This is a genomic window from Exiguobacterium sp. SL-10, from assembly GCF_004337025.1.
Taxonomy (GTDB): domain Bacteria; phylum Bacillota; class Bacilli; order Exiguobacteriales; family Exiguobacteriaceae; genus Exiguobacterium.
In genome coordinates this window covers 1-57671 of record NZ_SJUP01000013.1, presented here as the reverse complement: position 1 = coordinate 57671, position 57671 = coordinate 1, and the positions used below count along the sequence as shown (strand labels likewise).

At 52.3% G+C, this 57671-nt stretch carries 56 protein-coding genes, 1 pseudogene and 1 other annotated feature (1 of these 58 running past the window's edge); of the genes and pseudogenes, 18 read left to right on the top strand and 39 right to left on the bottom strand.

Annotated features, from left to right (window positions below):
* The 6 genes in view from EVJ33_RS12955 to menC are tightly spaced (at most 49 nt apart) and all read left to right on the top strand, a layout consistent with a single transcriptional unit that may run on beyond the window.
* Nucleotides 1-1064, top strand: partial view of an isochorismate synthase gene (locus EVJ33_RS12955; protein ID WP_131437782.1) — the 3' portion only. Its footprint begins 322 nt before the window's first position; the window shows 1064 of its 1386 coding nt (coding positions 323-1386); the start codon falls outside the window, past its left edge; it ends in the stop codon at nucleotides 1062-1064.
* On the top strand, nucleotides 1061-2710 hold the full coding sequence (gene menD / locus EVJ33_RS12950) for a 2-succinyl-5-enolpyruvyl-6-hydroxy-3-cyclohexene-1-carboxylic-acid synthase (RefSeq protein ID WP_131437780.1): 1650 nt from the start codon (nucleotides 1061-1063) through the stop codon (nucleotides 2708-2710). The genes EVJ33_RS12955 and menD overlap by 4 nt, the downstream gene beginning before the upstream one ends.
* The gene (locus EVJ33_RS12945; protein WP_131437831.1) at nucleotides 2710-3486 is read left to right on the top strand and encodes an alpha/beta fold hydrolase; all 777 of its coding nucleotides are present in this window, start codon (nucleotides 2710-2712) and stop codon (nucleotides 3484-3486) included. The genes menD and EVJ33_RS12945 overlap by 1 nt, the downstream gene beginning before the upstream one ends.
* Nucleotides 3487-4311, top strand: coding sequence for a 1,4-dihydroxy-2-naphthoyl-CoA synthase (gene menB, locus EVJ33_RS12940; RefSeq protein ID WP_131437778.1), 825 nt, complete (start codon nucleotides 3487-3489; stop codon nucleotides 4309-4311). It abuts the gene before it with no gap.
* 49 nt (nucleotides 4312-4360) lie between these two features.
* Nucleotides 4361-5731 carry an o-succinylbenzoate--CoA ligase gene (gene menE, locus EVJ33_RS12935; protein ID WP_131437776.1) on the top strand — a complete coding sequence of 457 codons (1371 nt, stop codon included), beginning with the start codon at nucleotides 4361-4363 and terminating at the stop codon, nucleotides 5729-5731.
* On the top strand, nucleotides 5715-6782 hold the full coding sequence (gene menC, locus EVJ33_RS12930) for an o-succinylbenzoate synthase (protein ID WP_131437774.1): 1068 nt from the start codon (nucleotides 5715-5717) through the stop codon (nucleotides 6780-6782). The genes menE and menC overlap by 17 nt, the downstream gene beginning before the upstream one ends.
* Nucleotides 6783-6821: 39 nt before the next feature.
* On the opposite strand, the gene map is transcribed toward menC, so the two are convergent.
* The 5 genes from map to EVJ33_RS12905 form a co-directional block, all read right to left on the bottom strand.
* Nucleotides 6822-7571, bottom strand: coding sequence for a type I methionyl aminopeptidase (map, locus tag EVJ33_RS12925; protein WP_131437772.1), 750 nt, complete (start codon nucleotides 7569-7571; stop codon nucleotides 6822-6824).
* Between the two features lie 12 nt (nucleotides 7572-7583).
* Nucleotides 7584-8768, bottom strand: a complete 1185-nt coding sequence (locus EVJ33_RS12920) for an EAL-associated domain-containing protein (RefSeq protein WP_131437770.1) — start codon at nucleotides 8766-8768, stop codon at nucleotides 7584-7586.
* Between the two features lie 44 nt (nucleotides 8769-8812).
* Nucleotides 8813-9064, bottom strand: a complete 252-nt coding sequence (locus EVJ33_RS12915; RefSeq protein ID WP_131437768.1) for a hypothetical protein — start codon at nucleotides 9062-9064, stop codon at nucleotides 8813-8815.
* A gap of 101 nt (nucleotides 9065-9165) precedes the next feature.
* Nucleotides 9166-10674, bottom strand: coding sequence for a degradosome RNA helicase CshA (gene cshA, locus EVJ33_RS12910; protein WP_201739712.1), 1509 nt, complete (start codon nucleotides 10672-10674; stop codon nucleotides 9166-9168).
* Nucleotides 10675-10837: 163 nt separating this feature from the next.
* Complete coding sequence (locus tag EVJ33_RS12905) at nucleotides 10838-11689, bottom strand: CvfB family protein (protein WP_131437766.1); 852 nt, start codon at nucleotides 11687-11689, stop codon at nucleotides 10838-10840.
* A gap of 289 nt (nucleotides 11690-11978) precedes the next feature.
* On the opposite strand from EVJ33_RS12905, the gene EVJ33_RS15570 reads away from it, so the two are divergent.
* The 5 genes from EVJ33_RS15570 to EVJ33_RS12885 all read left to right on the top strand — a co-directional run bounded on the left by EVJ33_RS15570 (nucleotide 11979) and on the right by EVJ33_RS12885 (nucleotide 15528).
* Complete coding sequence (locus EVJ33_RS15570; RefSeq protein ID WP_201739711.1) at nucleotides 11979-12128, top strand: hypothetical protein; 150 nt, start codon at nucleotides 11979-11981, stop codon at nucleotides 12126-12128.
* 128 nt (nucleotides 12129-12256) lie between these two features.
* Nucleotides 12257-12499, top strand: a complete 243-nt coding sequence (locus tag EVJ33_RS12900) for a hypothetical protein (RefSeq protein WP_131437765.1) — start codon at nucleotides 12257-12259, stop codon at nucleotides 12497-12499.
* 83 nt (nucleotides 12500-12582) lie between these two features.
* Nucleotides 12583-12843 (top strand): hypothetical protein, encoded by a 261-nt coding sequence (locus EVJ33_RS12895; protein ID WP_034781079.1) that lies wholly within the window; start codon nucleotides 12583-12585, stop codon nucleotides 12841-12843.
* A 94-nt stretch (nucleotides 12844-12937) separates the two neighbouring features.
* Nucleotides 12938-13639: a lysophospholipid acyltransferase family protein gene (locus tag EVJ33_RS12890; RefSeq protein WP_131437763.1), complete on the top strand. Its 702-nt coding sequence runs from the start codon at nucleotides 12938-12940 to the stop codon at nucleotides 13637-13639.
* On the top strand, nucleotides 13636-15528 hold the full coding sequence (locus EVJ33_RS12885; protein ID WP_131437761.1) for an ABC-F family ATP-binding cassette domain-containing protein: 1893 nt from the start codon (nucleotides 13636-13638) through the stop codon (nucleotides 15526-15528). The genes EVJ33_RS12890 and EVJ33_RS12885 overlap by 4 nt, the downstream gene beginning before the upstream one ends.
* Nucleotides 15529-15537: 9 nt before the next feature.
* Here EVJ33_RS12885 and EVJ33_RS12880 read toward each other — a convergent pair whose 3' ends face one another.
* The 6 genes from EVJ33_RS12880 to EVJ33_RS12855 form a co-directional block, all read right to left on the bottom strand.
* Nucleotides 15538-16083, bottom strand: a complete 546-nt coding sequence (locus EVJ33_RS12880) for a GNAT family N-acetyltransferase (protein WP_131437759.1) — start codon at nucleotides 16081-16083, stop codon at nucleotides 15538-15540.
* Nucleotides 16084-16088: 5 nt separating this feature from the next.
* Nucleotides 16089-16724: a response regulator gene (locus tag EVJ33_RS12875; protein WP_034781089.1), complete on the bottom strand. Its 636-nt coding sequence runs from the start codon at nucleotides 16722-16724 to the stop codon at nucleotides 16089-16091.
* Nucleotides 16721-17749 carry a sensor histidine kinase gene (locus EVJ33_RS12870; RefSeq protein WP_131437757.1) on the bottom strand — a complete coding sequence of 343 codons (1029 nt, stop codon included), beginning with the start codon at nucleotides 17747-17749 and terminating at the stop codon, nucleotides 16721-16723. Before EVJ33_RS12870 ends, EVJ33_RS12875 begins: the two co-directional genes overlap by 4 nt.
* Nucleotides 17746-18438: a cell wall-active antibiotics response protein LiaF gene (liaF, locus tag EVJ33_RS12865; protein ID WP_131437755.1), complete on the bottom strand. Its 693-nt coding sequence runs from the start codon at nucleotides 18436-18438 to the stop codon at nucleotides 17746-17748. Before liaF ends, EVJ33_RS12870 begins: the two co-directional genes overlap by 4 nt.
* A gap of 86 nt (nucleotides 18439-18524) precedes the next feature.
* Entirely contained in the window at nucleotides 18525-19196 is a 672-nt protein-coding gene (locus EVJ33_RS12860; protein ID WP_131437753.1) for a PspA/IM30 family protein, read from the bottom strand.
* A 22-nt stretch (nucleotides 19197-19218) separates the two neighbouring features.
* On the bottom strand, nucleotides 19219-19602 hold the full coding sequence (locus EVJ33_RS12855; RefSeq protein WP_131437751.1) for a lmo0954 family membrane protein: 384 nt from the start codon (nucleotides 19600-19602) through the stop codon (nucleotides 19219-19221).
* 244 nt (nucleotides 19603-19846) lie between these two features.
* On the opposite strand from EVJ33_RS12855, the gene rsgA reads away from it, so the two are divergent.
* A complete protein-coding gene (gene rsgA / locus EVJ33_RS12850) occupies nucleotides 19847-20821 on the top strand; it encodes a ribosome small subunit-dependent GTPase A (protein WP_131437749.1) in 975 nt (324 codons plus the stop codon).
* Between the two features lie 209 nt (nucleotides 20822-21030).
* Complete coding sequence (locus EVJ33_RS12845) at nucleotides 21031-22257, top strand: NAD(P)-dependent malic enzyme (protein ID WP_131437748.1); 1227 nt, start codon at nucleotides 21031-21033, stop codon at nucleotides 22255-22257.
* A gap of 38 nt (nucleotides 22258-22295) precedes the next feature.
* Here EVJ33_RS12845 and pflA read toward each other — a convergent pair whose 3' ends face one another.
* Nucleotides 22296-23012, bottom strand: coding sequence for a pyruvate formate-lyase-activating protein (gene pflA / locus EVJ33_RS12840; protein WP_131437746.1), 717 nt, complete (start codon nucleotides 23010-23012; stop codon nucleotides 22296-22298).
* Nucleotides 23013-23071: 59 nt separating this feature from the next.
* Nucleotides 23072-25318, bottom strand: a complete 2247-nt coding sequence (pflB, locus tag EVJ33_RS12835) for a formate C-acetyltransferase (RefSeq protein ID WP_131437744.1) — start codon at nucleotides 25316-25318, stop codon at nucleotides 23072-23074.
* Between the two features lie 360 nt (nucleotides 25319-25678).
* Between pflB and EVJ33_RS12830 the strand changes: the two genes are divergently transcribed.
* From EVJ33_RS12830 to EVJ33_RS12820, 3 genes are read left to right on the top strand one after another with little or no spacing between them, the layout of a single operon-like run.
* A complete protein-coding gene (locus EVJ33_RS12830; RefSeq protein WP_131437742.1) occupies nucleotides 25679-26101 on the top strand; it encodes a hypothetical protein in 423 nt (140 codons plus the stop codon).
* 54 nt (nucleotides 26102-26155) lie between these two features.
* The gene (locus tag EVJ33_RS12825) at nucleotides 26156-27322 is read left to right on the top strand and encodes a DEAD/DEAH box helicase (protein WP_131437740.1); all 1167 of its coding nucleotides are present in this window, start codon (nucleotides 26156-26158) and stop codon (nucleotides 27320-27322) included.
* Complete coding sequence (locus tag EVJ33_RS12820) at nucleotides 27319-27960, top strand: hypothetical protein (RefSeq protein ID WP_131437738.1); 642 nt, start codon at nucleotides 27319-27321, stop codon at nucleotides 27958-27960. The genes EVJ33_RS12825 and EVJ33_RS12820 overlap by 4 nt, the downstream gene beginning before the upstream one ends.
* Before the next feature lie 29 nt (nucleotides 27961-27989).
* On the opposite strand, the gene EVJ33_RS12815 is transcribed toward EVJ33_RS12820, so the two are convergent.
* The 26 genes and pseudogenes from EVJ33_RS12815 to EVJ33_RS12690 form a co-directional block, all read right to left on the bottom strand.
* Nucleotides 27990-29075, bottom strand: a complete 1086-nt coding sequence (locus EVJ33_RS12815; RefSeq protein ID WP_131437736.1) for a hypothetical protein — start codon at nucleotides 29073-29075, stop codon at nucleotides 27990-27992.
* 11 nt (nucleotides 29076-29086) lie between these two features.
* Entirely contained in the window at nucleotides 29087-29887 is an 801-nt protein-coding gene (locus EVJ33_RS12810) for a hypothetical protein (protein WP_131437734.1), read from the bottom strand.
* A complete protein-coding gene (locus tag EVJ33_RS12805) occupies nucleotides 29884-30564 on the bottom strand; it encodes an ABC transporter ATP-binding protein (RefSeq protein ID WP_131437732.1) in 681 nt (226 codons plus the stop codon). The genes EVJ33_RS12810 and EVJ33_RS12805 overlap by 4 nt, the downstream gene beginning before the upstream one ends.
* Nucleotides 30542-30934: a GntR family transcriptional regulator gene (locus EVJ33_RS12800; RefSeq protein ID WP_131437731.1), complete on the bottom strand. Its 393-nt coding sequence runs from the start codon at nucleotides 30932-30934 to the stop codon at nucleotides 30542-30544. Before EVJ33_RS12800 ends, EVJ33_RS12805 begins: the two co-directional genes overlap by 23 nt.
* A gap of 126 nt (nucleotides 30935-31060) precedes the next feature.
* Nucleotides 31061-31666: a kinase gene (locus EVJ33_RS12795; protein ID WP_131437729.1), complete on the bottom strand. Its 606-nt coding sequence runs from the start codon at nucleotides 31664-31666 to the stop codon at nucleotides 31061-31063.
* A 52-nt stretch (nucleotides 31667-31718) separates the two neighbouring features.
* Entirely contained in the window at nucleotides 31719-33404 is a 1686-nt protein-coding gene (locus EVJ33_RS12790) for a b(o/a)3-type cytochrome-c oxidase subunit 1 (RefSeq protein ID WP_131437726.1), read from the bottom strand.
* Nucleotides 33405-33875 carry a cytochrome c oxidase subunit II gene (locus tag EVJ33_RS12785; RefSeq protein WP_131437724.1) on the bottom strand — a complete coding sequence of 157 codons (471 nt, stop codon included), beginning with the start codon at nucleotides 33873-33875 and terminating at the stop codon, nucleotides 33405-33407.
* A gap of 21 nt (nucleotides 33876-33896) precedes the next feature.
* A complete protein-coding gene (locus EVJ33_RS12780; protein ID WP_232819585.1) occupies nucleotides 33897-34016 on the bottom strand; it encodes a cytochrome c oxidase subunit 2A in 120 nt (39 codons plus the stop codon).
* Between the two features lie 258 nt (nucleotides 34017-34274).
* Nucleotides 34275-34985, bottom strand: a complete 711-nt coding sequence (locus EVJ33_RS12775) for a Crp/Fnr family transcriptional regulator (RefSeq protein ID WP_131437720.1) — start codon at nucleotides 34983-34985, stop codon at nucleotides 34275-34277.
* A 173-nt stretch (nucleotides 34986-35158) separates the two neighbouring features.
* Nucleotides 35159-36544 carry an aldehyde dehydrogenase gene (locus tag EVJ33_RS12770; protein ID WP_131437718.1) on the bottom strand — a complete coding sequence of 462 codons (1386 nt, stop codon included), beginning with the start codon at nucleotides 36542-36544 and terminating at the stop codon, nucleotides 35159-35161.
* Nucleotides 36545-36634: 90 nt separating this feature from the next.
* Nucleotides 36635-37792, bottom strand: a complete 1158-nt coding sequence (locus EVJ33_RS12765) for an MFS transporter (RefSeq protein ID WP_131437716.1) — start codon at nucleotides 37790-37792, stop codon at nucleotides 36635-36637.
* A gap of 141 nt (nucleotides 37793-37933) precedes the next feature.
* Nucleotides 37934-38647, bottom strand: coding sequence for a purine-nucleoside phosphorylase (gene deoD, locus EVJ33_RS12760; protein ID WP_131437714.1), 714 nt, complete (start codon nucleotides 38645-38647; stop codon nucleotides 37934-37936).
* Nucleotides 38648-38662: 15 nt separating this feature from the next.
* Complete coding sequence (locus EVJ33_RS12755) at nucleotides 38663-39370, bottom strand: response regulator transcription factor (protein ID WP_131437712.1); 708 nt, start codon at nucleotides 39368-39370, stop codon at nucleotides 38663-38665.
* The gene (locus EVJ33_RS12750) at nucleotides 39367-41115 is read right to left on the bottom strand and encodes a sensor histidine kinase (RefSeq protein WP_131437710.1); all 1749 of its coding nucleotides are present in this window, start codon (nucleotides 41113-41115) and stop codon (nucleotides 39367-39369) included. Before EVJ33_RS12750 ends, EVJ33_RS12755 begins: the two co-directional genes overlap by 4 nt.
* Nucleotides 41116-41222: 107 nt before the next feature.
* Nucleotides 41223-42422 carry a M48 family metallopeptidase gene (locus EVJ33_RS12745; RefSeq protein ID WP_161566937.1) on the bottom strand — a complete coding sequence of 400 codons (1200 nt, stop codon included), beginning with the start codon at nucleotides 42420-42422 and terminating at the stop codon, nucleotides 41223-41225.
* 95 nt (nucleotides 42423-42517) lie between these two features.
* Entirely contained in the window at nucleotides 42518-43627 is a 1110-nt protein-coding gene (locus EVJ33_RS12740) for a PQQ-dependent sugar dehydrogenase (RefSeq protein WP_236634627.1), read from the bottom strand.
* Between the two features lie 35 nt (nucleotides 43628-43662).
* Nucleotides 43663-45123, bottom strand: coding sequence for an MDR family MFS transporter (locus EVJ33_RS12735; RefSeq protein ID WP_131437706.1), 1461 nt, complete (start codon nucleotides 45121-45123; stop codon nucleotides 43663-43665).
* Between the two features lie 91 nt (nucleotides 45124-45214).
* A pseudogene (gene tnpB / locus EVJ33_RS12730) lies at nucleotides 45215-46383 on the bottom strand (IS200/IS605 family element RNA-guided endonuclease TnpB).
* A 163-nt stretch (nucleotides 46384-46546) separates the two neighbouring features.
* Entirely contained in the window at nucleotides 46547-47266 is a 720-nt protein-coding gene (locus EVJ33_RS12725; RefSeq protein WP_131437704.1) for an ABC transporter ATP-binding protein, read from the bottom strand.
* Nucleotides 47253-48056, bottom strand: a complete 804-nt coding sequence (locus EVJ33_RS12720) for an ABC transporter permease (RefSeq protein ID WP_236634626.1) — start codon at nucleotides 48054-48056, stop codon at nucleotides 47253-47255. Before EVJ33_RS12720 ends, EVJ33_RS12725 begins: the two co-directional genes overlap by 14 nt.
* Nucleotides 48057-48602, bottom strand: a complete 546-nt coding sequence (locus tag EVJ33_RS12715) for a nitrous oxide reductase accessory protein NosL (protein WP_131437700.1) — start codon at nucleotides 48600-48602, stop codon at nucleotides 48057-48059.
* Nucleotides 48589-49776: a right-handed parallel beta-helix repeat-containing protein gene (locus tag EVJ33_RS12710; protein WP_131437698.1), complete on the bottom strand. Its 1188-nt coding sequence runs from the start codon at nucleotides 49774-49776 to the stop codon at nucleotides 48589-48591. Before EVJ33_RS12710 ends, EVJ33_RS12715 begins: the two co-directional genes overlap by 14 nt.
* Nucleotides 49777-49923: 147 nt before the next feature.
* On the bottom strand, nucleotides 49924-51219 hold the full coding sequence (locus EVJ33_RS12705) for an ABC transporter substrate-binding protein (RefSeq protein ID WP_131437696.1): 1296 nt from the start codon (nucleotides 51217-51219) through the stop codon (nucleotides 49924-49926).
* A gap of 179 nt (nucleotides 51220-51398) precedes the next feature.
* A complete protein-coding gene (gene asnA, locus EVJ33_RS12700; RefSeq protein WP_131437694.1) occupies nucleotides 51399-52382 on the bottom strand; it encodes an aspartate--ammonia ligase in 984 nt (327 codons plus the stop codon).
* A 66-nt stretch (nucleotides 52383-52448) separates the two neighbouring features.
* Nucleotides 52449-52690 (bottom strand) — a binding site (T-box leader).
* Nucleotides 52691-52796: 106 nt separating this feature from the next.
* Entirely contained in the window at nucleotides 52797-53702 is a 906-nt protein-coding gene (locus EVJ33_RS12695) for a carbohydrate ABC transporter permease (RefSeq protein WP_131437692.1), read from the bottom strand.
* Nucleotides 53699-54604, bottom strand: coding sequence for a carbohydrate ABC transporter permease (locus tag EVJ33_RS12690; protein WP_483297314.1), 906 nt, complete (start codon nucleotides 54602-54604; stop codon nucleotides 53699-53701). The genes EVJ33_RS12695 and EVJ33_RS12690 overlap by 4 nt, the downstream gene beginning before the upstream one ends.
* 242 nt (nucleotides 54605-54846) lie before the next feature.
* Here EVJ33_RS12690 and EVJ33_RS12685 point away from each other — a divergent pair, with 242 nt between their 5' ends.
* Both EVJ33_RS12685 and EVJ33_RS12680 read left to right on the top strand, forming a co-directional pair.
* Entirely contained in the window at nucleotides 54847-56532 is a 1686-nt protein-coding gene (locus tag EVJ33_RS12685) for a formate--tetrahydrofolate ligase (RefSeq protein ID WP_131437690.1), read from the top strand.
* A gap of 21 nt (nucleotides 56533-56553) precedes the next feature.
* Nucleotides 56554-57477, top strand: a complete 924-nt coding sequence (locus EVJ33_RS12680) for an alpha/beta fold hydrolase (protein WP_131437688.1) — start codon at nucleotides 56554-56556, stop codon at nucleotides 57475-57477.
* The last annotated feature ends 194 nt before the right edge of the window (nucleotides 57478-57671 follow it).

Here is a 57671-nt window from a genome sequence, read left to right as displayed (position 1 = left end):
TCGTCCGCCCTCAAAAAAACATGTGGGAAGCGTTCGGAGAGGCGTCGTTGGTCGTGCCAAAATTTTTATATCGCCGCTCGGGCGACAAGCACACGTTGACCGTTTCAACGCTCGTCTCCGCCAAACGTTCGGTCGAACAATATTTGATTCAATTGGCCGATCAACTCGCCCAGTTCAACGCGCTACACGCGCCCGATGAACAGACACCGACATACTCGCAAGTCAAAGATGGCGTCGACCACTTCAAGTCGAGCTTCCAACAAGCCAAACTGAGTATCACCGAAGAGCGAGTCGAGAAAATCGTCATCGCCCGTGAAGAGATTTATCAGACATCGGAAGAAGCGTTCCCGTTCGCGACGACGCTACGCCATTTGTCAGAGAATCAAACGGGCAGTTACGTCTTTTTATATCAACCGAAACGAGAGATCGGATTTTTCGGGGCGACACCCGAACGACTCGTCAAAAAACAAGGACCTTATATTGAAACGGCCGCCATCGCCGGGACGATCAAACGACCGGACACAGAAATCGAATCGGAGATAGCCAAACAGACGTTGCTGCACGACACTAAAAATCTAGAGGAGCACCAAATCGTCGTGAAGGATATTAAAAACGCCCTCACGCCTTACGCCGCTACCATCAAAGCGCCGGAGTCGCCGCGCATTTTAGAGAACCGCTCGGTGTTCCATCTGCATACGCCGATTCAAGCGACACTCGACACGAACGCGTCCTTGCTATCGATTATCGAATCGCTCCACCCGACACCGGCGCTCGGCGGATCGCCGAAACGGGCGTCCGTCCGCTTGTTGCGTGAAATTGAACGATTCGATCGCGGCTGGTACGGATCACCGTTCGGGTGGTTAAACACGGACGGTGAAGGCGAGTTCGTCGTCTCAATCCGATCCGCTCTCGTCCACCATCAATTCGTGGCGTTATACGCAGGCTGTGGAATCGTCCAAGAGTCTGAACTCGACGCAGAGCTCGCCGAGACGGAAATCAAGCTCAGTCCAATCAAGCAAGCACTCGGATTAGACAAAGCACGCGCAGGAGGCCATCAAGCATGAATGAAACGTTAACGGAGTGGGTCGCCGGTCTGATGAATCGGCTCGTCGAACAAGGAATCGAGGACGTCGTGATCAGTCCCGGTTCGCGTTCGACACCGCTCGCCATGGCCGCCTACCTTCATCCGAGCGTCCGACACCATATCATCGTCGACGAACGGTCAGCCGCCTTTTTCGCCCTCGGGTTGACGCGTTCACAATCATCGCTCCGTCCGGTCGCGCTCGTCTGCACGAGCGGCACCGCTGCGACCAACTACTTTTCGGCGGTGGCCGAGGCGAATATCTCGCAACTACCGCTCGTCGTGTTGACGACCGATCGGCCGCATGAACTCCGGAACGTCGGTGCGCCTCAAGCGATCGACCAAGTCCGACTGTACGGTGAGCATGTGAAAGCGAGCATCGACCTGCCCGTTCCAGAAGCCGCTAGCCAACGCTACATGGAACAAACCGTCGCCCGCCTCGTCCAAGCGAGCATGCATACGCCGTTCGGTCCGGTCCATGTGAACATTCCGTTTCGTGAGCCGTTGTTGCCGGATATCGAGCGCTTGACGGCACTCTTGAACGGTAAAACAAAGCTGGCTGAACCGACTTATCTCAAACCGACAGGCCTCGACTTAGAACGGTTCAAACACGAGATTGATGTCAATCGTCTCGCCTTCGTCGTCGGCCCGGGAACACCACTGGCATGGCTTGAAGACATCTATGCGTCTGCACTGGCCCACCACATCCCGGTCTTCGCCGATCCATTGAGCGGGATGAGACGGTTCGACCACGTCTTGACGAACTATGACGCGTGGCTCGCGAGTGAGCATCGAGCGGAATGGGCGCTTGACGCAGTCGTCCGGTTCGGGGCCGCACCCGTCTCAAAACGGCTGAACCAGTGGCTTCATGACGTCCCGTGCGTCTTAATCGAACAACCTGGATCATTCCGGGACCCGTCGAACCGCGCTATCGTCGTGTACGGAGATGCGACCGACTACGTAGCCACCATCGCTCAAACGTATGACACCGACCTATTCGACCGTTTCGCGTTGCTCGAACGCGTCGCCGAGTCGGCAAAACCTGGCTTGAGCGGAGAAAGCGCATTGACGCGTCATTTGCTGGCGTCTCGTCTTGAACGCATCTTCGTTAGCAATAGTATGCCAATTCGCGATATCGATACGACGCTTTCAGCCGGTCAATCAACCGACGTCCTCGCCAACCGTGGGGCGAACGGGATTGACGGGATTATCTCAAGTGCACTCGGCGCCTGTTACGATACAGACCGGGCCGCGCTCTTGATTGGCGACTTGGCGTTCTATCACGACAGTAACGCCTTACAACTCGTCAAATCACATCCAGGCTCGTTCTCGATTGTTGTCGTCAATAATGACGGGGGCGGTATCTTCTCTTTCTTGCCGCAAGCCTCAATCGCACCGCAAATGTTCGAAGATCTATTCGGGACACCGCTCCACTTGAACTTACGTGGGTTCGCTGAGACATACGGACTCAGCTATCGCTTGCTCGAGCGGCCGGAAGATGTCACAGCCGCGATTGAAGCAGGCGTTCAACTGATCGAGTTTCCGTCTGATCGTGCTCGAAACGTGGCCGAGCATCGTCGTTGGACCGCTTCGCTCACGGACCGTTTGACGACGGAGAACGAGTCGTGATGCGTTCATTACGTGGTGTCTCCTATGAGGTGCTCGAACGCGGCAGCGGCCGTCCCGTGTTGATTCTACACGGGTTCACCGGTAGTGGAGAATGGATTTCCAACTTCCCCGAGTTGCCGGTCCGGCTCGTCGCCCCGTCGCTATTGCAACATGGCGGCACCGCGCAGCAAGCGGTCGAGCGCGTCAAGATGAGTCAACAAATCAAAGATTTATCGGCACTTCTCGACAGGTACGACGGTCCGTGGACGGTCATCGGCTACTCGCTCGGCGGTCGGATCGGCATGACGCTCGCTATCTATGATGATCGGGTTGCCCACTTCATCGGGATCAGCACGACACCTGGACTCGACTCAGCGACCGAACGCCGCGAACGACGGCTTCAAGACGAGAGCCTTGCGACATTTATTGAACAAAATGGCATCGAGGCGTTCGTTGAGCGATGGGAACAACTCCCGCTTTGGCATCAGACAGATGCAATGCGTCGCGCCCTTCGGCCCGAGCGGCTGGCCCAACATCCGGCCGCTCTCGCGGACAGTCTTCGCGCCATCGGGACTGGGAGCATGCCGTCGCTTTGGCCATTACTGAATCGTTTACCTCGCACCGATTTGATCGTCGGGGAGCACGATGTGAAGTTTCAACAAATCGCGCGGAATATGCAGTCGATCCGTCCCGAGATTGTAATTCATGAAATTTCGGACGCATCCCATGCTCCACATATCGAGAATGCCCAACAATTTGGTACAATGATAGAGAAATTGATTTTAGGGGGAATTTAAATGGAATCAGTAGCAAACTGGACATCGGTCCGCACGTACGAAGATATCAAGTACGAGAAGTGGAACGGCATCGCCAAAATCACCATCAACCGTCCGGAAGTACGGAACGCGTTCCGTCCGCTCACGGTCAACGAGCTCATCGACGCGTTCGCTCGCGCTCGTGACGACAAAGAAGTCGGCGTCATCATCTTGACAGGTGAAGGCGAACAAGCCTTCTGCTCAGGCGGCGACCAAAAAGTACGCGGCCACGGCGGCTACGTCGGTGACGACGAGATCCCTCGCTTGAACGTCCTTGACCTTCAACGTTTGATCCGTGTCATCCCGAAACCGGTCATCGCCATGGTGGCAGGTTACGCCATCGGTGGCGGACACGTCTTGCACGTCGTCTGTGACTTGACGATTGCAGCCGACAATGCCCGTTTCGGTCAAACTGGACCAAAAGTGGGATCGTTCGATGCCGGCTATGGTTCGGGTTACTTGGCTCGCATCATCGGCCACAAGAAAGCGCGTGAAATCTGGTACCTTTGCCGTCAATATGACGCCCAGCAAGCGCTTGAGATGGGACTCGTCAACACAGTCGTTCCACTCGACCAACTTGAAGCCGAGACGATCCAATGGTGCCAAGAGATCTTGCAACACTCTCCAACGGCTCTTCGCTTCTTGAAAGCAGCTATGAACGCCGATACGGATGGGCTCGCAGGTCTTCAACAGCTCGCAGGTGATGCGACACTTCTCTACTACACGACAGACGAAGCGAAAGAAGGACGCGACGCTTTCAAAGAAAAACGCGATCCAGACTTCGGTCAGTTCCCACGTTTCCCGTAAATCGACAAAGAGTAGCGACTTCGCTACTCTTTTTTTGGAGGTCATTCAGATGAATCGTTATTTGAAACAACATCAGCATGACGCAATGGCGCTCGTCACCGCCTCTAGTCGATGGACTTGGTCTGAGTTGATGGATGAGAGTGCGCGTTTGGCCCATTTCTTGAATCGCACCGTTCCGGATGCCCGTCACATCGGATTATTCGCCGCCAACAGCGCTGACTACGTCATCGCCGTCCATGCCGTTCAGCTTCTCGGAAAAGTGCTCGTCCCCTTTAATACACGGCTGACGACGAGCGAACTCGCGGGACAAATCGAGACGGCTGATGTCGATGTGTTGCTCGTCGATGCACCGATTGATCACCCGATCGAGCAACTCGTCGTGACGTCCCGAGATGAAACGGCAATCCTCACATCGTACGATTGGCAAAACGAGGACGTCATGTCGCTTATGTTCACCTCAGGAACGACCGGACGCCCCAAAGCCGTCCAACAGACGTTTGGCAATCACATCGCAAGCGCCGAAGCGGCCAACTCTCACCTCGGCTACGAGGCGAGCGACCGGATGCTCGTCGTGACGCCGCTGTTTCATATGAGCGGGCTCGCCCAAGTATATCGGAGCGCCCGTTTCGGCTCGACACTTTATGTCGAATCGAAGTTTGATGTCGCCCGGACACTCGAGTTGATCGTGACGGAACGAATCACCCACATCTCACTCGTTGCGGTCATGCTCCACCGTCTGCTCGATGCCGGCTTGTCCCGCCATCAGTTGCGCCTCCTTCTCGTCGGCGGAGGCCCGGTACCAAAGCCACTGCTCGAAGAAGCCGAGCGGCGGCAGTTACCTGTCGCCCAAACATACGGGATGACCGAGACGTGTTCACAAGTTGCGACGCTCTTACCATCCGAGGCGCTGGCTCACCTCGGTTCAAGCGGTCAAGCCATCGCTCCGACACGGATTCGAATCAATCCGGACGGGGAAATCGAAGTGAAAGGTCCGACGGTGACTCCCGGCTATTATCAGCAACCTGAGGCCGACACCTGGACCGACGACGGTTATTGGCAGACCGGCGACCTCGGCACGATGACGGACGGTTATTTGTATGTCCATGACCGCCGTAGTGATTTAATCATCTCTGGCGGCGAAAACATATATCCGGCTGAAATCGAGAGTGTTCTCTTACGTTGTCCGGGTATCGAGGACGTCGGCGTCATCGGCCGTCCTGACCCGACGTGGGGAGCAGTTCCAATCGCCTTCACGGTCGGCTCGTTCGACCTCGACCAAGCGAAACAATTGCTGCACGACCGTTTGGCGGCATATAAGCATCCGAAAGATTGGATTGCGATCGACATACTCCCACGTAACGCCAACGGAAAATTGATGCGTCATCGTCTAAAGGAGGCCGACCATGATTCAACGCGCTGAACTATATATCGTTCCCCTCACGTTCAAACATCCGATCGTCACCGCCCACGCCGTCTTGACGACGAGACGAACCGTCATCCTCCGCGTCGAGACGGTCGACGGAATAATCGGATACGGAGAAGGTGTCGCGTTCGAGACACCTTGGTATACGGCCGAGACGGTACGCTCTGTCACGGAGGTATCTGCCTTGATTGTCCAACTATTGAAAGGCATGACGTTGTCCGCTGCCTCGTTTGGTACTCAAGTCAATTCCATCATCGGACATCAGATGGCAAAAGCGATGTGGGAAAGCGCATTATGGGAGATTGAAGCCGCCCGTTCGAACATGACGTTAAAGCAATACCTCAAAGCGGGAGACACCGTCTCGTGCGGCCGAACAATCGGCATCGGTCTGCTCAGTCAAACACTGAACTCGATTGAGGCGGCACTCGATTCTGGATTTGAACGCATCAAATTAAAAGCGTCCCCGCACGAACTGCTTCCCGCGCTCAGTGAGATTCGTAGCGTCTTTCCGGATGCCCCGCTCATGATCGATTTGAACGGCAGTGGCTCGGAGCAACCACTCGACTGGTTCGAGGCGTTAGACGCCTATCGCCTATTGATGATCGAACAACCGTATCCAAGTCAACATTGGTCCGCATCGGCCGATTTACAGACGAGACTCGAGACTCCGATTTGCCTCGACGAATCGATTACCGACGTCAAAGACCTCGAAACGATGAACCGGCTCAAAGCAGGCAGGATCGTCAATATTAAACCGGCCCGTGTCGGCGGGTTGAATGCGGCACTCGCGATTCGTGACAGCGACACCCCATATTGGGTCGGAGGGATGTACGAGTCCTCAATCGGCCGCTATCACACGCTCTTATTCGCTTCATTGAGCGGAGCCGCTTATCCGGCTGATATGGCCGGAACGAGCGCTTACTTTGAGACCGACCTACTCGACACCCCACTCGAGGTTGCGAACGGACAGCTGCTTCTCCCCGACCAGGTCGCACCGGATTGGACAATCATCAAGCGACTGAGCGAAGAGACGATCCGACTCATCTAAAAAAGGCGGCAGACACGAGGTCTGCTGCCTTTTTCATGGTTAACGGAACGTGCCCGTCAACACTTCATAGCCATCTTTCGTAACGACGACTGTATGCTCGAACTGCGAGACGAAGCTGTTATTCGGGGTGAACAACGACCAACCGTCCTCTTCCGATTGATAGACGATTTCATCTTTCGTCGAGATGAACGTCTCGACGGCAATGACTTGTCCTTCTTTCAAGATGTCGTTCTCTTCACGGCTATAGTAGTTTGAAATCGTCTCCGGCTCACCGTGAAGCGTGCGACCGAGGCCATGGCCCGCCAAGTTACGGATGACCGTGAAGCCATTCTTACGGGCATCGGCATAAATCGCTTTCCCGATTTGATTGACCTTGACCCCAGCCTTCACTTTGCTGAGACCTGCTTCGAGCGAAGTCAATGACACCTCGACCAAACGCTCGTGTTTCGCGGATTTCGGCGTTCCTGCGATGACCGTACGTCCTGTGTCCGCATAGTAGCCGTCCTTCACAGCCGATACGTCGACGTTGACCACGTCCCCGTCCTGGATGACGAGGTCACCCGGAATCCCGTGAGCTGCGACCTCATTGATGGAAATACACGTATATCCTGGAAACTCGTACATCGTGATCGGTGCCGAGGCGGCCCCTTCCGCTTCCAAAATACGTTGCCCAATCTCATCCAACTGTTTCGTCGTCATGCCCGGTTTGACCGCTTTCGCCATCTCGTCGCGGGCCAAGGCGACAATCCGCCCGATCTCGCGCAATGCATCGTAATCATAATCCAACATATTTTTTCCCTCTCAATCTAATAATCGATTTTGGTATAAGAACTCTTCGGATAAATCCGCAAACAGAAACATGCCGTCCGGTAACGGATAACTGAACGTCCGCGTCACTTCGTTCGAACTGAAGTCGCGATAATCCTCGGACAAATAACCTCGTCCGCGCACGTCCATTGCCGCCATCGTTCGAATGAAGTACGGCCGGAAGCTCCAATTGTAACCGCGATACGTGTTATCGACCGTCCAAGCGGACTGCGTCTGATAGACGTTCGCACTTGTTTGGAAGCCCGTTTGGTCCGTCAAATAGTAACGGACGAACGTCCCTTCGAGTTTCGGGGCGATGTGGAGCAGCCATTCATCTTTCTTATCCCGCGACCATTTCCCACTTTGGACGAGGTCGTGGATTTGTTTATGGAGTTCGAACTCGAGCTCATACAAGCGCTTGATCCGCTCTTGGTCATGCAGGAAGAAAGACGGCACTTCTTGCGTCAACACGCTCATTCCCTTCGCTTCGCGCGGCGGTGTCGCATCGTGTTGACCGAGGAGACTTCCCATATAATAACGTCCGCCGTGACGCCATGCATAGCGTAGCTGTCCAAGATGGTCGATTGATTTATAGAGGAGCGGCGCCCCAAGACGAGACGCGATATATTCCATCGTCTGTAGCATTTGCGGATACGTGACCGACAACGTCTTCTTCTCGACCATCGTCGCCAAATCGACGAGCAGCATCTCAGGTGCGACAGTCATGATATCTTCGATGCTCGTTGACTCCGCAAAGTCGAGCGCCACTTTGACACCGGAAGAACGATAATACTGGACGACACGGGACAAACGCGATACGTCGACGAGATCGGTCCCTTGGAGCGTCACATAAATGCGATGAAGCGGAAAATTCAATTCTCGAAGCGGAGCCAAAAACGCCTCGCCACCTTGCTCGAGAATCCATTCTGAACGACATCGGAACGTGACGAATTGCGTCGCATCTCGTAACTGCTCGGCCGCTAAACGCTCCATCCGTTTAGCGATATCGAGCTGGTATTCGAGTGGAACGTCATCGTCATAAAAGAATGGGGTGAGCGATTCACCCCTGAACTGTCCATGCACCATATACCCCTCTACTTGAAAGGTAGCAGCCCCGAGAATCGGTTCAAATGTCACTTCGACTTCCTCCGGGTTCATCATCACATCCACTGCATCCACTTTGATCACCTCGTCTTTTTTCTAAACACGAAAGCGAGCTGGGTTCAGCTCGCTCGTGTATGCACATACATATAGGCACCGAAACAAGCAATGAAATATACGATACTCATCACGCCGTAGCCAATCCCCATCTTCCCGCCGACGCCAATGGACATCACAAGCCAAATCATGGCGCCGAACAAGAGCGTGGCGACCGGGATATATCGGAAGTTCGGACGCTCGGTCCGCGTTATAATCGGTTTCAAAGCCAGGACGCACGCCATTAGTATGACGAGACCAAAACCTAGTTCAATCATCCGTTGACACCTCATTCTTCTGTCTCTACTCGTTTAGTGTAGCATGACACCAAAAAAAAAACCGCAAATCCACTTAGGGAGATGCGGTTTTTGGTTATTGATTAGTCACGCGGACGGCGTGGGCCACGGTCGTCTGAACGACGACGGTCTTCTCCACCCGTGCGTTTGCCACGGTATCCACCGCCGCCACCGCTGCGTCCACCACGGTCACCGCCACCACGACGTTCGCCGCCGCCACTGCGATTTCCACGGTATCCACCACGGTCGTTGCGTCCACCTTGACGTTTGACGCGAACTGGTTCTGCATACGAGATTTCAACCGGAGTTGAATCTGGCTCTTTCGTCAATCCACGAAGTGCCGCTGCAAGAAGCTCGACTGCCTCGTATTCTTCAAGAAGCTCAGTCGCAAGTTGCGTGTAAGCTTTGAAGTCGCCCGCTTGTACACGTTCGATCAATTCTTCAGCCGATTGCTTTTGGTTGCCCTCGAGCACTTCTGAGATTGTCGGTACGTGACGACGGTTCATTTTCTTGTTCGTTACGCGTTCAATTGCTTTGACTTGACCGAATTCACGTGGCGTGATGAACGTAAGGGCTGTACCTGTTTTACCAGCGCGGCCTGTACGTCCGATACGGTGCACGTAGCTTTCCGGATCTTGTGGAACGTCAAAGTTATAAACGTGTGTAACACCTGTGATATCAAGACCACGGGCTGCAACGTCTGTCGCGACCAAGATGTCAATTGTGCCGTTTTTGAAACGACGGATGACTTGGTCACGTTTTGATTGCGTCAAGTCACCGTGAAGACCATCAGCCGTGTAACCACGTTTGATGAGTGCTTCTGTCACTTCGTCAACACGTTTCTTCGTACGAGCGAAGATGATGCTGAGTTCTGGCGAGTCGATGTCAATCAAACGGCAAAGCGTATCGAATTTTTGACCTTCGCGCAATTCGAGGAATTGTTGGTTGATGTTCTCAACTGTCATTTCCTTCGCTTTTACTTTGATGATTGTCGGCGACTTCATGAAGCGCTCAGCAATCTTCTTGATTTGTGGTGGCATCGTCGCTGAGAAGAGAAGTGTTTGACGTTCAGCCGGAAGGCCTTTCAAAATCATCTCGATATCTTCAACGAAGCCCATGTTGAGCATTTCATCTGCCTCGTCCAAGATCACAGTTTGGATCTCGTCGAGTTTGATCGTCTTACGCTTCATGTGGTCCATGAGACGGCCTGGTGTGGCAACGACGATTTGTGGGTTCTTTTTCAAACCACGGATTTGGCGGTCGATTTGTTGGCCACCGTAGACTGGAAGTGCGTAAACGCGCTTCGCTTCACCGATTTTGTTCAATTCTTCTGCAACTTGAATCGCAAGTTCACGTGTCGGTGCAAGAACAAGTGCTTGGACTTGACGTGCCTTTGTGTCGATTCGCTCAATTGTCGGAATACCGAAAGCTGCTGTTTTCCCTGTACCTGTTTGCGCTTGACCTAATACGTCCACTCCTGTGAGTGCGACAGGAATTGTCTCAGCTTGGATCGGTGTAGCTTCTTCGAAGCCCATTTTGAGTACACCTTTTACTAATGCTTCACTTAACTGTAAATCTTGGAATTTTGTCAAATTATATTCTCCTTTTTTCATACAAAAAACGTCTGAGGTTTAGTTCTACAGACGTTTTTCCAATGTTTCCTCGTAGTCAACTCTTACTACTATAACGCATTTGTTTCTAAAATGAAAGAAATACATTCTAAAACTTTTCATAGCCACCTGGACATGAGTTATCTTATTTCAATTTATAGCCATTGTCGAGTTTTTCAACTTGCTTTTCTTTCAGCAGTTTCCCGAGTGCGCGTTTGAACGCCGCTTTACTCATCCCGAACTCACGATCGATCACGTCTGGCGCCGTCTTGTCGCCGTAAGGCATTTGACCGCCGCGTTCTTCTATATAAGCACGGATACTTTCCGCGTCCGGGTCGATCGCTTCATAGGCCCGAGGTTTCATCGAGACGAGTACCGTCCCGTCTTGTTTCACTTGCGTCACACGTACGGTCAATTGCTCACCGAGACGTGGCCAACGTGTCATCTCTGCTTCATGTAAGAAACCGAGTGACTCATTTTCGACCCAGACGTTCACACCGACTTCGCGTCGATTGACGACGATCGCATGAACATCTTGATTGCCCCATTCTTCTTTAGCGGGACGCGCCAACAAGTTCAAGTACGCATAATGTGCCGGTTCCCCGAGAAGACGGCTCTTTTGGTCGTACTTGAGACGAATGCAAAGCTTGTCCCCTTCTTTTGGCCAATACGACCGGTTCTCAGGAAGATCATCTAATGAGACGAGCACATCCTTTTGAATCCCGATATTGACGAATACGCCCGTGTTATAGCGGACTCCTGTCACTTCATACCACTCATAGTCATCGAACGTAACGCTCGGAATCGTCATCGTCGAAGCGAGGCGCCCTTCCGAGTCATGATAAAGGAAGACACGTACCGTCTGCCCGACTGCGACTTCCTCTGTTTGTTCCTTTCGATGAAGGAGTACCTCTTCGCGACCGTTTCCGATAAACACACCAAAATCAGCTGAACGTTCCGCGACCAAGTCTACTACTTCTCCTGCTCGTAATGCCATACAATCCACATCCTTTTTCATCTATTACTGTCAGTATACCTACCTACACACGTTCCTAATCATATCACGTTCGATTTCACTGCTCCATCCAATTATGTCTAATTTGTGAACAAGAGTTCAGCAAGTTAGCGAACGAGTTGGCGGTCGTTCTAACGTCCTTATTTCAAATTTTATGACAATTTTGTGAACGTGCATTTTCCATCTAGTATCCACATTTTGAAAACGTTATTATTAAGGAAGTGTTGTTTAGCGATTTAGGTTTCAGCCATGGCCGAACGGGGGATATAAAATGTTTGATGTACAATCTCGATCATTCGCGAAGCGCTTCATGAAAGGTTTATTGATTGCTTTCTTCGCGCTACTCGCTTCACTTAGCTTCATTTTTTCTAACGGAGTCGATACAAACGTATCCTCATCCATCACGACGGTCCAAGAGTAAACGCCCTCTCCTGACAGAAGGCGTTTTTTTGTTTTGTTCCGACAGAAAAAGGGATTTTTTATGTGTTTGTCGAACGAACATAACGTTCGGCTTTTACAATTGAATCATCTGGGAAGGGAGAGTCATTCATGCTATTTTATTTTCTCACCACGATTCTTTCAGTCGTCGGTTTGTCCGTCTCGCTCCAAACCGGTTTTTTCAAAGACCCGATCGGTACATTCCTGTTCGCTGTATTGCTCGCCATGGGCTTATCTTCATTTAAACAGTTAGTCGCACAAACGAACGTCTTGCTCATCGAACGCCGCAACGAGAAAAAAATTAAACGCATCGTGGCACGCATGCATTCGAGTACGCGTAAACGTTCTACATAACGCTCGTCTTCCCCCTCCACTTTTGTTATTCTATTGTAGACAGAGAGCAAAACGGACTCAACCCGTAGGAGGCACAAACACGTATGAATGAAATCCCTTTATCGAACGAATGGCTATTACGTTATTCACCTGTCATGGAGCTATGGCTGAAAGAAGACGGCATCTTGCTCGTTGACGATGACAACCGCATTCGACTCACGCTCGAAATCGGCAGTGACCAAGTCATGCAGTTCAAGAGCATCGAACAAGACGGGGCTTACTTTGCCGTCGACCCGGTGAATAAACGAATCACGTTCGAACTCGAGGAAGAAGAAGAGGAAAGCGATTCTCGCTTCTGGGAATAAAGATTCATGCCGAAGAGTCGGATTCTCGTCAAGAGAGGAAGACTCTTTCTTCGTGTCTAGACTTATAACTGAACGATCGAGAGGAGAAATATGTATGATCCGCACCGCCATCTGGTTTATCGCCTTTTTCGCCGTCTTACCGCTGACGCTTCCGTTTTATCCGAAAGCAAAACGTCTGACACCACCTGAACGTTACGCGTACGTTCAAACCGTCGCCTATCAATGGGCAAGTTTTCTACTCCGCATTGCCGGCACCCGTGTCCGCGTTCACGGTCAAGAAAACATTCCGAACGAACCGGTCGTCTACGTCGCGAACCACCAAGGGAACTTTGATGTCCCGATCATGATTACGGCAACGAAACATCCGAAAGCGTTCATCTCAAAAATCGAAGTTCAAAAATTCCCAATCATCCCACGCTGGATGGAGCTGATGGGCTGTATCTTTATCGACCGCGGTGACCGCCGCCAGTCCATTAAAGCGATTCGTTCTGGTGTCGAGACAATCCAATCAGGACAGTCGATTATCGTCTTCCCAGAAGGCACCCGCTCAAAAGGCGGGCCGATTAAAGAATTTAAAGCCGGTAGCCTGACGCTCGCCACTTCAAGCGGCGCCAAGATTGTCCCGGTCGCCATCAAAGGAAGTCACCATTTGCTCGAGACGAAAAACCGTATCACCCCGGGTACGGTCGACGTCACCTTTTTACCGGTCATCGACCCGGCCGACGTCCCGAACAAAGAAATCGCCGCGCTTGCGGAAACGATGATTCGCCGCGTCGTTGAAGGAGAAGAATCATGAGTTTATTAGCAATCGAAGGGATCCATAAAGAATTTGCAGATAAAGTGTTATTCGATGACGTCACGATGACCATCCATCCGGGCAATCGCATCGGTGTCATCGGCGTCAACGGCTCCGGAAAGTCGACGTTCTTAAAAATCATCGCCGGCGTCGAGACGGCAGACCGCGGTTCGATGCAACACCCGAACGATTACCGGATTCGTTATTTGACCCAAACGGTCGACTTCGCACCCGGTCAAACGATTTTAGACGCCTTGTTCACAAGTGACACCCCGTCCGTCCAGGCATTGAAGCAATACGAACTAGCGCGCCAAGCACTCGAGGCGAACCCGACGAGTGAAAAAGGCTTAGAACGCTTTATGAAAGCTCAACAAGCGATCGACGCCGCCGACGCGTGGGAGACCGAAGCAAAGCTGAAGTCGATTTTGAACCGACTCGGTCTTCCGGACGTAACGGCAGAAATCAGCTCGCTCTCCGGAGGACAACAAAAACGGGTCGCCTTGGCCGCCGCCTTACTCGACGAAGCCGACCTGTTGTTACTCGATGAGCCGACGAACGAACTCGACGCCGATACGATTGCTTGGCTCGAGACGATTCTGGCCGATTATCGAGGCGCCATCTTACTCATCACCCACGACCGCTATTTCTTGAATCGGGTCACGAACCACATTCTCGAGATTGCCGACGGGACGAGTTACTTCTATGACGGCAACTATGAGCTCTTCCTTGAGAAACGGGCCGAACGTAAGGCCCGGTCGCATTCGATGGAGCAGAAGCGCCAAAACATCTTGCGCCGCGAGCTCGCCTGGTTGCGCCGCGGTGCCAAGGCTCGGACGACCAAACAGAAGGCGCGCATCCAACGCGTCGAAGATTTGAAGCATCAAGAGACGCTCGCTGAGGATGAGGCGCTCGAAATGTCTGTCGGTTCACGCCGCCTCGGGAAGAAAGTAATCGAAGTGGAGAATTTGTCCTTTGGTTATGACGACAACTTGCTCATTCAAGACTTCACATGGCTGTTCGGACGACGTGAACGGTACGGCATCGTCGGACCGAACGGAAGCGGGAAGACGACACTCATGAACTTGCTCGCCCACCGCCTCGAACCGACGAACGGAACGGTCATCCACGGTGAGACGGTCCATCTCGGGTATTACGGACAACAAGTCGAATTCGAAGACACGACGCGCCGCGTCATTGACGAGATCGAGCGCATTGCCCAAGTCATCTATACGCCGGACGGCGAGACGATCACGGCCAGTCAGATGCTCGAACGCTTCTTATTCACACCGGACGCACAATATAAACTAATCGCTAAGCTGTCTGGTGGTGAGAAACGCCGCCTCGTCTTGCTCCGAATTTTAATGGACGAGCCGAACGTGCTATTTTTAGATGAACCGACGAACGATCTCGATACGGAGACACTGTCTGTCCTTGAAGACTATTTGGAGTCGTTCCCAGGGACGGTCATCGCTGTCAGTCACGACCGCTATTTCTTAGACCGCATCGCCGAACAGCTCATCGCCTTTGAAGATGGGACGATCAACGTCTATCATGCGGAGTACAGTGACTATTTGGCCACGCTCCAAGAACAGACGAAGCAACAAGTGAAGAAAGAATCGAAAGAAAAGAAAGAGCGCGTCAAAGTCGACGTCGTCAAATTCACTTTCAAAGAACAGAAGGAATGGGAGACGATCGAGGATGACATCGCATCTCTCGAGTCTGACATTGAAGCAGCGGAGGCCCGACTCGCTGCAGCCGGAAGCGACCTCGGCAAAGTGAATGAACTGTACGCCGATATCGCCTCTTTAAAAGAAGCACTCGACGCGAAAATGGAGCGTTGGGAATATTTATCGGAGCTCGATGAACAAATTCAAGCACAGAAGAAATGAAAACAAGGATCACGTGTCGGCGTGATCCTTGTTTGTCGTATAGCCATATACATGCACATCGTGCGCACGGTCACCTTGTCGCATATAGCGGTGAAGAGTCCCTTCCCGCGAGAACCCGTTCTTTTCGAGCATTTGTTGCGACGCGATATTCTCGGTGAAGACGATGGCCCCGATTCGCTCCATTTCGCCTGTTTGCCCGGCATAGGTTAAGGCGGCCTGGAGCGCTTCCGTGGCGTAACCGTGACGCCAGTAGTCCGGGTGAATCTCATAGCCAATCTCAGCTCGTCGATGTCGCGGTGCCCGATTGTGGAATCCGATCGTCCCAATCAAGTCGGACGTCTCTTTCGTCACGATGCCCCAGCGTATCACCGCACCGGACTCCACCCCTTCAATCATACCGGCAAGCATCTGCTCCGTCTCGGAGGACGACGTATGAGGCTCCATGCCGTAATAACGCAAGACATCGGCGTCTGAAAAGATGGTGAACAGCCGTCCGGCGTCTGTTAAGTCAAGATGTCGTAAACGGAGTCGTTCCGTTTCAATCGTTGGAAGCAAGTCGCTCACCCTTTACTGACAATGTTATGTTGAAACGCATAGACGACCGCTTGCGTCCGGTCATAGACGTCAAGCTTCGTCAAAATGTTGGAGACGTGTGTTTTTACCGTCTTCAACGAGATGTATAGTTCGTCGGCGATGACTTGGTTCGATTTCCCTTCCGCCATCAATTGCAAAATTTCACGTTCCCTTGCCGTCAGACTCTCATGCAACGTCTTTTCCGGGTGACGGAGCCGTTCGAGCATCTTGCCCGTCACTTGGGCAGCCATGACCGGATTACCGGCTGCCGTTTGACGAATCGCATCGGCGATCTCGTTGGCGTTCGCTGTCTTCAAGACGTAACTCATCGCCCCGGCTTCGATGACCGGATACACTTTTTCGTCATCTAAAAAACTTGTCACGACTAAAATTTTGGCCTCTTTCCAACTCGCCTTGATCCGCTTCGTCGACTCGACCCCATCGACGGGCTCCATCACTAAATCCATTAAGACGACATCAGGCTTCTCGGCGATGGCAAGCTCGGCCCCAGTCGCGCCGTCCGATGCCTCTCCGACGACCTCGATGTCAGGCTGCGTCGACAAGAACGCCGAGACACCAGCCCGTACCATCTCATGGTCATCAATCAATACGACTCGAATCATTGTAACCCCTCCACTTGTTGTTTCACACGCACTTCAATCTGAGTACCGACGCCAGGCACACTGACGAGTCGTAACGTCCCGCCGACCTCAGCCGTCCTCTCTCTTATCGATTGTAAGCCATATGAGGCGACTTGTGTATCATCGACATTAAAGCCGATCCCGTCGTCGTTAATTTTTAAGATGACCGTCTGTTGCACGGTCCGCATTTCGATTTCAAGCCGTTTCGCTTTCGCATGGCGAAGCGTATTGCTGATCGCTTCTTGAACGATGCGGAACAGTTCGTTCTCGGTATGGCGTGACAACTCGACTTCTTCGAGACGCCAGACGAGCTCGGTCGATTGTTTACGTGACAATTCTTCTAACAGCCGCTCGATTCCCGTCTTGAGCGTCATCCCTTCGAGTTCGACCGGACGAAGTTGCAACAAGAGCGAGCGCATTTCCGCCTGAGCGGTTTGTGCCATCACCTCGACTTGTTCGATTTGTTTGGCAGCCACGTCCGGTTTTGAAGTGATCGTCTGTTTGGCCGCCGTCGTCATCATGGAGATGGCGTATAGTTGTTGGCTGACCGAGTCATGCAGCTCCCGAGCGACACGACGTCGTTCTTCGACGACCGCCTCACTCCGTGCTTCCTCGACGCTGACAGGCCGATCCCCTACCCGTTTGGCCATCTCGACCATTTCCGTGCGTTGCTTAGCAATCCGGGCGATCCGCTCAAGCGTATCGCGGTAAGGCGACAGCGGACGGAACGTGATCTCTTTTTGATTCTCGAGCTTCCACAAGGCGATCGCCACTTCCCGGAAGTCACGTCGTAAATAAAAATAAGAACCAACCCCGAAGATGCTGCCGATCAAAACAGCGATAACGAGGATAGACACACCGAAAGGCAACCCTTCTTCACGTGTGAACAAATCTCGGAGTGAAGTCGAGTCACCTATTAAAAACGCAATCGTCACGAACAACGCCGTCAGCAAGCTGCTGAATAGCTGATGCCAGACGACCGTCCTTGGATACGAATCCTTCTTCATACGGTCATCACCTCGACACTTCCGCTCATGAGCACGATATGAATCCGGACTTTCCGTGTCGCCGCTGGATAGTCGTCCGAGGCCGTGTAAAAGCGACGGTTGAACACCGGTGAATAGTTCGACTCATCGACTTGAATCTTGCCGAAACCAATCGAGGCATCAATCGAGTAATCGTAGCCGGCCGGAATGAGAATTCGGATATCCCCGGCGAGTCCGTTCAACAACAGGAACGTCTCTCCTTCAGGGATAATGGCGCGCGATAGGTCGAGTTCGACGTCACGCAACAAAAAGAATTCATTCGTGTCTTGAAGTACGTAGTGACCGCTCTCTTTCGTCCCGAACGAAAACGCTTGTTCTTGGCGGATATGTGACTTGAACCGGCTCGATTCGAGTGGACGGTTTTTATACAGCCGATAGCCGAACATGAGCAATAAGCCGGATAACACAAAGCCGAACGCCGCCGACGAGAAGATGAGCCCGACGAGCATAATACCGCCAATCCCATAAAAGATATAACTGACCGGTTGATTGCCTTTACGACTGAAACGACGCCCAATATACAGCAGCAATAACGGAACGACCATGCTAAAGAGGACGCTGTTACCACCCGTCATGATATCGATAAATAGTCCAATCGCGAATAAAATAATCATAAAGCCGATGATTTGGCGTGTGTTCCAACGTTCCACGTTGCTTCCCCCTCTCTGACAGTATGTAACATGAAGCAAAGAAGCGATGGCCCAACAATTCGCCGGACCATCGCTGAACCGTTGCGTCAGTCTTGTTTGAAGCGACGCTCAAGTTCTTTCAATTTTGCTTCGAAATCATCTTCGTCCGCTGCATCAATTTTCTCTTCAGCAGCCGGTTCTTGTTGCTTGTCTTCTTCTTTTTTCTCTTCTTCCGTGAACGGATGTGTCTTCGACGTCTCCGCCCCGAAGATTTGATCGAGCGCACCTTTCAATAGATCCAGGTTCTCACGCATCGCAAATTCGTACCGTTTGTTTTGCATCTCATCGAGCTTCAGTCGCATCTCGAGGGCACGACGTTCAAGGGCATCGAGTTCACGTGTTCCTTCGTCGAGGAGACCTTCGAAATAACGATATTGCTCCCCGTAGTGTTTCGACTCAAGCGCCGCCCGTTCGGCGAGCTTGTCTTCGCCCGCTTGTTTGGCAAGCTCGGTCTGCTCATAACGCTTATCGGCCATCTGCTTGGCGTCATCGCGTTTCGTCGCGAGTTCCTCAAGTAATGCCTTTTGACGTTCGACGAGACGTTCGACTGACAGCGCCTCTTTCTCAGCCCCACGGATATGGCGGTTCAATTCGGCTTCCCCACTCGAACGTGGTGCCGAACGTGGACCCTCTTTTTCTTGGAACTTCTTCATTTCTTTCGATAGTTCTTTCGTCAACTCGTTAGCTAAATCACGAAACTGGTCAAATGGTGTTTTCATCTTGATGTCCTCCTTTTGAATCTTAGCGACGGTTTACAAACTTCTGCCAAACTTGATCGAACGATTGAAAGCTGCTGCGGCTCGCACGCGACCCGTCCGCATTGAAAATCTCGACGTCTTGTTTTTGGTTGGCATACATCATATACCCTTTAAACAATACCCATGCCACCACAATCCCGATTAATGCCCAAATATTCGATAAGATGGTGATGATCCCGATCACGGCAAGCGTGCCGTAACCGATTTTTGCGCCGACATGTGTCACGGCCATGAATCTGACTCCAGCCCACAGTGCTAAGAGCGCCCCCAAACCGAACATAATCATGTTCGGTAAAAAGCCGATTAGAACGAGAACTAAAGAGATCGCGGCCACAATGAACAATACTTGCTTCACCTGGCGATTCATCGATTATCCCTCCTCGTTAAGTACACTCTTATCATAATACGTTATTTTCGATAGTGCGACGAGCGGAAGGCTTGTTTTCCCTCGGTCTATAGACTGAGATGATAGCGTTCCCAAATCGTGTGTTATACTGGATGCATCGAACAATGAAAGGATGATGTTTTATGAGCACCGTATTCAACGCAGTATACACCTTGTCAGCCAATCGGAGGGCGACTGTCCTCCATTACTAAGAGGAGGATTCTATTTGAATCAAACAACAATCACAACGGGACGTGTCACGGCACAGTTCCAACATATGTACACGGTCACGACCGAAAATGCAGCCTACACGTGCAGCGTCACCGGAAAATTTCGACATGAGGCCGAAAGCGAGCGCGACTATCCGGTCATCGGTGACTTCGTCGAGTTCACCGTTCGCGAACATGGTCAAGGCGTGATTCGACGTCTCCTTGAACGGCGCACTGTCCTATCACGGGCAGCCGCCGGCAACGAGACGCGCGAACAGCTGATCTGTGCGAACGTCGACTTTATCTTGATCACGATGGCGTGCGGACACGATTTCAATCTGCGTCGGCTCGAGCGTTACTCACTTGCCGCGTGGGAAACCGGCGCCACGCCGCTCATCGTCTTGACGAAATCAGACCAAGTCGACAACACCGAGGCGCTCGTCGATGAGCTCGCTTTGACGGTTCCTGGGGTCGACGTCTTCCCTGTCAGTTCAGTCACTGGTGACGGCGTCGAAGCGTTGCGAGCCGCACTGCCGAGCGGAAGCACGATCGTGCTCGTCGGCTCGTCCGGCGTCGGGAAATCGACGCTGACGAACGCGCTCGCCGGGACGATCGTCGCTGAGACACAGGCCGTCCGCGAGAGCGATGAACGCGGTAAGCATACGACGACGCATCGCGAACTGTTTCGAATCGACGATTTGTTCGTCATCGACACCCCGGGCATGCGTGAGTTCGGGCTTTGGGACGGGGCCGATCACCTTGACGACACGTTTCGGGATATCGAGACACTCGCGGATACGTGCCGTTTCCGGGATTGTTCGCATCAGACCGAACCTGGTTGTGCGGTCCAAGGCGCTATCAAAAACGGTATGCTCGATGCGAAACGCTATCAAAGCTTCGTCAAGCTCGAGCGCGAACTCCGCTACGCCGAAAAACGACAAGCGGAAGCGGCTCGTCTCGCCGAGAAGAAGAAACGAAAAACGAAAGCGTAATCTACGACAGGAGTCACAGAAAAATTGTGGCTCCTTTTTTGACCTTCCTGATTTAGCACCAAGTCTTATCATCAATCCGATATTTGTGAACAACCGTTCAGAAATAGTTCGTCCAAATGCAGGTAAAACCCTCGAAAGTAAGCGGTTTCTCCGTTACAATGGACTCGTATTGTCAAAGCTCAAAATCGCTAGCACATAGGGAGAGACTTATGAAAACATTGAACGAACGCGCACTCGAGATGCACGCCATGCACCACGGAAAATTGGAAACGACACCGAAAGTCGATGTCGATACAAAAGAAGCGCTCAGCCTCGCCTACTCACCAGGTGTCGCCGAACCGTGCCGTCGCATCGCTGAAGATAAAGAATTGTCTTATGACTATACACTCCGCGCCAACACAGTCGCCGTCGTCTCGGACGGAAGTGCCGTCCTCGGCCTCGGCAATATCGGTCCAGAGGCCGCGCTCCCGGTCATGGAAGGGAAAGCTGTCTTGTTTAAAAGCTTCGCTGGGGTCGATGCGTTCCCGATTTGTCTCGACACGCATAACGTCGATGAGATCGTCCGGACAGTCGAACTGCTTGCACCGACGTTCGGTGCCGTCAACTTAGAAGACATCAAGGCGCCCGAATGTTTCGAGATCGAGGCGCGCCTGAAACAGACGCTCCCGATTCCCGTCTTCCATGACGACCAACACGGGACGGCCATCGTCGTGCTAGCAGGTCTCGTCAACGCCTTGCGCCTCGTCGACAAGACGATGCCTGAACTTCGGGTCGTTATGAACGGTGCCGGGGCTGCCGGCATTGCCATCGCGAAACTGTTGAAGCGTTTCGGCGTCGAAGACCTCGTCATCTGTGACACGAAAGGTGCGATTTACCAAGGGCGTGTCGAGGGGATGAACCCGTTCAAAGATCAAATCGCCAAAGCGACGAACCGGAAGCAACACGAAGGGTCGCTCGCCGACGTGCTTCAAGGTGCTGACGTCTTTATCGGTGTCTCGGCGGCGGGTGCCGTCACGGAAGATATGGTTCGTTCGATGGCTGTCGGTCCGGTCATCTTCGCACTCGCGAACCCGATTCCGGAGATTATGCCGGACCTCGCGACAAAAGCCGGGGCGCGTGTCGTTGCGACCGGTCGTTCCGACTTCGCCAACCAAGTGAACAACGTCCTCGCTTTCCCCGGTATTTTCCGCGGGGCGCTTGACGTTCGTGCCACCGAGATTAACGAAGAGATGAAAGAAGCGGCCGTCCACGCAATCGCCGACTTGTTGACCGAGGATGATTTAGCGAACGGAATCGTCATCCCGAGCCCGTTCGATGAGCGAATCGCACCGGCCGTGGCGGTCGCAGTCGCCAAAGCCGCCGTCGAGACAGGCGTTGCCAAACGTCCGCTCGATGAGGCCGCCATCCGTCAGCACGTCAGTCAAAAACATTTGTAATCCAAAACTGCGCAGACCATGACGGTCTGCGCAGTTTTTTAGACGGTTCCTTGTAAGATGCCTTCCGCCCATTCGACTTCTTCCGTCGTCGGGGGTTTAATCCCTTTGAGCGGATAGTCGAGACCGAGCGCCTCCCACTTGTAGACACCCATCTCATGGTATGGCAAAATTTCGACTTTCTCGACGTGGTCGAGTTTTTGGATGAACGCCGCCGTACGGCGAAGCGCCCCCTCATCAAGCGTCCATTCTGGGACGAGGACGTGGCGAATCCACATGTTCGTTCCGCGCTCGGATAGATGTTCAGCAAGCGCGAGCGTGTTGACGTTGCTACGTCCCGTCAGCTTCTTACACATGTCATCATCGATATGTTTGATATCAAGCAAGACGAGATCCGTATGGTCCAAAATCGCGTCCAAGTTAGGGGGACGGAGTGCACCCGATGTGTCGAGTGTCGTATGAAGCCCGTGTTTCTTCGCTTCCCGCAAGAGCGCCTCTAAAAACTCTGGTTGCGCGAGCGGGTCGCCCCCTGAAATTGTGATACCGCCTTTTGACGCTTCCATGAACGGACGATAGCTGAGCGCTTCTTGAATGACGTCCTCGGCCGAACGATGGTTATTCTTTTTGAAATCCCACGTATCAGCATTATGGCAATACAAGCAACGAAGCGCACAACCTTGTAAAAAGACGATAAAACGAATTCCCGGGCCGTCAACGGTTCCAAACGATTCGACCGAGTGTACATATCCCATTGTCATCGAAATGACCTCCTAACGAATGAGCGGCCCTCAGATGAAGGCCGCCAAGCCTTGACTACTTACAATGAACCGTGGAACGTCCGGTTGATGACGTCGATCTGTTGTTCACGTGTCAACTTGATGAAGTTGACCGCATATCCAGAGACACGAATCGTGAGTTGTGGATATTCTTCCGGATGCTCCATCGCATCGAGCAACGTCTCACGGTTGAAGACGTTGACGTTCAAGTGATGTCCTTTATGTTCGCCGCCCATATAACCGTCAAGGAGTGCCGCCAAGTTGAGTTCACGAGCTACTTCTTCTTTACCAAGTGCTTTCGGTACGATCGAGAATGTGTATGAGATCCCGTCTTGCGCATGCTCGAACGGAAGTTTGGCGACTGAAGAGAGCGAAGCGGCAGCGCCTTTCGTATCACGGCCATGCATCGGGTTCGCACCTGGCGCGAATGGTTCGCCGGCACGGCGTCCGTCCGGTGTGTTCCCTGTCTTCTTGCCGTAGACGACGTTTGACGTGATCGTCAAGACCGATTGGGTATGGAGCGCGTCACGGTACGTTTTATGTTTACGCACTTTTTCCATGAACGACTCAACGAGTTCGACGGCGATTGCATCGACGCGGTCGTCGTTGTTTCCGAATTTAGGGAAGTCGCCTTCCGTCTCGAAATCGACGGCAATGCCTTGTTCGTTGCGGACCGGTTTCACGGTCGCATATTTGATGGCCGATAGACTATCTGCCGTGACCGAGAGGCCGGCGATTCCGCATGCCATTGTCCGTAAAATCTCAGGGTCGTGGAGCGCCATCTCAATCCGTTCGTACGCATATTTATCATGCATGAAGTGGATGACGTTGAGCGTGTTGACGTAAAGTTCGGCGAGCCAATCGAGTGTCCGGTCGAAGTCGGCATACACTTTGTCGTACGTGAGCACGTCTTCGGTGTTCATCTCCCAAACCGGCGCGATTTGGTCGCCACTCTTCTCGTCACGTCCTCCGTTCATGCTGTAAAGGAGTGCTTTCGCCATGTTGGCACGGGCTCCGAAGAACTGCATCTGTTTCCCGATCTTCATCGGTGACACACAGCAGGCGATGCCGTAATCGTCGCCAAACTCTGGAAGCATGAGGTCGTCGTTCTCATATTGGATCGCAGACGTCTCAATCGACATCTTCGCGCAATATTGTTTGAATCCTTCAGGCAATTTCGTTGACCAAAGCACCGTCAAGTTCGGTTCTGGTGCAGGGCCGAGGTTCGTAAGCGAGTGCAAGAAGCGGAACGAGCTCTTCGTCACGTTCGAGCGACCATCCTCACTCATCCCACCGATTGACTCGGTCACCCACGTTGGGTCACCTGAGAACAATTCGTTATAGTCAGGTGTGCGCAAGAATTTGACGATCCGGAGCTTCATGATGAAGTGGTCGACGATTTCTTGAACGTCCGACTCGGTCAAACGACCTGCTTCGATATCACGCTCTGCATAAACGTCGAGGAACGTCGAGACGCGTCCGAGCGACATCGCGGCACCGTTCTGTTCTTTGACAGCCGCGAGATAAGCAAGATACACCCATTGGTACGCCTCTTGTGTATTTTCAGCTGGACGGCCGAGATCAAACCCGTACGCCGCACCGAGCTGTTTCAATTCTTGAAGGGCCCGGAGCTGCTCAGACATTTCTTCACGTGTCCGAATATCTGACTCTGACAAGAAACCGCCACGGTTGGCCAAATCTTTTTTACGTTCTGCAATCAAGAAGTCTAACCCGTACAAGGCAACACGACGATAGTCGCCGATGATCCGTCCGCGGCCGTAAGCGTCAGGAAGGCCTGTGATGATGCCCGACTTACGCGCCGCCCGCATCTCTGGTGTGTACGCATCGAATACACCTTGGTTGTGCGTTTTGCGGATTTCCGAATAAATCTTTGTGATTTCAGGGTTTGGCTCGAAACCATATGACTCAAGGGCAGCATCGACCATCCGGATTCCACCGTTTGGATGAATCGAGCGTTTGAACGGCTCGTCCGTTTGAACGCCGACCACTTTCTCGAGTTCTTTGTTTAAGTATCCCGGTCCGTGCGAGACGATTGTTGATGGGTTGTTTTGATCGACCGCCCAAACACCACCGCGCTCCCGCTCTTCTTTCGTCAATTCCATCACTTGTGCCCAAAGACGGTTCGTCGCTTCGGTCGGTCCTGCTAAGAACGAATCGTCCGATGTGTACTCGTGTCGGTTCAAACGGATAAACTCACCAACGTTCACTTCGTTCGTCCACTGCCCAGGTACAAATCCTGACCAGGCTGATTTAATTTCGGTTGCCATTGTGGGTCACTCCTCATAGTTGAGATAACTGCGTGCTTTCTATAAGTTGAGTGTACGTGAAAACGTGAACATTATGTTTTACATTCTTGTGAAAGTTGTAACAATCTCATGAACGTTGGCATAAAGCCGTTTTTGTAAGCGCTTCAAATACTGTTATATTGCAAACTCAATCACTTCTGAAACAGATAAGTCTTGTTGGAATAGGATTCTACTCGTTTCTGTACCATTTCAAATAGGATGTGTCGATTTATACAGTTTTTAGAGTGATGTACCTCACACCTCGGGGATAGAACTTGAATTTTTGCCTTATATCGGACACAATGAAGGCAGAACATTGTAGAAGAGGAAGGGGTTCTTCCCATGACGTACGAATTATTGACACCCGCTCACGACTTGAAGACAGGTGACCGGATCTCTCTTAAAGTAGAAGAGAACGGGGAACAGCGTGACGGATTTATCACTGAGTTTGAAGAAGCAGGTTTTTGGATTCGCTTTGACGACGACATCGAAAACGAGGATTTCATCGATTACCGCGATCACTTGCTCGCGGCGCTTATCTCGCGCCCGATTGACGTGGCAGCGACGTATCCGGAGCTCGCTTCATACGAACGGTTGACGAAAGAATTGCAGTATCGTGTCTATCAAGGCTTCACCGTCGAAGGCGTCGAAGCGTCGACTGACCAGATCGATGTACACATCAAACTCATCGAGGACGGACAGACGTTCACACAGACACTCCGCTCTTCATTCGACCAAGACACAGAACATGTTCGGTATATCTAAGACAGGGAGCACTTATGCTTCCTTTGTTTTTGCCCAACGATAAGGAGAAATGATATGAACTTTACAAAACCATTTATTAACGAAGCCTGGGATCGCCTTGGCTTTACTGAACCGATGCCAGTCCAAGCCGAAGCGTTCCCGCTTCTGTTGGACGGAAAAGATGTCACGATCGAAGCGCCGACAGGAACCGGGAAGACGCTTGCTTATTTGTTACCCGCCATTGAAAAAATCGACGCGTCGAACGACCGCATTCAAGTCGTCATCGTCGCACCGACGCGTGAACTCGTCATGCAGATTCAAACGGTCGCGCAACGCTTCACCGAGAAAGGTGACGTCCGCATCGCCTCGTTCATCGGCGGCGTCGAGTTGAAACGTCAAATCGACCGGTTGAAGAAAAAACCACATTTGATCGTCGGGACACCAGGTCGACTCGTCGAACTCATTGAGAAGAAGAAGTTGAAACTTCACGAGACGCACACGATCGTCCTCGACGAAGCCGACCAAATCATCGATAGCGGTTTGACAGAATCGGCTGAGCGGATCATCAAGCACACAGCGCATGAACATCAAATCGCCCTCGTCTCGGCGACGCTCACGGACACGCTTCAAGCGTGGGCTGCCCCGTTCTTAAAAGAGCCGGCACACGTGAAAATCGAGCGGGCCGTGAGCAGTCAAGTCACGTACGGCTACATGTTGACGACACGCCGCTACAAACCCGAGTTGCTCCGCCGTCTGTCGCATGTCGACAACGTCAAAGCGCTCGCCTTCATCAATAACCGCTCGTTCTTGCCACCGTTGAAAGGTGAGCTCGACAAGATGAAAGTGAACTATCGCATGCTCGACAGCTTGAAAGGGAAGCGCGAACGTGTTGAAACGCTTCGTGAGTTCCGGAAAGGCGACTATCCGCTCCTCATCACGACAGGTCTCGCAGCCCGTGGGCTCGATATCGAAGAAGTGACACACGTCGTCCATTTCGACTTGCCAGAATCGATTGATGACTTCATTCACCGCTCGGGCCGGACGGCGCGCGGGAACGCGGCAGGGACTGTTCTCTCGCTCGTAACGGATGAAGATTTGACGCATTTAAAGTCGTTCGCCCGTCAACTCGGCGTCGAATTGAAAGAGCTCGAGATTTATCGTGGCGACGTCATCGAGAAGCGCATCGAGGATAAACCGCCGGTCGTCAAACGCCCTGCGAACAAGCGAGGACCGCGTCGATGAAAAAAGACCGGAAAGTAATTCCATTCCCTTTGCTCGTAGAAGAGTCCGAATTGCTGGCCGAGCTGAAAAAGTTATACGAGCAAGCCGCGCTCGCGCGCAGCACGCAATGGACGAACTATATACAAGAAATCGCCTCGGAAGGCACATGGCATTTGAAAGACGCGGAGCTGTTCCGCGACTTGTTCATCGATTGGGCCGTCTTCTTCGAGACAGACGAGGACGGGATGACGCCGCACGGACGCTACTTGGCGGACCATAAGGCTGACATGTCTCCCGCCCTCTATCACGCGCTCCGGGGCTTGGCGGTCCCGCGCTGTTCGGTCTTCGAAGTGACCGAGGACGGTTTACGTGACTGGGAGACAAAAGAGACATATCGCATCAACCTCCCCGAAAAACGTGAAGTCGGTGACATCATGCTCGGCAAGCTGCTCGATATTCGCGGCAGCTGGCGGTTCGGGTCGGCGTTCCTCGCCCTCCCGGCGAAGATGGCCGGTAACGTGTCGGACCTGTATATCGACTTCACCGATGAGGTCGGTCCGGGTGCGTTCCTCGACCAGTTCCCCGAGTTTTGTGCGGAACTGATCGACATGTTGCTTGATCTAGAAGAAGGGGTCATTATCCCGAAACCGACCACGTAAAAAGAGGCAGCTCTCGCGCTGCCTCTTTTTTAATAGACATAGTATTGGAATGAGTCGGGATTGACCTCTTTCCCTGTCACGGTCGCCTCTGAGACGAGGTCGGCTCCGTCATAGACATCGACTTTGGCCCCATCTTCTGTCGGACTCACATGGTAAAGCAACCCATCGTAATAACTTGCTGTCCCGACTTCGTCTTGAATGATTGTCCGTGACGTTTCGGTTAACGTTTTTAAGTTGATATTCGTCTCCGTCCCATCGGCGAGAAGGGCCTGATACGTATCCCCGAATACGCTAGTTGCAATTGCTTCTTGCTCAACATCTAATGAAACGACCCGATTTTCTTCGACGTCGTAGACGTATAAGCCAGATAAAGACATATGTTCTGAATACGCTTCACCATCGTCTGCCTCGACCGTCTCTAAGCGTGTCGCTTGAATCGGGATGTAGCGATTGTCTTTCCCGATTGTCGTTCGCTGACCATCACCTAACGCGAATCCCCACGTTTCACCCATCACGTATTCAATGAGCATACCATCACGTGCGATTTTTTTCGTGTCAATCGTTGTTGTCGCTACGTCGAGCACCGCCACATGCTGATTCGTCAGTTCATAGTTTTCGTTATACACGATATGAACAGTACCGTCATAAACAAACATTCCGCCCCATCCACTGTCGACAATCGACTGTACGTTAGGAAACTCTGTCCGTTCGACCATATTCCCGTCTTTCGATTGCAATAATACGAGCGTGTCTTGGTCTTTTTGTCCGATAGCCACATAGCCGTCTTCCGTTTTAATTTGTTGCGTATAATTAAGTTGCTTTAAAGCACGAGCGAACGAGCGGTCTTGTCCCCCGATATCGCTTCGATATTGCATGACTTCGTCAATATAACTTCCATTGACAAATCGACTCCCATCAATAGACACCTCTACATCTTGACCCGATCGATCCATATCAGTAGCCGAGAGGCGTACCGCGCGATTTTTCCATACGGCCTCGTTCGAATCGACGTGTAACATCCAGTCGTCCTGGTTTTGTTCCCCATTGACGGCATATGTACCGATTCCCGCTACGATGATTGCGCCTAAAGCTGCGATATTCAGTATACGTCTCATGTCACTTCACCTCACACACTTATTTTTTTTTGTAAGTACTGTCGCGCAATTATCGTCAATGTCGCAACGCTGAAGAGAAACCCTATAACGAGGATGAGTGCGAGCTCATCCATAAACAAATATTGTTCAACGATATAAAAGATGGTTGATGGAATCGCGAGGACGCCTCCGATGAGCACGATGGACACGAGCGGAGAAAAGATTGTTCGTTGCCATAAGCTCCGTTCCACCAATACGAACGTGAAGACTGTTAAGACGACGAAAGCGATAAGCATCACATGGATGATAAAATTGACGAATGATGTCGGATATAAAAGGGAGAACACATCTAGTTGTCGAATGTCTGCGAACGTATCTTGTTGTCGTATCCCCTGTCCATCCAACCACGTTGTGAAAATCTGATATTCGATAACGAGCGCGAACCATTGCACGGCAATCAGCCCTAAAATCATCATCATGACCGTGATGAATTTCGAGATGAACAGTTGAATCCGTTTCGTGGGTAACGTCAGTAAGCGCATCATGAACGTGCCACGGCCCCAAAATTCTCGATACCAAATCCAACCACTAAAGACGAGCATCACGATGAGTCCACTCCCAATCGACAAAATGTAAGGAGTGCTCATGAGATAGGAATGAAACACTACCAACAAGCTTTGACCTTCACGTCTGTATTCTTCATTCAGTACTGTATTCCGCCATAGAAAGACGGCCAACCAACCGAATTGAATCGTCATCAATACCCCTAGCAACAACCCGTACATCTTTTTGACGCGATCGAGTTCCCAGCCAATCAATTTCAATAGGTTCATGCGCCGTACTCCTCTCTCATGACATCGACGATCGACTTTCCATGAATGAAGCGGACGTCCTCGACGTCGAACTCCCGAGCGATCCGTCCTCGATTCAACATGACAGCCTTGTCGACCAAGTATTCAATATCGTCAATCTCATGCGTCGTAATCAAGACGCCACGGTCTTCCATCAAGTCACTCGAGAACAACTCGACGATTTGTTCTTTTGAGAACACGTCAATCCCTGAGAACGGTTCATCGAGCAATAAATAATCCGGGTCTTGGGCGATCCCGAGCGCCAAGTTCACTTTGGCGAGCGTCCCTTTCGACAGCTCGTTCAACTTGTCTTCCGGGAACAGCTTGAACTCGTCGACGAGACGCGCGAACAATTTCGGGTCGAACGTTGGATAAAAGTCGCGCATGAACGCCTCGCACTGCTCGATTGTGAAATGGATCGGGAACGTCGAGTGGTCCGGTACGAACGCGACGCGATTCAAATCGATCGGTTTTCCGTCGACGAGCACCGTCCCCTGATCGAACGGTGTCAGTCCCATGATGCCTTTGAGAATGGTTGACTTCCCGGTCCCATTCAAGCCGATCAGGCAGGTGATTTCCCCTTTTTGAGCCGTGAACGACACATCTTCGATGACTTGTTTTTTGCGGTAACGTTTTTTAACTCCCAGTACTTCGATCATCGAGATTCCCCTCTCCGTATTGCTGTTTGATTTTATCGACGAGTTCATCCATCGTGACGTCGAGTTCTTGAATCGATTCGACGAAGACGGCGATCGCCTCATCGACGAGCTCGGTGCGGATGCGTTTCAATACATGTTCATCCGTCGTCACTCGGCTCGGACGGTTCCGTTCGGTCGTAATCAATTGTTGTTCCTCCATCTCTTTGAACGCCTTTTGGACGGTGTTCGGGTTAATTTTCAGTTCGGTCGCGAGTTCTCGCCGCGACGGCATCTCTTCGCCCGCCTGCAGTTCACCAAGCACCATCTTCTTTTTGAAGTGGTCGACGACTTGGATGTAGACGGGAGCTCTCGTGTTGAATTGTATAATCATATGGTCACCTCTCTAAGTGTATGATGCGACTAATACACTACCTAACTGTATTATCACCATAGTACACTAACAGAGTCAACCGTTTTTTTCCAAAACAAAAACGCATCCGCTGCTCATGCGGATGCGTCAACTAGATCGAATGATGTGATCGGCTTTGGCTTTCGGATTGACCGTCTTGAGATAATGCGCTTCTCCCGGCCAATATCGGCGCTCATACTTGTAAATACGCTCCGACAAGTCGCCGATATACGTATCACGATGCAGGACACGTTCATACCGGACCTCTTGCGGACAGTCGAGATAGACGACGTAATCGAAATAAGTGTGCCATTCGTCACGGAGTAAAAAGATGCCTTCAATCAGGATGAGCGCGTTCGGAGCAATCTCAACCGTTCGCATGATGACCTCATCCCGGTCTCGTTCATAATATGGCAACGTCAGCGTCGTCTGCCCTTCGTGAAGCGGTTTGAATAGCGTCTCCACGAGCAAATCGACGTCCCATTGGAGCGCATAATATTCCATCGCTTCCGGTTGTCCCGTCTCGTAACGCCGGTGTCGTTCGACGATGAAGTCATCGATATGTAGCACCACTTCATTCGATGAGGTCCCGCGCAACTTTTCGACGAGCGTCGTCTTCCCGGCTCCGCTCAAGCCATCGATGGCCACGATGAACGGACGGTCTTGTGGATGCTTGGCATATTCTTGGCGAAGTGTGTCCCGTAAGGTGTCCATCTCCTCATCCCCTTCCCACAAAAAAAAGTCAGCCGCTAGGGCTGACTTCAGTTTACCAAAGCATCCAACCTTTCGCTCCCGGAGGTGCACTTTCAATCAAGTGCCAAATCGGGATCGTGTAGGCGAAGGCGATCAAGACGAACGTGACAGTGATCCAAAGTTTCCAGTTCTCGAAGAAACGAGGCGTCTCCATCGCTGCCTCTTCCGTCTCAGCGAGCGGGAACTCCTCTTCTCCTTTCGGCGCGAGGAACGACAAGTTGAACATCGAGTAGACGAAGATGAAGACCGAAATCAAGAGAATCGTCCCACCGATCGCCATGGCGATATGGTACGGAATCCATTCGCGCGTGAGTGCGTCCGAGAAGTATGTCGCTGGACCAGTCCGACGCGGGTTACCTTGTAGACCTGAGATGTGCATCGCATAAGACATGATTGACATCCCGAACGCCCACGTTCCCGTTTGAATCAATCCGAGTCGGTTCATCGATTTCGTGAGTGTACGACCTCGAAGGACAGGAACGAGCCAATACGCAGTACCGAAGAACGTCAAGGCGACGGCCGTCCCGACTGTGATATGGAAGTGGCCCGTGACCCATAGTGTATTGTGGACCATCGCGTTCAATTGGTGTGACGCGTTGATGATCCCACCGGCACCTGCCGGAATGAAGAACAACATCCCGACGAACGGCGCGAGGAAGCGGACATCCCCATACGGCATCTTCTTGACCCAACCGAATAGACCGCGGGCACCGAGTGCGCGACCGCGCAACTCGAACGTCGCAAACAGCGAGAACGCCGTCATGAACGACGGAATGACGACGAGGAACGTCAAGATGACTTGAACGAACTTCCAAAACGGATCAATCCCTGGCTCTGTCAACTGGTGGTGGAAACCGACCGGGAACGAGAACAAGAGGAACAAGAGAAACGCCATCCGCGCGAGTGCATCCGAGAAAATCTTCCCGCCGATGACTTTTGGTACGACAGTATACCAGACGATATAAGCCGGCATGAGCCAGAAATAGACGAGCGGGTGACCAAAGTACCAGAAGAGCGTCCGTGACAACTCGATTCCGACCGTGTCTTTCCAACCGAGCGAGAGCGGGAGCAGTTGGAACAAAATCGTTCCGGCGACACCGAGCGTGGCGATGACCCATAGGAGCATCGTCATGATACTCATATACGCTGGTAGTGGCGGATGAACGCCCGGATTCTCTCGTTTGTAGTCGGCATACATCCGGAACATGGCGAACGCAGACAACCAGGTACCGACGACGAACAAGACGAGACCAATATAGAAAATCGGGTCTGCCATGAGCGGTGCGTAGAACGTATACAATACAGTCGCTTTATTGGCGAGCACCATGATTGTGACGAGCACGGCGCCAGCGATGATCATCCAAAATCCGAGCCAGGCGACCCGGGTCGGGAACGACTCAAAACGTCCGAACGACTTGGCGAGGAGCGCGTAAAGAAGACCGATGATGAACATCGTCGTGAAGACGAGACCGAGCATGATTCCGTGTGCGGTCAACAATTGATAATAGCCGAACACTTCCGGAATGACACCTGTCCGGATGAGCGTTTGCATGAGTCCTGCCAAACCGCCAATCAAGACGGCGAGGACTGAGATGACGACGTGGGCGTATGCGAGGCGTGCTTCTTTGGCACCTATACTCGGTACCGGGACGCCGCGCTCCATTTCCCACTGCTTTAGTTTTGAGGCTACGTCATTCATTTAGTCCACCACCTTAATTTTTGTCGACATCATATGATGTCCGGTTCCACAGTATTCGTTACATAAAATCAAGAACTCGCCTGCCTCATCAAACGTATACGTGAGCGAGTTGATATGGCCGGGTACGACCATCATGTTGACCGGAGTCCCCGTCAACTGGAACCCATGGACGACGTCCGGTGAGGTGACGAGAAACGTGACTTTCGCACCTTTTGGAATTTCCACATTGCCCGGTGTGAACGTGAACGCTTGAGCGACCATGACGAGTTCATACTCGTTGTCGCCGATCTGATGAAGCCCTGGTTTGTCGAACGGTGCGGTTTGATGCACTTTTGCCGGGTCGATCAAATCAGCGTCCGAGGCTGGCTGATTCCCTGCCGCGAACGCAGAGATGCCGAGCACTGTCAAAAAGACGCCTAATAGAATAATGCCGAATACTAACCAATACTTCTCAAGTTTATGAATATGCATCGTGCTTCTCTCCCTTGCTCGTTATCGTGTCACAAATAAGTAAAAGACCGACGACCACATGGCAATGATGACGCCAGCGACAATCATGACCGATGTGAACGTGCCTTTTAAGTTCGGTTCTTGTCCATCGTTTTTCTCCACGTGAAGGACCCCTTTCCCTTTGATTTCCACTCTCATTGTATGAAATGGGACGTGGATTAATATGTGACATTTGTCACTTCAAAAGTGACAATCACATCAAATTCGCGTAGTTTTCACACATAAAGTTCACATTTAGAAAATAGGCATAAAAAAAGGCGATTGCTCCGATATCGGTCGGTCCAATCACCCGTTTCTTCTCTTATGTTGTGACAACACGATTTGTCTGATCCTCTACAAAACGGATAGACAAATAGCACATCAAAGCCGACAAATGCCTGCGGGACAGCCTTCGCAATAACATAGTTCTTTTAAGAAATCGATGTCATGCAACACCATCGACGTCGGAGTCGTCGTCAACACACCTTCTTTACGCCACTGGTTCATCATTCGATTGACCGTTTCTCGAGGCGCACCAATCAATTGACCGAGTTCGCCGTCAGATGGATGTTTCGGGACGACGACCCCCTCCTGCTCCTCCACGCCGTGCATCGCCGCCATGCGAAGCAACGTCGAGGCGAGCGCACCTGGCTTCCCGTAGAGCAACAAGTCACGTAGTTTCATCTCGGACTGTTTACGCATCATCGACGTCCAACGCAACACCTCCGAGGCCAGTTGCGCATCTTGACGAACGAGCTCGTCCATCTCTTGTTTCGAAATCCATCCGATGACACTGTCCTCAGTCGTCTCGATACTATATGAGCTTGGGAACACCTCATCGATATCGAACTCTCCAAAGAAATCGTCAACTCCGTATATGAACATGATGAGCGAGCTTCCTTTTTTCGTCAGCTTCGTGAATTTGACGGTACCGCTCTTCAAGTAAAAGAATTTACTGCATTTTTCGCCTTCCCAACAAACGATACTTGCTTTCGAATATTCTTGAAACGTCATCATCTCGAATAATAGCTGTTTCGTCTCTTCTGAAAAAACGAAGCTGTTCGGTTGGGTCGTCCCACATTTCATAGTCATGTTGTCTGCTCCCTCCACTGGTCTCATGCCTAATCAGGCCTCGTGCGTGATCTATGGCTTTATTATACAGGAGGAAAATGGACATTTTCATAAAAGTATGTGACATTTCAAACAATCTTCTCATGTTTTCGTTCACAAAAAAAAGACTGCAGGAAGCCTGCAGTCCAATCCAATCATCGGTAGACGAGTCGAATCAATTTCTCGGCCCCTTTAAAGTTTGGATAACGAACCGGTAAATCAAATTTCGTCGTATTGCGCAAAATCGATTTGGCGTGACTGAACGTCTCGAAGCTGTAACGACCGTGATACGAGCCCATACCGCTCTCACCGACTCCACCGAACGGCAGGTTCGGGTTGGTCAAATGCATGAGGACATCATTGACACAGCCTCCGCCGAACGTGAGGTGCTTCATCACCGTCTGCTCGACCGTTTTTGTCTCTGTGAACAAATAGAGCGCGAGCGGGTGTGGACGTGCTCCGACAAAGTCGATCACGTCGTCGAGTTGACGATACGTGAGCACCGGTAAAATCGGCCCAAAGATCTCATCCTTCATGACGTTCGCGTCTTCTTCGATATCCGTCAAAACGGTCGGGGCGATTTTTAATTGATCGCGGTCGGTCTGGCCTCCGAAGAACACGTCGCCCTCAGTCAAATATCCGGTCAGGCGGTCGAAGTGTGTCACATTGACAATCCGTGTGAACCGCTTTGTCCCGACACCGTTCCCGAACATCGTGAACGCCTCGCGTTTAATCGCTTCGAGGAACGCCTCGCGTTTTGATTCATGGACGAGGACATAGTCCGGAGCGACACACGTCTGTCCAGCGTTCATCCACTTGCCCCAGGCAATCCGTTTCGCAGCAATCTCGATATTGGCATCGTCATGGACGATCGCCGGCGATTTCCCGCCGAGTTCAAGCGTGACCGGCGTCAAATGTTTCGCCGCCGCTTCCATGACAATTTTACCGACCGGTGTCGACCCGGTGAAAAAGATATGGTCCCACTTCTGGGCAAGCAACTCGGACGCAACGTCCTTGTCCCCTTCGACGCTGACGACGTAGCGGTCAGTGAACGCCCGTTCGAGCACTTTTGTAATCATTTGGGCGACGTTCGGTGTCAATTCTGAAGGTTTGACGACGGCCGTGTTCCCTGCGGCGATTGCTCCAATGAGCGGCGCGATCGCCAACTGAAACGGATAGTTCCACGGAGCGATCACCAATACCGTGCCATAAGGTTCATACATGACCTCACTTTTCGTTCCGAGATGGATCGCGGCGCCACGGACACGTTTCGGCCGCATCCAACGCTTCAACTCACGCGTCGTCCGTGTAATCTCGTCATAGACAAAACCGATTTCCGTCGTGAACGCGTCGAGTTCTGATTTGTTCAAATCCTGCTCCAACGCTTGAAGAATCTCTGCTTCATGATGCTTGATTGATTCTTTTAAAAACGTCAACATGCTGAGACGGAATGCGAGCGGCTTGGTCGCTTGCGTCCGAAAGAAGCGACGTTGTTTACGAATGAGCTCTTCAATGGTCAACTGTTCGATTGGTGCGAGCATAAATCTGCCTCCCTTGGATGATAGCGCTAGCTTCATCTTATCATTTCCTATTGCCCATCGACCATTTTGAACCTTCGAAACACGTCCAGTCTATCTGACAGGCACGTCACGTTTTTTCGTTTGCTGCATGACGACGAGAATCAAGCCAGCGGCGAGCAAGATGCCTCCGGTTACCGTAAATTTTTGCGTCACCGAGATGGAGAGCCAGCCTAAAAAAGCCGATCCCGTCACCGTTCCGAGCGAGAAGAAGGCATAAAAATAGCCGTACGACTTGCCCCGATTAGCTTGATTCGTCGCTTTAATCAACATCGTATTGATTGCCGGGAATAAAATCGCGAACCCGACGCCATACAAGGCGAGCACGCCGTACAGAAGACCCGACGTCTCAGCCCGGCCGATCAACAGTTGACTCACCCCGAGAATCCCGACACCGAGTGCCCCGAGCTTCGCCGGTTCGATTTGATCGAACAAACGGTTCGTCGGCAACACAAACACGAGCACCGCCATGATGCCGAACGTGCTGAGCAACGTCCCACTCAGACGAGAGTCATACCCGAGTGACTGCACGTATAAGGGAAGCAAGTACGCGAGCGCCCCTTGTGAGAACATCAACAGGAAAGCGCCGATATACGCCTTCACGACGTCACGATCGAGGCGCGACGGCTCTTCATCTGTACGATGGGAAGTTTCAACTGTTAACGTCGACGGGCGCAAAAAGACGAATGCGAGGAACGCGACCGCTGCCCCGTACAGCGCGACGTACGTGAAGACGACGGGTACGGTCGTCTGGCTCGCCATGATCCCGCTGAACGCCGGACCAACGATGGCTGCCAAACCGACAAAACTACCGGTCAACGCCACTTTTTTACCTTGACGGTTCGCGGCGGTCAAGTTGGCAGACAACGTGAACGCGGCCGGGACGATCAAGCCGGCGACAAAGCCGTGCACAATCCGGACGATGAGAAGCGTCGTCGATGAATCGACGAGGTGATATGAGATTAGACTGAGGCTCGATAGCCCGAGACCGACGAGCAAAATGACAATTGGACCAATCCGGTCGGTCCAAATGCCGGACAAAATATTCCCGAACGTGTTCGACAACGAATAGATGGCGATGACGAGACCGGCGATGAACGGTGTCGCTCCGACCGATGTCGCGAACGTGCTCATGACGGGAAGTTGGGCGAATAAATCAAAGAAAGCGAAAAAGACGATACTATAAATGACAAAAGCGGATGCTTTGTTCATGATCACAACTCCTTCGTACAGCTCGATGTTTGAACTGTTCGTTTCAGCTTCAGTCTAGCCTGCCGGTTTCACTTTGTATACACGAGAAAGCGCGCAGACACAAAAACGCCTTACAAACCATTGGTCTGTAAGGCGTGTTCATTAGTTTGTGACTTCGACCGCTGTGTCGAGTGCGACACGGATCATTTCGTCAAACGTCGATTGACGCTCTTCCGATGTCGTCTCTTCACCTGTCAACAAGTGGTCCGAGATCGTAAGGATCGTCAACGCGTTCACTTTATGTTTCGCAGCGAGTGTGTAGAGGCCTGCGGCTTCCATCTCGATCGCGAGGCAACCGAAGTCGGCCCACTTTTTGAAATGGTGGAAATCATCTTGGTAGAACTGGTCGGCCGTGAAGATTTGACCGACTTTGACCGGGATGCCGGCTTTTTCAGCATTCATATACGCACGATGTAGGAGGTCGAACGTCGCTGTCGGTGCATAATCCATCCCGTTGAAACGGACGCGGTTTTGACCCATCTCACTCGATGCACTCATGGCGATGACGACGTCACGTACTTTGACGTCTTCTTGAATCCCGCCAGCCGTACCGACACGGATCAAGTTTTTCGCGCCGTATGACATAATCAATTCGTTCACGTAAATCGACATCGATGGAACGCCCATCCCTGTCCCTTGGACCGAAATGCGTTTTCCTTTATATGTCCCTGTGAAACCATACATCCCACGGACCTCGTTGTAAAGCTCGACGTCCTCGAGGAACGTTTCCGCGATATATTTCGCGCGAAGCGGGTCTCCTGGTAATAATACCGTTTCTGCGATTTGTCCTGGTTCTGCCCCAATGTGTACACTCATGATTAAATTCCTCCTTCAAGATAGTCGTTGGCACTGTTCCCGATATTCATTGGGAGTGATGCCAACTTGTTTTTTAAAGACTTTCCGGAAATATTTATCATCCGAAAAGCCGACCGCTTGGGCGACTTCATAAATACGTTGTCTACTCGTCTCAAGGAGACGTTTCGCCTCGAGCATTCGGATCGACAGCAAGTATTCGGATAAGTTGACGCCGTACTGCTGTTTGAAGCGACGCGATATGTATTCGCGGCTCAAGTAAAAGCGCTCGCTCATCCCTTGTAAGCTGAGTTCTTCCGCATAATGGCGTTCGATGAACGCGCCAATCTGTAGAATCGGATCGTCTTCGTCAGGAGTGACGTCCGCGAGGGCGCGTGCGAGCGTCTCGTTCAAGACGTCTGGGTCAATCGGCTTCAGCAAGTAATCAAAACTACCGAGCTGAATCGCACGACGCATGTACGAATATTCGTCATATCCCGTCAATACGATCAGCTTAGTCGCCTCAGCTTCCTGATGAACCCATTCCATCAACTCGATGCCGTTACATCGAGGCATCTGCAGGTCCGATAAAACCAAAGCCGGCCGTTCCTTGGCGATGATTCGTTTCGCTTCTTCCCCGTCCTGCGCCTCAATCAATTTCGTGACACCGAGTCGCTCCCACTCCCCGAGCAGTTTCACCGCTTCCCGTACCGGCGACTCATCGTCGACGATCAATACTTTCGTCATGACGCATCCGCCTCCTTCACGGCCGGGAAACGCATGACAATACGAAATCCGCCTGTCTCTGGTGTAGCCAACATAAACTGAGCCTCCCGATTATAGTTTAACATGAGTCGATCCCGAATGTTCTTTAAACCGGTACCTTCTGTCCCATTCAAAGGCTGGGTCGACACCTCAATCCGTTCTTTTAACAGCGCCAACTCTTCGTCCGCTATGTCTCGTCCGCTATTCTCACATCGAATCACGAGGTCAGGTCCCACTTGGTGAATCCGGACCGAGAAGCGGTTCGATGCTGTCGCGCCATCCCGTTCGAACCCGTGCTTAAAGAAGTTCTCAGCAAGCGGCTGTAAAATCATCTTCGGGACGGTCAAGTCGAGAAGCGAATCAGGCACGTCGACCTCAATCTCAAATTGATCGGGAAAACGGACTTGTTGCAACCGAACATAAGACTTCAGATGGTCGACTTCACGTTTGAGCGTCACCATCGATTCGTCCGGATGCATCGTGTAACGCATCATCGAGGAGAGCTGGGTGATCAACCGATACACCGTCTTGCCGTCTCCTTTCAGGGCGAGCGTCCCAATCGACTGTAGGGCGTTGAACAGGAAGTGTGGGTTCGTCTGGGCTTGGAGCGCCCTCAGCTCGTTCGTTCGATTCTCAAGCGCCAGGCGATATTCTCGTTGAATCAAATCATCGATTCGTTCAATCATCCGCTTAAACTGTCGACCGAGCACACCGAACTCATCATTTCCGAGGGAATCGAATGAAACCGTCATATCCCCTTGTTCGATGCGCCAAATGTTTGAGGTGAGTGTCTTGATTGGCGTCGTCAAACGCATCGATGCGTACGTCGCACCAATCAACGCCAACACGAGCGACACCATCCCGACGACGAAAACGATGAACGACGTACGTGAAGCCGGCTCGGTCAACAGACGATCCGGAATCGATTTCCCGACGTAGAACGTTTGATTCTCAAACTCGAACGACTTGACGATGCGGTGGTACTTCCCATCGCTCGACAACGAGCTCGTCGATTCGTTCCGTGGAATCTCACCATCCCCGAGTTGAGCGAAGACTTGATTGCCGCCTCCGACGAACCAGAGGCTCTCGCTCGGGTTATTCTGTAGCGAGGCGAGCTGTCCGGTGAAGACGTCTTCCGGGATATCAATGGAAAGAATCGCGAGCGGCTGGTCCGTCTCGATTTTATCGAGCCGAAAATGGAGCGTGACGACCTCTTCTTCCGAGACGAGCGGCCCAAAATCATGATACGGCACGAGCGGATGCGATGCCTCGAGCAGAACGCGACTCTCTTCATCCTTCAACAGCTGCTGCTGAATCGCGCTCGGTTGTTTTTTCGATCGCGGCGACACTTTCATTTTATAGGCGGCGAACGAGTCCATGTCCTCGAGCATGAGCAGTTGAATCTGAGCCACATCCTCACGTGACAAGTACATCCCGAGGAGGGCACGCCGTACTTCAAGCTCGGTCTGTTGCAGGGACAGCCCCGGTCCGTATTCGAGAATATCGAGCACATCTCGGTTCGCATACAGACTCGTCGGCAGGCGGCTCAAGTCCGAGACATACCGCTCCATCTGCAGCGTCCCACGTTCAAGCGACCATTCGGTAAGTTGGAGCCCCCGCTCTCGCTCTCGGTCTTTGACGTACCAAAAAGAAATGACCGTCGCCAAAATGACGGGGATGATAATCGTCAAGGCGATCATCCCCGTCAATTTCGTCCGAATGCTCATCCACACATCGCCTCCTCGTTGTCATTATATCACGGTCTATGCAAGCGTTTGCAATAGCAGTTGTTAAAAAGGTTTATGACCACATACATGGCCATAAACCTCTCTGTTCATTCATACGATTGAATCAATTCGATAATCCCTGCTGGTTGACCCGAATCGGCAGCGAGTTCAGCCGGTGTCATCCCGTCCTCATTCTCGAGGGACACGTCAGCCCCGCTATCGAGCAACAGCTCAATCGTATCGATATCCGCGCCTTCCCTGTATAGCAAGTTATGGAGCGGCGTATCCCCATACAGATCTTGCGTGTTGACATCGGCCCCGTCTGCCAGCAATGCCGCGAACTCTTCGTACGATGCATCGTTATAGGCAAGTTCTTGAATTGGTTCTTCCGTCATTGTATCAAGCGAGCCAAAACCTTCTGAGAAGCCCGTCAATCCGTCGCTCGTGAACAACCAAGCGACAATCGCCACGTTCACAATCACGCTCAACACGATTGTGCTGATGATTGATCCTTTGACATATCCGGCCGTCTTGAAGACCGGGACGTTCGTTTCCCCCGCGTTCGTCGCGATGGCCGCGATCCGTTTCGGGAGCGGCGGATGCGTCGATAACAGCTCACTCAGCTTGGCGATAAATCCGTTCTCACGGCTCGCTTCATATAAGTAGTCAAACTCGCTCACTTCTTTTGCTAACTTCCCACCGATGGCAAGAATCGTGAGGGCACGTTTCGATGCCGTTTGGTCTTGAATATGATGAGCTGCCATACGGTCACACGTAAACTCACAGGCACGTGAATAGGCTGACCCTAAAAACGGGATCCAGCCGCCGAGCATCATGGCCCACTGTTTTTGGACGTGATTACGGCGAATGTGTGCCAACTCATGTGCGATGACAAACTCAACTTCTTTTGTGTACCCATCACGTGACAACTCGACGATATCCGAATACAAGATAACCATGTTTTTTTGGAAGAAACGGGTCGCGAAAGCGTTCAAGACGCCTCCGGCTTGAAGAATATACACGTCCGGGAGTAGGCGAATTCCCATTTCCTGTCCGATACGTTGATAGGTCTGATATAGGTCGGCGAATTGACGCTCCGTCACTTTGACGCCGTTCGTACGAATATATCCGATTTGAAGCCAGTGCGTGAACAGCGACAACGCCAAAATCGAGACGATCACCCATAAAAAGATGCCGAGCGAGGCAATCGTGAAGACAATTCCTAAAATCACCGTCAACACGCTGGCTGCGACGAGTAGTCCAAAATACAGCTTTTCGTTCTTATGTACCAATTGCGATTGTTTCATGTAAAAATCCCCTTCATTTTCCATATGCATTCCATTATACCGGATAATTGGAAGAGGACAATAAAAAAAATAGAAACCGACATGTACGTCAGTTTCTATTCGATGGTCAAGCGATACAGTTGATCGTCCTCATTGCTCGGATTCCCGCGTCCGTCTGTGTTGTTCGTGATGAAGTAGAGTTCTCCGTCGCCTAACCAGACGTCACGGATGCGCCCTCTATCCTCGACGAGCGGAGTGACCTCTTTCGTCTCTCGGTCGATGGCAACAAGGCGATTCCCACGAAGCGTCGCCATGTACACGTAACGATCATCCGCCGCGATTCCCGACGGGGCCCACGACGTCTCGCCGACCTCGAACCACGGTGTCTCGAGCCCGTCTCGTTCTTGATCTGCCTCGATGAGCGGCCAGCCATAGTTATTGCCCTCTTCAAGGATGTTCACTTCGTCATGGCCGGACGCTCCATGTTCACTCGCATAGAGCGTGTCCTCGACTTGCGTCAACCCTTGAGGATTACGGTGACCCGACGAATAAATCCAATCGGTCGGCTCGCCTGCTCCTGATAACGGCACCCGTAACACTTTTCCGGCAATCGACGTCTCGTCCTGAGCGAGATCCGGAACGAGGGCGTCTCCCGTCGTGACCCAAAGCATATCGCCATCGAGCAACAACCGGCCTCCGTTATGGAACTGGGCGCCTGGGATGTCATCTAGTACGACTGCCGTCTCTTGAAACTGTTCCCCGTCCCACGTCAATTCGACGACCCGGTTACGTACGTCCCCGGGTGTCCCGTACGTGTGATAGGCGTACACTTGTCGAGATGTCGCGAAGTCTTCCGCCAAGGCCAGGCCGAGTAGACCACCCTCCCCGATTTCGAGCACATCTTCTTCGAGGACGACCGATTGTCGGTCAAGGTTCCCTTCCGCATCAATGACAGCGATCGTGCCACCCCGTTCCGAGATGAGCCATCCTTCATCGGTCCTGATCATCGACCACGGTACGTCCAATTGCTCGACGACAGATTCGCTCGAACCGACTGTCAACGAACCGTCTGTTTCCGGCGCTTCCTCTTCGACAGGAGTGTCGCCCGCAGGCGTTTCTTCGGTCGACTCTTCGACCGGTGCCTCTTCTGGTTCTGGTGCGTCAGCAGGTTCCGATGCACAACCTGCCAATACAGCAAGTGACAATATGAGGATCCATCGCTTCAACATGATCGCCTCCTTTTCACCATCATACCGTGTCTTTAGTTGTCGCGTGAAGGTTCGGGTGGGCTAGCCGGTAAGCGAAGCGCGATCAACAGTGCGATGAACGCCGCGAGTGCCGCCCCGATGAAGACGGTGTTCAAGCCCGTGGCGATGAGTTGTTCGCCTTGGAGCCGGACCGTGGCATCTAACGTCTCGATGACACTTCGATTAAAGAACGATTCAAGTGATACGCCGCTCAAGCCCGCCTCGTCACGGAAGCCACTGAGCACGATAAAGTTGAACACGGCACCGAACACGGCAACACCGAGCGTCTGACCGACGGTACTCAAAAATGAGTTCGCCGCCGTTGCGGTCCCGCGTTGTCGGTAAGACACGACGGTCTGCAAGACGACAATGAACATCGGTTGCGACAATCCGAACCCGACTCCGATGATGGCGACAGCGAGATAGACCCACGCGTCCGCGCTCGCCGGGTTCATGAGCGTTAAAATAATCGTCCCAATCAAGAGCAGGCTCATTCCCGTGACGGCTCGGCGGCGTGGTGACGCCGCCCCAAGCGTCCGACCGCCAATGATGGACGTGAATGTCCAAGCGACCGAGAGTGGCATGAGCATGAATCCGGCTTCCGTCGCTGATTTCCCAAGGACGGCCTGTGCCCAGATTGGGATATAGGCCGACATCGAAACGAGGACCCACGCCGCGAAGAAGACGGCCCCGTTGATGGACGCGATGATTGGTTGTTTCAATAATTCGAGTGGCAACAACGGTGTCTTCGCCCGTCGTTCCGATAAGAAGAAACTGGTGAGCAAGATGACGCTGAAAACGGCACTGACGATAATCGACGGCGTCCAGACGTTCGTCTCGCTGAACGTGATCAATCCATATAAGAATGCCGTCGTCCCAAACGCGAACAACAGCGCTCCTTTGACGTCAATCCGCTCCGTCGTCTCCGTCACCGTCTCTTTATAGAAGACAATGATCATGATGAACGATAAGAGCGCGAACGGTACGTTCAATAAGAAGACGTAGCGCCAAGACAACGTCTCGACCAAGAAACCGCCGATGACCGGACCGAGCACGCCCGATACGCCCCACACCGCGCTCAAAATCCCTTGAATCTTGCCGCGCTCTTCATATTTATATAAATCACCGATAACCGTCATCGAAATCGGTAAGACCGCACCGGCGCCGAGCCCTTGAAGCGCCCGGAAGACAATCAGTTGTTCCATCGATGTGGCAAGTCCGCAAAGAAGTGAGGCGATTGTGAACAGCCCGATCCCGAATAACAGGACACGCTTGCGGCCGAACAAATCGGCCACCTTCCCATAGATTGGTGTCGATACCGCCGTGAACAGCAAGAAGGCGGCAAACACCCAGCTCACGAGGGCGGCCCCGTTCAATTCACTCGCGATGACCGGCGTCGCGACGGAGACGACCGTCCCTTCAATCGCCGCTAAAAAAGTCGCCAACAACAGCGCGACCGTAACATTCTTTCTCATTTGTTTCATCTCCCCATTGAACTCCCCCCACCTACGCTTCGCTTAGAGGTGGAGGATTCCTGAGTCATCCGGTCTAATGACCGGAACCTGATCAGGCTAGCCCCGTCGGCCCGACGGTTGAAGAGGCTAAGATTCGTTCAGCCTCTAGTTTCAAGTTCTGTCCTGCGTTCACATCGCGGTCGTGGTGAATCCCGCAACCCGGGCATGTCCACTCGCGCAGACCGAGATGCTTCACGTCTTTGTGTTGATAGCCGCAACTCGAACAGAGCTGGCTCGAGGCGAAGGTCTTCCCGACCTTCACGACGGTCTTGCCGTACCAGTCCGCCTTGTACTCGAGCATGCGAAAGAACTCCGACCAACTGACATCGGAGATGGACTTGCTCAACTTCCGGTCTTTCTGCATGTCTTTCACCTGCAAGGTCTCGATGCCGATGACGTCGTGGTTTTTGACGATCTCGGTCGACACCTTCTGCAGGAGGTCCGTGCGTCTGTTGGCGATCTTCTCGTGGATGCGGGCGACCTTGCGCTTCTGCTTCTGGTAGTTCCTCGCCTCGGACAGCTTGACGTTCCGGTTCATAGCGATGATTCGACGCCGCGACAGCTTGCGCTGCTCGCGGGCGAGCTTCTCCTCGAGCGAACGGAAGTACCGGTCGTTTTGGTACACCGTGCCGTCGGACAGGACGGCGAAACGTCTCAGCCCGACGTCGACGCCGATCGTGGAGCCGGTCTTCGGCAGTTCGTCGATTTCCTGCTCGACGCACAGCGAAAGTACTTGCCCGTCGCGTTCCGGCGGATCGTGGCGCTGAGGATGCGGCCCTCGACCCGTCTCGAGTTGGCGAACCGGACCCAATTCAACTTCGGGAGCTTGAGCCGGTTCCCGACGATCGACACCCCGGGGTCCTGCGACCTGCCCTGGATGTTCGTCGTGTACGACTGGGTCGGGTTCCGTTTCGACTTGAAGCGCGGGTGCCCGTTCTGTTCCATGAAGAGGCGGTCATAGCCGTCGGCTAAGTGCTTCAACGACCACTGCAGGGCCGTGCTGTCGACCTCTTTCAGCCACGCAAGCTCGGCCTTCATCGCCGGCAACCCCTTGGAGCACAAGTCATAGGACAGCCCCGCACCGCTCGCCTGATACGCCTCCTCCCACTTCGCGAGGAAGTGGTTGAAGACGAAGCGGGCGCAGCCGAGCGTCTTGATAATTTGGGTTTCTTGTTCTAGGGTCGGGTAGATTCGAAACTTGTATCCTTTATGTGTCAACACGCTACTCACCTCCTCTAGGTATTTATACCAAAAAAAGGTTTTCGCGATTCATCTCCCACTTTCACTAGAGCTTCGCCCGCGACGTTCAGAAGTGAGCGTATTCTCGCCTAATTTTGATAAAATAGTGGTGCCGGAAGGTTCCGAGCACCACTTCAACTATCTATTATTTTGTGCGAGCGACGACCGTTTGACAAGCCTCAACTTCCGATTCAAAAAAGAAACGTTTGATTTCAGCGTAGGCCAACGCTTCGTCTGTTACGACGACACGACCCGCGAGCTGACCACCCTTGAGCATCCATACCTCGTCAGCGAGCATCGCCGCAACGTCGAGCTGGTGCGTCGAGCAGACAATCGTCGCCCCGCGCTCAGCTTCTTCCCGCAACAGGCCACCGAGCAGACGCATCCAAGTCGGATCGAGTCCGTTCGTCGGTTCATCGAGGAGTAGGATGTCTGGTTTCGTCACGAGCGCCTGCGCCAGCAAGAGACGTTGACGCATCCCTTTTGACAACTTCCCGACGTCCTGACTTCTCAATCCGTCGAGACCGACGCGCTTCAATAGTGCCAAATCCGGCTTCACACCTTGCCATAATGCGTAGTAGGCGTAGGTTTCACCGACGGTCCAAGACGGGTCGAACGCAAAGTCGTCTGGCATGTATCCAAACGTCTGATGGTACGCCTTGCCGTCATCGATTGTCAGACCGTTCAAGGACACGCTCCCGACGCTTGGGGAAATCGTGCCGTTCATGAGATTCAACAGCGTCGACTTCCCAGCACCGTTGCTGCCACATAAAGCGACGATCTGACCTGAAGCAATCATTCCATCAAGCGGATGGAGCGCCCATGACTCGCCGTAGCGTTTCCCTACTTGATTAAGCTGAATCATGTCGTCCCTCCCGTCTTAACCACCAAGCCGCCGCGCCCAATAGACTGAGAATGACCCCGACGATCGTCGCACCGACGACGGCCGTACCGACCGGGCCGTCGAGCCAACCAATAAACGTCTCATAGATGGCCCCGAACAAATCGGGGGCCGCCAATACTGCACTCACCCAGACTCGCAACAGCTCGAATCCGTTCAAGAAAAGGGCACCGACCATCGCTTCCGCCTGAACCCCGTACGGCATCCACGCGATGACACTCACGAGCACCGTCGGCCATAATAAAATCATGACAATCCAGACGAGGAAAGACATGAGGACGGCTTGAAGCCGATTTCGGCCGATGACGCCAACGAATGTCCCGAGCGCCGTACCATACGCGATGAGGCCAAACGAATATGCCCATAGGACGACCCACGTCTTGAGAGGCATCGATACGAAGAATGACGAGAGCGCATAGGCGAGCGTGACAATCAAAGCCTGCGTCGCGAGAAAGGCGCTGTAACGCATCCAGACGAGTCGAAACATCGATAGCGGGTACGTCGTCAATAGTCGCAACCGTTTCGACTCCCGTTCTCCCCCCCACTGGAGCGCCGTCGTCAACATGACGAACAGGGGCAAGACGAGGCCGATGATGGTGAGCAATGTCGCGTTGATGTTCGTGTAGGCGGTCGCCACCGGCAGTGCTTGTCCGAGACCGCCGAGCAGCACGAGTGTCACCATCCAGGTGAACAGGAAGACATAACTCTCTTTTTGACGTAACGTGCGCGACCACTCGATCCGCCACAGCATCATTTACTGTCCGTGGCCTTCTGACGAATCGCTATCACTCATCTTGTTGTCGTCATCTTTGTGCATCTTGTTATGTTGTTTCATTTCTCCGCGTTCCCATGAATGGCTCTTCAAGTCGTCGAGGTCCATGACCGTGCCACCGTTCTCGTCCACGTAAGCCTCAGCATCCGCTGCCTTCGCGAACGAGACGATATTGTAAGCCATCGGTGTCTTCGACATCTTATCGTAAACGAACGCCCCTTCTTCGAGGTCGACCCATTCTTTCGTGTTGTAGTCTTTGACGTACATGGCCGCGATGTCTTCCTCCGTTTGTTCTGGATACCAGTCCCGCATCAAACACCCGATGTCATCAAACGCATAGCCTTTTCCGTTGTCCATGATTGCCTCGGCAGCGAACTGTTCGTCCATAATCTTCATGTTACACACCTCGCATTCGGTCTCGCCCCATTTGATGTCGAACGGTTCCGCCGCCGCACTCGAACATGCCCCTAAGGCTAGCGTCAATCCTGACGCGGTAAGTAATCCTGCCATCTTCTTATAAGTAATCATCTTGTTTCCTCCCAAATCGCCATAATAAAATCAATAATCCACTCAACACGGTTGCCCCAACTGTTCCTTGCCATTCCAACTCGAACGACGTCGCCCGGGGCGAAACGTCGGTGAGCGTGACCTCGTCGGGGCTCCTGAGGACACGCTCGAGTACGGTCAATCCTGGGGCCCCGTACAATAATTCAAACGCTTCATATGAATCAGCGAGTAAAAACAAATACGGATCGGCACGATACGGGATCTCACTCTGTCCATCCCGTGTCAAATCAAGTGTCTGTCCACCCCAATCGTTCCCGACGACCACGTTATCGGCCGCTTCGAATGATACGACGGGATAGCGATTATTCGTCACATCGTTCCCGGTCAGCGTCATCCCGTTAGCCCGTTTTAAACGCAGGCCAATATCATTTCCGTTCACTCCATTGTCGTGAATCGCTGTCCATTCCGACTTCTCGGCATAGATGCCGACACGGTTCCCATAGATCGCATTGGCGCGGATGCTCGTTTCAACCGCTTCGAACAACATGAGTCCCATCCCGCTCGCACCGACTTGGTCATAGATTTGTCCATTTTCGATGCGGACGCGCTCGGTCCCCATCACCATCGCGCCCGTTTCATTGTGGTGCAGGTTCGGTGATAGAATCGAGACGTCCGTCGGGAACATGAGATGAATGCCGTACCTTGAGTTCGTGACGAGCGGTCGGACCAATTCGTGTCCGGTCCCATTTTCGATATAAATCCCGTCACGGACATGGTCGATGATGGCTCCTTTGATCACAGTCGCTTCGCTATCGTGGATGGAGATGCCGTCTTCACGGCCCTTGCCCGTCACGTTCGGGCGAATCAATCGGACCCCGTAACTATCCTCGACAGCAATCCCGGTCCCGGCCGCCTCGATTGTGACATCGATGACTTGATGGCCGAGTCCTACGATAAATACCGCGGGTCCCCTGGCCTGATTGCACTGCTCGATCTCGACGTTCTCGAGCACGGCCCCGGTCCCTTCAAGTTGAAATGCAGGGCGTTCGCAACTGCTGAATCGCTTTCCTTCGCCGTTAAACGTTTCGTTCGATTGAATCACGATTGGTGCTTCGAGCGACACCGCCCCTGTATCCGCGTGTACTGCTGCGGGCGCGAAAAACCATAACGCGAGTAACCAGCCTAGTTGTCTCATAACCCCTCCTCTTGATGAATCGCTTACAAACCATATTGTACGAAAACCTAGGGGGGTATGTGTGTCGTTTTTATGGGATTCGTGTGACAGTTTCTTCATAAAAAAAACACAAGCGGCGAAGGGGTCATTTCGCCGCTTGTGTTGCTGTTATTTCGCCTTGTCGGCCCATACTTTCGTGAAGTCTTGGAGCATCTCGTCGCCGGTCTTTTGACCGCCAACGTACGCTTGCATCAACGCACCATATTCGTTGACCGCACCATCCGGGTACTTGAACCAGTTCCATGAGATCGTCTTGCCTTCGTTCGAATAGGCCAAGATATCATCAGCCAGTGGTCCAAGGTCGTTCGCTTCAATCGATTTGAACGCCGGGATGAATTTGAACTTGTTGACCATGTAGTCTTTACCCGTATCTGACGTCGCCATCCACTCGAGGAAGTCTTTCGCTTCTTCCTTATACTCCGAGTTTTTGTTGACGACCCAGTTGTTCGGGACACCGACCGGCAAGCGGTCCATCTTCTCTTTGTCATCGTTGATTGGGATTGGCACGAAGCCCATCTCGATGTCCGGGTTTACGTCGAGAATCATCTGTTGGGCCCAGTTCCCTTGTTGAAGCATCGCTGTCTCACCTTGCGCGAACTGTGTGACTTGCGTATTATAGTCCGTCGTGAGTGGATTCTTATTGCCGTATTTGATGGTGAGGTCGAACAGTTTCAAGAACTGTTGGAACTGCTCGTTGTCCTCAAATTTCCCTTTATTCTCGTTCAATGCCTGGATGAACGCATCCGGATCGTCTTGTTGCGCCATTGGAATGTTGAGCAAGTGGATTCCGAGGATCCAGAACTCGGCGTAACCGACTGAGAACGGCGTGATGCCCGCTTTGTCCAATTTCTCAGCCGCATCCGTCAACTCTGACAACGTCTTCGGCAGTTCGCTGATGCCGGCCTTTTCGAACAGCTCTTTATTATAGATGAAACCATACCCTTCCAAGTTCATCGGCATTCCGTAAAGTTTGTCGTCCATCGTCATCGGTTCTTTGGCCACTTCGGTCAAATCACCGACCCATTTCTCGTCCGACAAGTCTTCTAACTTGTCCTTCCACGTCTGCGCTTCGGTGAAGCCACCGTTATTGAAGATGTCCGGTTCATTGCCTGACGCGAACTGAGATTTGAGCGCAGCCCCATAATCGGCTCCACCTCCGACCGTTTGAACGGTCACTTTGACGCCCGTCTCTTCCTCGTATTCTTTCGCCATTGCTTCGAGGTCTTTCGCGATTTCCGCTTTGAACTGGAAGACATTCAATGTGACATCTTGTTTGTCGCCGTTATCCGCGTTCGCATCGTTCGACCCTTCCTCTTCCGTTAGCGACCCGCCGCCACAGGCCGCAAGCGTCAATACCATCCCCGCCGTCATGACGGCGGTTGATAATCTCCATTTACGTTTCATTTCGCTTCCTCCTAAGTATAGAGTCGACAATTCTTCAACACTCGGTACACCCTAACTTTAGATGAAAACGCTTCCATTATGTAGGTGTCAAAATTGACGTGTAGGGTGGAAAATGTTGCACAGAAAACCAGGACTTTCTTGTTGGAAAGAAAGTCCTGGTTCTAGTTTCTTCTATATAATTACAACAGGCTGATTCCAGCTTCTTCACATGCTGCGATCATCTCACTCGGCCAAACCGAAGATTGAACTTCGCCGATATGGCGAGCGCGAAGCAAGTACATCGCGATACGTGATTGTCCGATGCCGCCGCCAATCGTGAGCGGGAGGCGTCCTTCAAGTACTGCTTGATGGAACGGATATTTCCGTTTTTCTTCAGCACCGGCTGTCACCAACTGCTCTTCAAGCGCCTTTTCATCGACACGGATTCCCATCGACGACAATTCGAACGCCGATTCGAGTTCCGGGTGCCAGACGAGAATATCGCCGTTGAGTGACCAGTCGTCATAATCCGCCGCACGTCCGTCATGCTTATCGCCCGAAGCGAGTGCGCCGCCGATTTGCGAGAGGAAGACCGCGCCATATTCTTTACAAATCGCGTGCTCACGTTCTTTCGGCGTGAGCGCCGGGTAAAGGTCTTCAAGCTCTTGGCTCGTCAAGAAATGAATCGACTCTGGCAAGATCGCCTCAATCCCGTACATCGATTCGACCGTCTGTTCCGTTTCGCGCAGTGCCGCGTAGATTGATTCGACCGTCGCCTTCAAATATTCGATCGTCCGGTGTTCCCGAGCGATGACACGTTCCCAATCCCACTGATCGACGTAGAGCGAGTGTGTGGCATCGAGCTCTTCATCACGACGGATGGCGCGCATCTGTGTGTACAACCCTTCACCGACTTCGAATCCGTAGCGGCCGAGCGCTTCGCGTTTCCATTTTGCGAGCGATTGAACGATTTCGAGTTCGTGTCCTGGATACTGTGTGTCGAATTGGATGATGCGTTCGACGCCGTTCAAATGGTCGTTGACACCGCTCGCCGATGTGACGAACAGAGGTGCTTGAACTTGTGTGAGTCCGAGTGCCGTGCTGAACTTGTCTTCGAATGTCGCCTTCACTACTGTAATCGCCTGTTGTTTTGCTTTCATCTTGCTTGTTGCTGTTGTTGTCATTTTTTCTTCCTCCAATTGTGGGATTTCGGGATGGAGCAATAGAAAAAAGCCCTCCAATCCCATGGACTATGGGACGGAAGGCTTCAAGCTCCGCGGTGCCACCCAAATTAGTAGACGAATCTACTCACTTTTTCGAGACGAACATCTCGTAGTTCCGATAACGGGGAACAGTCCGGCTACGTCTACTTGCAAAGCGTTCGGGTAGCGACTCCAGGAGGTTCTTCGACAGAGATTTCAGTCCGGGCTCTCACCTTCCCCGGCTCGCTTTGCTTACGTCTTCTGTGTACTCGTCCTTTCAATGTCGTTCACAATTGAATTGACCCAATTATTATAAATATTCAGACGAATGTCAACAGATTTTTCAAAAAAAAATTCTCCCCCGTGTAGCGGACGAGGGAGATCCCTTGGGAAGGGTTATTTGATCGAGCCGCTCGTGATCCCTTTGATGATATGCTTTTGCATACCGAAGAAAAAGACGAGGAGCGGAACGATCCCAAGAACTAAACCAGCGAGTGCCAAATCCCATTGTTTTGTATATTGTCCGAAGAAATAGAACGTCGCGAGCGGAATCGTCCGCAGCTCGATGTCTCGGAGGACAAGTGAAGGTAAGAGAAAATCGTTCCAAATCCAAAGGCTGTTCAAAATGACGATCGTCACCGTGATCGGTTTCAGGAGCGGGAACACGATCCGCCAAAAGACGCCCCACGTCGAGCAACCGTCAATAATGGCCGCTTCTTCAATCTCTTCCGGAATCGACTTCATAAAACCGTGGTATAGAAAGACGGAGATTCCAGAGCCGAAGCCAAGATACATGACCATCAGTCCCCAATGGCTGTTCAACAGACCGAGTACGCTCGACACTTTTACGAGTGGAATCATAATCGATTGGAACGGGATGACCATTGCCGCAACGAACAAGAAGAAGATGACGGTCGAAATCCAATGTTTTGTCCGGACGAGCTTCCATGCCGCCATCGACGTGAACAGCACGATGAGAAGGTTTGCCCCTGCCGTGATGAGAAGCGAGTTCAAGAAGACGCGTCCGTAGTTCATCGCCTCCCACGCCTCTGAATAATTCGAGCCGAGCCAAACGCTCGGCAAGGCGGACGTGTTCGTGTAAATCTCAGCAATCGATTTGAACGAGTTGACGATGACGTAATAGAACGGGACGAGATATAACAGCCCGAGCAAAATCGCTACCAGTTCGACGAGACCGAGACCGGCCGTATATCCACCCGCCCGTAGCGGTTTTTGCGGTAGCAATCGCTGCGGGGATGAGTCGACCTTCGCTTCGATGCGTTCAATTTTTTCTGTCGTCATGCCTCCACCTCCCGCTTTTTCGTCAAGTAGACTTGAGTGACGGTAATCGCCGCGACGACAAGGAAGAAGATGACCGCTTTCGCCGACCCGAGACCGTAATTGTTATTCACGAACGATTCCGTATAGATGTTCAAGGCGAGCATCTCGGTCGATTTGAACGGGCCTCCGTTCGTGAGCGACAAGTTCGTGTCGAACACTTTGAACGACCAGGAAATCGTCAAAAACAGACAGATGGTGATTGACGGCATAATCATCGGTAACGTGATGTGACGCAACATTTTCAACTTGTTCGCCCCGTCGATTTTAGCCGCTTCGAGTAAATCTGTCGGCACATTTTGAAGCGCTGCGATGTAAATGACCATCACATAGCCCCCACCTTGCCAGATGGCGACAATGACGATGCCCCAAAACGCTGTTTGGGCATCACCAAGCCACGGTAGTTCGAACAGACTCCATCCTGTCAGCGCCCCGATTGACTCGAAACCTTTCACATAGATGAACTGCCAAATGAATCCGAGGATGAGTCCTCCGATCAAGTTCGGCATGAAAAAGATCGTTCGCAACAGGTTGCGTGTCTTGATGTTCATCGTCAATAGCAAAGCCAACAGGAAGCCGACAATATTCGTCAGCACCACGGCCACGAGCGTATATTTCGTCGTGATCCAGAACGAGGCACGGAACTGCTCATCCTCAAATAAAATCCGATGATAGTTGTCGAGTCCAACCATATTCAATTGTCCTGTCACGCCGTTCCAATCCGTGAAACTGTAGTAAATCCCGTTGAAGAATGGAATAAGCACAATCGCCACAAACGCTAAAAACGCCGGACCGACGAATGCGATAAAACTCGCCGGCTTTTTCCAGTTCCGTTTCTGCTTGATTCGTTTCGATGTTTCTGTCATGTTCATCGCCTCCACTATCAACTTACCGTCTACAGCCAAGAATGAAAACGGATACATTTGACAGAAAGGGTGGAATATATTGCACTCAATGGGTGAATTCTACGAGACGATGAGTTATGATAAACTCAATGACAACACGAACGAGTCTTCCCTAATGGAGATTTAAACCTTGATTCCAAGTCGATTCACGAATGAAAACACTTAAAAATAATACAATGTTCGAAAGTGGAGGGATTTTATACATGACGACGATTAAACCGTTATCCGACCTAACAATTGCCCAACAAGCCGAGATGTTACCCGTCAAAGAGATTGCGGAAAAACTCGGTTTACAAGAAGATGACATCGATCTATACGGGAAATATAAAGCCAAGTTATCCTTCGATGTACTTGATCGGATGTCGACTCGCGAAGACGGGAAACTCATCCTTGTCACGGCAATCAATCCGACCCCAGCCGGTGAAGGAAAGTCGACCGTCACCGTTGGCCTCGGCCAAGCACTCAACCAACTCGACAAACAAGCGATCGTTTGTCTTCGTGAACCGTCGCTCGGCCCGACGATGGGCTTAAAAGGCGGTGCGGCCGGCGGCGGGTTCAGCCAAGTGTTGCCGATGGAAGACATCAATCTTCACTTCACAGGTGACATGCACGCAATCACTTCCGCACATAACACAATTAGCGCCATGCTCGATAATCATCTCCACCAAGGAAACGATCTCGGGATCGACGTCCGTAAAGTCGTTTGGAAACGTGTCCTCGACTTGAATGACCGCGCGCTTCGTCACGTGACGATCGGCCTTGGCGGCAGTGCCCACGGAGTGCCTCGTGAAGACGGGTTCGATATCACGGTCGCTTCTGAAATCATGGCCATCCTCTGCCTCGCCGATTCGTTGACCGATCTTGAGGCGCGCATCAAACGAATCGTCGTCGCGTACGATCAGGACAATGAGCCGATCACAGCCGAACAAATCGGTGCGGCCGGAGCCGCGACACTACTGTTGAAAGAAGCGTTCAAGCCGAACTTGGTGCAGACGCTCGAACAGACGCCTGCCCTCGTCCACGGCGGACCGTTCGCCAACATCGCCCACGGCTGCAACTCGTTGATCGCGACGAAAACCGCGCTCAAACTCGGCGAATACGTCGTCACTGAAGCCGGATTCGGAGCCGACCTCGGGGCCGAGAAGTTCTGTCATATCAAGTCGCGTATCGGAAAACTGAATCCAGACGCCGTCGTCCTCGTGGCAACGGTTCGTGCCTTGAAAATGCATGGCGGTATCGCCAAAGATCAACTCCACGTCGAGAACGTCGGAGCCGTCGGGAACGGATTGAAACTTCTCGCCAAACACGTTGAGACGATGGGGAAACTCGGATTGCCGACTGTCGTCGCACTCAACCGATTCAATTCGGATACGCCAGAAGAATTGTCGGCCGTCATCGAGTGGTGTGAAGCGAACCACATTCGTGTCGCGTTAAGTGAGGTTTGGTCAAATGGCGGACAAGGCGGACTCGCCCTCGCCGAGGCCGTCATCGAAACGATTGAGTCGAACGAGAGTGCGTTTACTCCCCTCTATGCGTTGACCGATTCGATCGAACAAAAAATCTTGACGATTGCCCGCGAAGTGTATGGGGCGGCCGACGTCATGTTCACCGCGACCGCGAAAAAGCAGATGGCACAAATCGAAGCAAACGGCTGGCAGCACTTGCCAATCTGTATGGCGAAGACGCCGTTCTCGCTGTCGGATGACCCGACGAAACTCGGATATCAGCATGGATTCACTGTGACTGTAAGAGAGTTGAAACCGTCGGTCGGCGCCGGTTTCCTCGTCGCCTTGACAGGAAACGTCTTGACGATGCCAGGGTTGCCGAAACAACCGGCCGCCTTGAATATGGGAATCGACGACACCGGCAAAGCGATCGGTTTATTTTAAAAAAGCGATGGAGGGATAGGGATGGACGTCACAGAACATACGTATGCGGACGGATACAGGACACAACTCCTGCACGTCAAGGCGAGACAGCCAATTGGAAATTGTTTCATCTTTCACGGCATGCTAGAGCATCATGGTCGATATGTCGAATTCGCTGATTATTTGTCAAAAATTGGTTTTAACGTATTCTTATGTGACCTCCGAGGCGCAGGTTCTTCAGCACGGGATCAATCCACTTACGCTCACTTGTCTCCACATGCAGGCTTCGATCAAATGGTCGACGACGCCATCTCGCTCCTCGACCATTATCAAGACGATTTGCCGACCGTCATTCTCGGGCATAGTTTCGGCTCACTCCTTGCCCGTCGCCTCGGTCAACAGTTAGGTCATCGCCTAGCTGGCGTGATCGCCGTCTCTCCACCTCCCCACTCGGGATGGATTGGACGCGTCGGACTCTATGCGATTGAACTGGCCATCCGGTTCAAAGGGAGCAACTATAACTCTCGCTTTTTCGAACGCTTACTATTTGGACGGTATAACTTGAAATTCTTACCGGCCACGACCGAGAGCGATTGGATTTCAAGTGTTCCTGAAGAAGTATCCGCCTATTTAAATGACCCGAATTGCGGCGGAATTCCGACGCTCGGTTACTTGCACGAAGTAGCACGCGCATCGCTCGATGTGACGTCTACCGCTCGAATCCACGAACATCCGAAAACGTTACCGATGTTGTTCGTTGTCGGGGCCGACGATCCAGTCGTCCATGACGGTGAGGGACTAACGGGAATCGTCCGCAAGCATCAGTCTGCTGACATCGAGTTGACCGTCCTCTCCTATGACGACGCCAGACATGAGATTCTACGTGAACGACAACAACAAGATGTCTGGACCGATATCGGCGATTGGATGGGTCAAACCGTACAAATCACAAAAATAACCTCCTAGTAAATGGAGGTTCAGATTGTTGACTAACAGAATGTTTTCGCTCATCCTCTTGGCGCCTCCGCTTTCCTAGGGGCGAGCAGGGAGCCGCATCGCGACGTTGTCGCTGCTGGGTCTCCCTCCGCTCGCTGATCCCTCAGGAGTCTCCGGCGCCGTCGGATGAGCGCCGTGAGAGGCCGCCCCTGGGTGGCCTCTCG

What these genes read in the sequence shown, in the direction of transcription:
- EVJ33_RS12820 (WP_131437738.1), top strand. Translation starts at nt 27,319, where the DNA reads ATGAAAAAAGACCGGAAAGTAATTCCATTCCCTTTGCTCGTAGAAGAG.
- EVJ33_RS12785 (WP_131437724.1), bottom strand. Translation starts at nt 33,875, where the DNA reads ATGCATATTCATAAACTTGAGAAGTATTGGTTAGTATTCGGCATTATT.
- asnA (WP_131437694.1), bottom strand. Translation starts at nt 52,382, where the DNA reads ATGACAACAACAGCAACAAGCAAGATGAAAGCAAAACAACAGGCGATT.
- EVJ33_RS12825 (WP_131437740.1), top strand. Translation starts at nt 26,156, where the DNA reads ATGAACTTTACAAAACCATTTATTAACGAAGCCTGGGATCGCCTTGGC.
- menB (WP_131437778.1), top strand. Translation starts at nt 3,487, where the DNA reads ATGGAATCAGTAGCAAACTGGACATCGGTCCGCACGTACGAAGATATC.
- EVJ33_RS12765 (WP_131437716.1), bottom strand. Translation starts at nt 37,792, where the DNA reads ATGAACAAAGCATCCGCTTTTGTCATTTATAGTATCGTCTTTTTCGCT.
- EVJ33_RS12685 (WP_131437690.1), top strand. Translation starts at nt 54,847, where the DNA reads ATGACGACGATTAAACCGTTATCCGACCTAACAATTGCCCAACAAGCC.
- EVJ33_RS12900 (WP_131437765.1), top strand. Translation starts at nt 12,257, where the DNA reads ATGCTATTTTATTTTCTCACCACGATTCTTTCAGTCGTCGGTTTGTCC.
- EVJ33_RS12795 (WP_131437729.1), bottom strand. Translation starts at nt 31,666, where the DNA reads ATGGACACCTTACGGGACACACTTCGCCAAGAATATGCCAAGCATCCA.
- EVJ33_RS12690 (WP_483297314.1), bottom strand. Translation starts at nt 54,604, where the DNA reads ATGACAGAAACATCGAAACGAATCAAGCAGAAACGGAACTGGAAAAAG.
- EVJ33_RS12715 (WP_131437700.1), bottom strand. Translation starts at nt 48,602, where the DNA reads ATGATTACTTATAAGAAGATGGCAGGATTACTTACCGCGTCAGGATTG.
- EVJ33_RS12750 (WP_131437710.1), bottom strand. Translation starts at nt 41,115, where the DNA reads ATGAGCATTCGGACGAAATTGACGGGGATGATCGCCTTGACGATTATC.
- EVJ33_RS12805 (WP_131437732.1), bottom strand. Translation starts at nt 30,564, where the DNA reads ATGATCGAAGTACTGGGAGTTAAAAAACGTTACCGCAAAAAACAAGTC.
- EVJ33_RS12845 (WP_131437748.1), top strand. Translation starts at nt 21,031, where the DNA reads ATGAAAACATTGAACGAACGCGCACTCGAGATGCACGCCATGCACCAC.
- EVJ33_RS12775 (WP_131437720.1), bottom strand. Translation starts at nt 34,985, where the DNA reads ATGACTATGAAATGTGGGACGACCCAACCGAACAGCTTCGTTTTTTCA.
- EVJ33_RS12790 (WP_131437726.1), bottom strand. Translation starts at nt 33,404, where the DNA reads ATGAATGACGTAGCCTCAAAACTAAAGCAGTGGGAAATGGAGCGCGGC.
- pflB (WP_131437744.1), bottom strand. Translation starts at nt 25,318, where the DNA reads ATGGCAACCGAAATTAAATCAGCCTGGTCAGGATTTGTACCTGGGCAG.
- EVJ33_RS12735 (WP_131437706.1), bottom strand. Translation starts at nt 45,123, where the DNA reads ATGAGAAAGAATGTTACGGTCGCGCTGTTGTTGGCGACTTTTTTAGCG.
- EVJ33_RS12885 (WP_131437761.1), top strand. Translation starts at nt 13,636, where the DNA reads ATGAGTTTATTAGCAATCGAAGGGATCCATAAAGAATTTGCAGATAAA.
- menD (WP_131437780.1), top strand. Translation starts at nt 1,061, where the DNA reads ATGAATGAAACGTTAACGGAGTGGGTCGCCGGTCTGATGAATCGGCTC.
- EVJ33_RS12720 (WP_236634626.1), bottom strand. Translation starts at nt 48,056, where the DNA reads ATGATGCTGTGGCGGATCGAGTGGTCGCGCACGTTACGTCAAAAAGAG.
- EVJ33_RS12890 (WP_131437763.1), top strand. Translation starts at nt 12,938, where the DNA reads ATGATCCGCACCGCCATCTGGTTTATCGCCTTTTTCGCCGTCTTACCG.
- EVJ33_RS12905 (WP_131437766.1), bottom strand. Translation starts at nt 11,689, where the DNA reads ATGGCATTACGAGCAGGAGAAGTAGTAGACTTGGTCGCGGAACGTTCA.
- menC (WP_131437774.1), top strand. Translation starts at nt 5,715, where the DNA reads ATGATTCAACGCGCTGAACTATATATCGTTCCCCTCACGTTCAAACAT.
- deoD (WP_131437714.1), bottom strand. Translation starts at nt 38,647, where the DNA reads ATGAGTGTACACATTGGGGCAGAACCAGGACAAATCGCAGAAACGGTA.
- EVJ33_RS12815 (WP_131437736.1), bottom strand. Translation starts at nt 29,075, where the DNA reads ATGAGACGTATACTGAATATCGCAGCTTTAGGCGCAATCATCGTAGCG.
- EVJ33_RS12875 (WP_034781089.1), bottom strand. Translation starts at nt 16,724, where the DNA reads ATGATTCGAGTCGTATTGATTGATGACCATGAGATGGTACGGGCTGGT.
- EVJ33_RS12745 (WP_161566937.1), bottom strand. Translation starts at nt 42,422, where the DNA reads ATGAAACAATCGCAATTGGTACATAAGAACGAAAAGCTGTATTTTGGA.
- EVJ33_RS12945 (WP_131437831.1), top strand. Translation starts at nt 2,710, where the DNA reads ATGCGTTCATTACGTGGTGTCTCCTATGAGGTGCTCGAACGCGGCAGC.
- EVJ33_RS12705 (WP_131437696.1), bottom strand. Translation starts at nt 51,219, where the DNA reads ATGAAACGTAAATGGAGATTATCAACCGCCGTCATGACGGCGGGGATG.
- EVJ33_RS12770 (WP_131437718.1), bottom strand. Translation starts at nt 36,544, where the DNA reads ATGCTCGCACCAATCGAACAGTTGACCATTGAAGAGCTCATTCGTAAA.
- EVJ33_RS12755 (WP_131437712.1), bottom strand. Translation starts at nt 39,370, where the DNA reads ATGACGAAAGTATTGATCGTCGACGATGAGTCGCCGGTACGGGAAGCG.
- EVJ33_RS12680 (WP_131437688.1), top strand. Translation starts at nt 56,554, where the DNA reads ATGGACGTCACAGAACATACGTATGCGGACGGATACAGGACACAACTC.
- EVJ33_RS12870 (WP_131437757.1), bottom strand. Translation starts at nt 17,749, where the DNA reads ATGAAGAAGGATTCGTATCCAAGGACGGTCGTCTGGCATCAGCTATTC.
- EVJ33_RS12860 (WP_131437753.1), bottom strand. Translation starts at nt 19,196, where the DNA reads ATGAAAACACCATTTGACCAGTTTCGTGATTTAGCTAACGAGTTGACG.
- EVJ33_RS15570 (WP_201739711.1), top strand. Translation starts at nt 11,979, where the DNA reads ATGTTTGATGTACAATCTCGATCATTCGCGAAGCGCTTCATGAAAGGT.
- EVJ33_RS12810 (WP_131437734.1), bottom strand. Translation starts at nt 29,887, where the DNA reads ATGAACCTATTGAAATTGATTGGCTGGGAACTCGATCGCGTCAAAAAG.
- EVJ33_RS12710 (WP_131437698.1), bottom strand. Translation starts at nt 49,776, where the DNA reads ATGAGACAACTAGGCTGGTTACTCGCGTTATGGTTTTTCGCGCCCGCA.
- EVJ33_RS12855 (WP_131437751.1), bottom strand. Translation starts at nt 19,602, where the DNA reads ATGAATCGCCAGGTGAAGCAAGTATTGTTCATTGTGGCCGCGATCTCT.
- EVJ33_RS12915 (WP_131437768.1), bottom strand. Translation starts at nt 9,064, where the DNA reads ATGATTGAACTAGGTTTTGGTCTCGTCATACTAATGGCGTGCGTCCTG.
- menE (WP_131437776.1), top strand. Translation starts at nt 4,361, where the DNA reads ATGAATCGTTATTTGAAACAACATCAGCATGACGCAATGGCGCTCGTC.
- EVJ33_RS12695 (WP_131437692.1), bottom strand. Translation starts at nt 53,702, where the DNA reads ATGACGACAGAAAAAATTGAACGCATCGAAGCGAAGGTCGACTCATCC.
- EVJ33_RS12800 (WP_131437731.1), bottom strand. Translation starts at nt 30,934, where the DNA reads ATGATTATACAATTCAACACGAGAGCTCCCGTCTACATCCAAGTCGTC.
- EVJ33_RS12725 (WP_131437704.1), bottom strand. Translation starts at nt 47,266, where the DNA reads ATGATTCAGCTTAATCAAGTAGGGAAACGCTACGGCGAGTCATGGGCG.
- pflA (WP_131437746.1), bottom strand. Translation starts at nt 23,012, where the DNA reads ATGACAATGGGATATGTACACTCGGTCGAATCGTTTGGAACCGTTGAC.
- map (WP_131437772.1), bottom strand. Translation starts at nt 7,571, where the DNA reads ATGTTGGATTATGATTACGATGCATTGCGCGAGATCGGGCGGATTGTC.
- EVJ33_RS12895 (WP_034781079.1), top strand. Translation starts at nt 12,583, where the DNA reads ATGAATGAAATCCCTTTATCGAACGAATGGCTATTACGTTATTCACCT.
- EVJ33_RS12830 (WP_131437742.1), top strand. Translation starts at nt 25,679, where the DNA reads ATGACGTACGAATTATTGACACCCGCTCACGACTTGAAGACAGGTGAC.